At 57.9% G+C, this 55,833-nt stretch carries 60 protein-coding genes and 1 riboswitch (1 of these 61 only partly in view); of the genes, 44 read left to right on the top strand and 16 right to left on the bottom strand.

The window, feature by feature from the left end; genetic code table 11:
• On the top strand, nt 1-817 hold the 3' portion of the coding sequence (gene pdhA, locus CLG94_RS10145) for a pyruvate dehydrogenase (acetyl-transferring) E1 component subunit alpha (RefSeq protein WP_107563210.1). Its footprint begins 155 nt before the window's first position; only the last 817 of its 972 coding nucleotides appear in the window; its start codon lies beyond the left edge, outside the window; it ends in the stop codon at nt 815-817.
• Nucleotides 756-1,811 (top strand): pyruvate dehydrogenase complex E1 component subunit beta, encoded by a 1,056-nt coding sequence (locus CLG94_RS10140; RefSeq protein ID WP_275666228.1) that lies wholly within the window; start codon nt 756-758, stop codon nt 1,809-1,811. Before pdhA ends, CLG94_RS10140 begins: the two co-directional genes overlap by 62 nt.
• 24 nt (nt 1,812-1,835) lie before the next feature.
• Here the strand turns inward: CLG94_RS10140 and CLG94_RS13445 are convergent, their stop codons facing one another.
• The gene (locus CLG94_RS13445) at nt 1,836-1,973 is read right to left on the bottom strand and encodes a hypothetical protein (protein WP_193450653.1); all 138 of its coding nucleotides are present in this window, start codon (nt 1,971-1,973) and stop codon (nt 1,836-1,838) included.
• Here CLG94_RS13445 and CLG94_RS10135 point away from each other — a divergent pair.
• From CLG94_RS10135 to CLG94_RS10000, 29 genes are all read left to right on the top strand, one after another.
• Entirely contained in the window at nt 1,966-3,204 is a 1,239-nt protein-coding gene (locus CLG94_RS10135; RefSeq protein WP_107563206.1) for a dihydrolipoamide acetyltransferase family protein, read from the top strand. The genes CLG94_RS13445 and CLG94_RS10135 overlap by 8 nt on opposite strands.
• Before the next feature lie 186 nt (nt 3,205-3,390).
• On the top strand, nt 3,391-4,803 hold the full coding sequence (lpdA, locus tag CLG94_RS10130) for a dihydrolipoyl dehydrogenase (RefSeq protein ID WP_239993206.1): 1,413 nt from the start codon (nt 3,391-3,393) through the stop codon (nt 4,801-4,803).
• Between the two features lie 132 nt (nt 4,804-4,935).
• Nucleotides 4,936-5,667 carry a lipoyl(octanoyl) transferase LipB gene (gene lipB / locus CLG94_RS10125; RefSeq protein ID WP_107563205.1) on the top strand — a complete coding sequence of 244 codons (732 nt, stop codon included), beginning with the start codon at nt 4,936-4,938 and terminating at the stop codon, nt 5,665-5,667.
• On the top strand, nt 5,667-6,665 hold the full coding sequence (locus CLG94_RS10120; protein WP_107563203.1) for a response regulator: 999 nt from the start codon (nt 5,667-5,669) through the stop codon (nt 6,663-6,665). Before lipB ends, CLG94_RS10120 begins: the two co-directional genes overlap by 1 nt.
• 312 nt (nt 6,666-6,977) lie before the next feature.
• Nucleotides 6,978-7,730, top strand: a complete 753-nt coding sequence (ccmA, locus tag CLG94_RS10115) for a heme ABC exporter ATP-binding protein CcmA (protein WP_107563201.1) — start codon at nt 6,978-6,980, stop codon at nt 7,728-7,730.
• Nucleotides 7,727-8,404 (top strand): heme exporter protein CcmB, encoded by a 678-nt coding sequence (locus CLG94_RS10110; protein WP_107563199.1) that lies wholly within the window; start codon nt 7,727-7,729, stop codon nt 8,402-8,404. The genes ccmA and CLG94_RS10110 overlap by 4 nt, the downstream gene beginning before the upstream one ends.
• 4 nt (nt 8,405-8,408) lie before the next feature.
• Nucleotides 8,409-9,092: a cytochrome c biogenesis protein CcsA gene (gene ccsA / locus CLG94_RS10105; RefSeq protein WP_107563197.1), complete on the top strand. Its 684-nt coding sequence runs from the start codon at nt 8,409-8,411 to the stop codon at nt 9,090-9,092.
• Nucleotides 9,089-9,235: a hypothetical protein gene (locus tag CLG94_RS13325; protein WP_161954135.1), complete on the top strand. Its 147-nt coding sequence runs from the start codon at nt 9,089-9,091 to the stop codon at nt 9,233-9,235. The genes ccsA and CLG94_RS13325 overlap by 4 nt, the downstream gene beginning before the upstream one ends.
• Nucleotides 9,232-9,681, top strand: coding sequence for a cytochrome c maturation protein CcmE (gene ccmE, locus CLG94_RS10100; protein WP_161954134.1), 450 nt, complete (start codon nt 9,232-9,234; stop codon nt 9,679-9,681). The genes CLG94_RS13325 and ccmE overlap by 4 nt, the downstream gene beginning before the upstream one ends.
• Nucleotides 9,678-11,678, top strand: a complete 2,001-nt coding sequence (locus CLG94_RS10095) for a heme lyase CcmF/NrfE family subunit (RefSeq protein WP_107563195.1) — start codon at nt 9,678-9,680, stop codon at nt 11,676-11,678. Before ccmE ends, CLG94_RS10095 begins: the two co-directional genes overlap by 4 nt.
• Nucleotides 11,657-12,175, top strand: coding sequence for a TlpA family protein disulfide reductase (locus CLG94_RS10090; protein ID WP_107563194.1), 519 nt, complete (start codon nt 11,657-11,659; stop codon nt 12,173-12,175). The genes CLG94_RS10095 and CLG94_RS10090 overlap by 22 nt, the downstream gene beginning before the upstream one ends.
• Nucleotides 12,176-12,261: 86 nt before the next feature.
• On the top strand, nt 12,262-12,726 hold the full coding sequence (locus CLG94_RS10085) for a cytochrome c-type biogenesis protein (RefSeq protein ID WP_107563192.1): 465 nt from the start codon (nt 12,262-12,264) through the stop codon (nt 12,724-12,726).
• A 147-nt stretch (nt 12,727-12,873) separates the two neighbouring features.
• Nucleotides 12,874-13,194, top strand: coding sequence for a hypothetical protein (locus tag CLG94_RS10080; RefSeq protein ID WP_107563190.1), 321 nt, complete (start codon nt 12,874-12,876; stop codon nt 13,192-13,194).
• Nucleotides 13,195-13,202: 8 nt separating this feature from the next.
• Nucleotides 13,203-14,324, top strand: a complete 1,122-nt coding sequence (locus tag CLG94_RS10075; protein WP_239993205.1) for a radical SAM protein — start codon at nt 13,203-13,205, stop codon at nt 14,322-14,324.
• 177 nt (nt 14,325-14,501) lie between these two features.
• Nucleotides 14,502-14,825 (top strand): type II toxin-antitoxin system RelE/ParE family toxin, encoded by a 324-nt coding sequence (locus tag CLG94_RS10070; protein WP_107563229.1) that lies wholly within the window; start codon nt 14,502-14,504, stop codon nt 14,823-14,825.
• A 16-nt stretch (nt 14,826-14,841) separates the two neighbouring features.
• Complete coding sequence (locus CLG94_RS10065; RefSeq protein WP_107563186.1) at nt 14,842-15,162, top strand: helix-turn-helix domain-containing transcriptional regulator; 321 nt, start codon at nt 14,842-14,844, stop codon at nt 15,160-15,162.
• 111 nt (nt 15,163-15,273) lie between these two features.
• A complete protein-coding gene (gene mqnC, locus CLG94_RS10060; protein ID WP_107563185.1) occupies nt 15,274-16,347 on the top strand; it encodes a cyclic dehypoxanthinyl futalosine synthase in 1,074 nt (357 codons plus the stop codon).
• A 150-nt stretch (nt 16,348-16,497) separates the two neighbouring features.
• Nucleotides 16,498-17,940, top strand: a complete 1,443-nt coding sequence (locus CLG94_RS10055; RefSeq protein WP_107563183.1) for an RtcB family protein — start codon at nt 16,498-16,500, stop codon at nt 17,938-17,940.
• 196 nt (nt 17,941-18,136) lie between these two features.
• Complete coding sequence (locus CLG94_RS10050) at nt 18,137-19,525, top strand: DNA recombination protein RmuC (RefSeq protein ID WP_107563181.1); 1,389 nt, start codon at nt 18,137-18,139, stop codon at nt 19,523-19,525.
• Between the two features lie 239 nt (nt 19,526-19,764).
• Nucleotides 19,765-19,876: riboswitch (TPP riboswitch) on the top strand.
• Nucleotides 19,877-19,934: 58 nt separating this feature from the next.
• Nucleotides 19,935-21,269 (top strand): phosphomethylpyrimidine synthase ThiC, encoded by a 1,335-nt coding sequence (gene thiC, locus CLG94_RS10045; protein WP_107563174.1) that lies wholly within the window; start codon nt 19,935-19,937, stop codon nt 21,267-21,269.
• Between the two features lie 241 nt (nt 21,270-21,510).
• A complete protein-coding gene (locus tag CLG94_RS10040; RefSeq protein WP_107563172.1) occupies nt 21,511-22,662 on the top strand; it encodes a M24 family metallopeptidase in 1,152 nt (383 codons plus the stop codon).
• 344 nt (nt 22,663-23,006) lie between these two features.
• Nucleotides 23,007-23,252 (top strand): hypothetical protein, encoded by a 246-nt coding sequence (locus tag CLG94_RS10035; RefSeq protein WP_107563170.1) that lies wholly within the window; start codon nt 23,007-23,009, stop codon nt 23,250-23,252.
• Between the two features lie 54 nt (nt 23,253-23,306).
• On the top strand, nt 23,307-23,957 hold the full coding sequence (locus CLG94_RS10030) for a metallophosphoesterase family protein (protein WP_107563169.1): 651 nt from the start codon (nt 23,307-23,309) through the stop codon (nt 23,955-23,957).
• A gap of 250 nt (nt 23,958-24,207) precedes the next feature.
• A complete protein-coding gene (locus tag CLG94_RS10025) occupies nt 24,208-24,708 on the top strand; it encodes a UpxY family transcription antiterminator (protein WP_107563167.1) in 501 nt (166 codons plus the stop codon).
• A 9-nt stretch (nt 24,709-24,717) separates the two neighbouring features.
• A complete protein-coding gene (locus CLG94_RS10020; RefSeq protein ID WP_107563165.1) occupies nt 24,718-26,247 on the top strand; it encodes an O-antigen ligase family protein in 1,530 nt (509 codons plus the stop codon).
• 76 nt (nt 26,248-26,323) lie between these two features.
• Nucleotides 26,324-26,686: a four helix bundle protein gene (locus CLG94_RS10015; protein WP_107563163.1), complete on the top strand. Its 363-nt coding sequence runs from the start codon at nt 26,324-26,326 to the stop codon at nt 26,684-26,686.
• A 98-nt stretch (nt 26,687-26,784) separates the two neighbouring features.
• A complete protein-coding gene (locus tag CLG94_RS10010) occupies nt 26,785-27,762 on the top strand; it encodes an NAD-dependent epimerase/dehydratase family protein (protein WP_107563162.1) in 978 nt (325 codons plus the stop codon).
• 162 nt (nt 27,763-27,924) lie between these two features.
• Nucleotides 27,925-28,338: an FHA domain-containing protein gene (locus CLG94_RS10005; RefSeq protein WP_161954133.1), complete on the top strand. Its 414-nt coding sequence runs from the start codon at nt 27,925-27,927 to the stop codon at nt 28,336-28,338.
• A gap of 311 nt (nt 28,339-28,649) precedes the next feature.
• Complete coding sequence (locus CLG94_RS10000) at nt 28,650-29,015, top strand: exosortase system-associated protein, TIGR04073 family (protein WP_107563159.1); 366 nt, start codon at nt 28,650-28,652, stop codon at nt 29,013-29,015.
• Nucleotides 29,016-29,123: 108 nt separating this feature from the next.
• Here CLG94_RS10000 and CLG94_RS09995 read toward each other — a convergent pair whose 3' ends face one another.
• Complete coding sequence (locus CLG94_RS09995) at nt 29,124-29,681, bottom strand: hypothetical protein (RefSeq protein ID WP_107563157.1); 558 nt, start codon at nt 29,679-29,681, stop codon at nt 29,124-29,126.
• 75 nt (nt 29,682-29,756) lie between these two features.
• Nucleotides 29,757-30,068, bottom strand: coding sequence for a hypothetical protein (locus CLG94_RS09990; RefSeq protein ID WP_107563155.1), 312 nt, complete (start codon nt 30,066-30,068; stop codon nt 29,757-29,759).
• A gap of 483 nt (nt 30,069-30,551) precedes the next feature.
• On the opposite strand from CLG94_RS09990, the gene CLG94_RS09985 reads away from it, so the two are divergent.
• Nucleotides 30,552-30,785 carry an Lrp/AsnC ligand binding domain-containing protein gene (locus CLG94_RS09985; protein WP_107563153.1) on the top strand — a complete coding sequence of 78 codons (234 nt, stop codon included), beginning with the start codon at nt 30,552-30,554 and terminating at the stop codon, nt 30,783-30,785.
• Nucleotides 30,786-30,796: 11 nt separating this feature from the next.
• On the opposite strand, the gene CLG94_RS09980 is transcribed toward CLG94_RS09985, so the two are convergent.
• The 4 genes from CLG94_RS09980 to CLG94_RS09965 all read right to left on the bottom strand — a co-directional run bounded on the left by CLG94_RS09980 (nt 30,797) and on the right by CLG94_RS09965 (nt 33,772).
• Entirely contained in the window at nt 30,797-31,720 is a 924-nt protein-coding gene (locus tag CLG94_RS09980; protein WP_107563151.1) for a M20/M25/M40 family metallo-hydrolase, read from the bottom strand.
• Nucleotides 31,689-32,087, bottom strand: a complete 399-nt coding sequence (locus tag CLG94_RS09975) for a bifunctional nuclease family protein (RefSeq protein WP_161954132.1) — start codon at nt 32,085-32,087, stop codon at nt 31,689-31,691. Before CLG94_RS09975 ends, CLG94_RS09980 begins: the two co-directional genes overlap by 32 nt.
• A 115-nt stretch (nt 32,088-32,202) precedes the next feature.
• The gene (locus CLG94_RS09970) at nt 32,203-32,826 is read right to left on the bottom strand and encodes a class I SAM-dependent methyltransferase (RefSeq protein WP_107563147.1); all 624 of its coding nucleotides are present in this window, start codon (nt 32,824-32,826) and stop codon (nt 32,203-32,205) included.
• 82 nt (nt 32,827-32,908) lie between these two features.
• Nucleotides 32,909-33,772, bottom strand: a complete 864-nt coding sequence (locus CLG94_RS09965) for a ribonuclease H-like domain-containing protein (RefSeq protein ID WP_107563146.1) — start codon at nt 33,770-33,772, stop codon at nt 32,909-32,911.
• A 200-nt stretch (nt 33,773-33,972) separates the two neighbouring features.
• On the opposite strand from CLG94_RS09965, the gene sucC reads away from it, so the two are divergent.
• The 11 genes from sucC (at nt 33,973) to fabF (ending at nt 43,066) form a co-directional block, all read left to right on the top strand.
• Nucleotides 33,973-35,187, top strand: coding sequence for an ADP-forming succinate--CoA ligase subunit beta (gene sucC / locus CLG94_RS09960; protein ID WP_107563144.1), 1,215 nt, complete (start codon nt 33,973-33,975; stop codon nt 35,185-35,187).
• A gap of 57 nt (nt 35,188-35,244) precedes the next feature.
• Complete coding sequence (gene sucD / locus CLG94_RS09955) at nt 35,245-36,126, top strand: succinate--CoA ligase subunit alpha (protein WP_107563143.1); 882 nt, start codon at nt 35,245-35,247, stop codon at nt 36,124-36,126.
• 160 nt (nt 36,127-36,286) lie between these two features.
• Nucleotides 36,287-36,727 carry a nucleoside-diphosphate kinase gene (ndk, locus tag CLG94_RS09950; RefSeq protein WP_107563141.1) on the top strand — a complete coding sequence of 147 codons (441 nt, stop codon included), beginning with the start codon at nt 36,287-36,289 and terminating at the stop codon, nt 36,725-36,727.
• A gap of 262 nt (nt 36,728-36,989) precedes the next feature.
• On the top strand, nt 36,990-37,499 hold the full coding sequence (locus tag CLG94_RS09945) for a YceD family protein (protein WP_107563139.1): 510 nt from the start codon (nt 36,990-36,992) through the stop codon (nt 37,497-37,499).
• Complete coding sequence (gene rpmF, locus CLG94_RS14030; protein ID WP_432264762.1) at nt 37,391-37,708, top strand: 50S ribosomal protein L32; 318 nt, start codon at nt 37,391-37,393, stop codon at nt 37,706-37,708. The genes CLG94_RS09945 and rpmF overlap by 109 nt, the downstream gene beginning before the upstream one ends.
• A gap of 29 nt (nt 37,709-37,737) precedes the next feature.
• A complete protein-coding gene (plsX, locus tag CLG94_RS09935; protein WP_107563135.1) occupies nt 37,738-38,736 on the top strand; it encodes a phosphate acyltransferase PlsX in 999 nt (332 codons plus the stop codon).
• Between the two features lie 16 nt (nt 38,737-38,752).
• Nucleotides 38,753-39,736 carry a beta-ketoacyl-ACP synthase III gene (locus tag CLG94_RS09930; RefSeq protein WP_107563133.1) on the top strand — a complete coding sequence of 328 codons (984 nt, stop codon included), beginning with the start codon at nt 38,753-38,755 and terminating at the stop codon, nt 39,734-39,736.
• Between the two features lie 19 nt (nt 39,737-39,755).
• Nucleotides 39,756-40,697 carry an ACP S-malonyltransferase gene (gene fabD, locus CLG94_RS09925; protein ID WP_107563131.1) on the top strand — a complete coding sequence of 314 codons (942 nt, stop codon included), beginning with the start codon at nt 39,756-39,758 and terminating at the stop codon, nt 40,695-40,697.
• 5 nt (nt 40,698-40,702) lie between these two features.
• Nucleotides 40,703-41,455 (top strand): 3-oxoacyl-[acyl-carrier-protein] reductase, encoded by a 753-nt coding sequence (gene fabG, locus CLG94_RS09920; protein ID WP_107563129.1) that lies wholly within the window; start codon nt 40,703-40,705, stop codon nt 41,453-41,455.
• Nucleotides 41,456-41,537: 82 nt separating this feature from the next.
• Nucleotides 41,538-41,771, top strand: a complete 234-nt coding sequence (gene acpP, locus CLG94_RS09915) for an acyl carrier protein (protein WP_018129835.1) — start codon at nt 41,538-41,540, stop codon at nt 41,769-41,771.
• 44 nt (nt 41,772-41,815) lie between these two features.
• Entirely contained in the window at nt 41,816-43,066 is a 1,251-nt protein-coding gene (gene fabF / locus CLG94_RS09910; RefSeq protein WP_239993202.1) for a beta-ketoacyl-ACP synthase II, read from the top strand.
• Between the two features lie 51 nt (nt 43,067-43,117).
• On the opposite strand, the gene nusB is transcribed toward fabF, so the two are convergent.
• The 9 genes from nusB to CLG94_RS09865 all read right to left on the bottom strand — a co-directional run bounded on the left by nusB (nt 43,118) and on the right by CLG94_RS09865 (nt 54,572).
• On the bottom strand, nt 43,118-43,549 hold the full coding sequence (nusB, locus tag CLG94_RS09905) for a transcription antitermination factor NusB (protein WP_107563123.1): 432 nt from the start codon (nt 43,547-43,549) through the stop codon (nt 43,118-43,120).
• Nucleotides 43,550-43,585: 36 nt separating this feature from the next.
• On the bottom strand, nt 43,586-44,050 hold the full coding sequence (gene ribH / locus CLG94_RS09900; RefSeq protein WP_107563121.1) for a 6,7-dimethyl-8-ribityllumazine synthase: 465 nt from the start codon (nt 44,048-44,050) through the stop codon (nt 43,586-43,588).
• A gap of 109 nt (nt 44,051-44,159) precedes the next feature.
• Nucleotides 44,160-45,374 (bottom strand): bifunctional 3,4-dihydroxy-2-butanone-4-phosphate synthase/GTP cyclohydrolase II, encoded by a 1,215-nt coding sequence (locus tag CLG94_RS09895; RefSeq protein WP_107563119.1) that lies wholly within the window; start codon nt 45,372-45,374, stop codon nt 44,160-44,162.
• 20 nt (nt 45,375-45,394) lie between these two features.
• Nucleotides 45,395-46,045, bottom strand: coding sequence for a riboflavin synthase (locus CLG94_RS09890; RefSeq protein WP_107563117.1), 651 nt, complete (start codon nt 46,043-46,045; stop codon nt 45,395-45,397).
• Nucleotides 46,046-46,054: 9 nt separating this feature from the next.
• Complete coding sequence (gene ribD / locus CLG94_RS09885; RefSeq protein ID WP_107563114.1) at nt 46,055-47,173, bottom strand: bifunctional diaminohydroxyphosphoribosylaminopyrimidine deaminase/5-amino-6-(5-phosphoribosylamino)uracil reductase RibD; 1,119 nt, start codon at nt 47,171-47,173, stop codon at nt 46,055-46,057.
• Between the two features lie 251 nt (nt 47,174-47,424).
• A complete protein-coding gene (gene ftsY / locus CLG94_RS09880) occupies nt 47,425-48,363 on the bottom strand; it encodes a signal recognition particle-docking protein FtsY (RefSeq protein WP_239993201.1) in 939 nt (312 codons plus the stop codon).
• 31 nt (nt 48,364-48,394) lie between these two features.
• Entirely contained in the window at nt 48,395-51,994 is a 3,600-nt protein-coding gene (smc, locus tag CLG94_RS09875) for a chromosome segregation protein SMC (RefSeq protein WP_107563111.1), read from the bottom strand.
• A 500-nt stretch (nt 51,995-52,494) separates the two neighbouring features.
• Nucleotides 52,495-53,241: a ribonuclease III gene (gene rnc, locus CLG94_RS09870; protein ID WP_107563109.1), complete on the bottom strand. Its 747-nt coding sequence runs from the start codon at nt 53,239-53,241 to the stop codon at nt 52,495-52,497.
• Between the two features lie 515 nt (nt 53,242-53,756).
• Nucleotides 53,757-54,572 carry a GlcG/HbpS family heme-binding protein gene (locus CLG94_RS09865; RefSeq protein ID WP_239993200.1) on the bottom strand — a complete coding sequence of 272 codons (816 nt, stop codon included), beginning with the start codon at nt 54,570-54,572 and terminating at the stop codon, nt 53,757-53,759.
• A gap of 741 nt (nt 54,573-55,313) precedes the next feature.
• On the opposite strand from CLG94_RS09865, the gene trxA reads away from it, so the two are divergent.
• Nucleotides 55,314-55,643, top strand: a complete 330-nt coding sequence (trxA, locus tag CLG94_RS09860; RefSeq protein WP_107563107.1) for a thioredoxin — start codon at nt 55,314-55,316, stop codon at nt 55,641-55,643.
• Nucleotides 55,644-55,833 lie beyond the last annotated feature (190 nt).

The raw sequence follows: 55,833 nt of genomic DNA, 5'->3' as shown, positions 1-55,833 counted from the left end.
CATTTCTGTGTTGCGACCAGACGACTATGTGATTGCCAGTTACCGGGAACATGGCCATGCCTTAGCCAAGGGCTGCGATCCACGGAGGATGATGGCGGAGCTGTTCGGTCGGGCGGATGGCCTCTGTAAGGGCAAGGGTGGCTCGATGCACCTATTTGATAAGAGCCGCAACTTCCTGGGGGGGCATGCGATCGTGGCGGGGCAGATTCCGATCGGAACTGGCGCCGCCTTCGCGAGCCAGTACGAGGGGAAGGATCAGGTCACGCTCTGCTTCTTTGGGGACGCCGCCGTCAACCAGGGCGTGTTCCACGAGGCGCTGAATCTCGCGGCCCTGTGGCACCTGCCGATCGTCTATATCTGCGAGAACAATCGTTACGGCATGGGGACTGCTGTAGAGCGCGCCACCCCAGTCAAGGAGCTGTACCGAAGGGCCGAGGCGTATGGGATGCCCGGCGAGGCGGTAGACGGGATGGATGTCCTGGCCGTTCGGGAGTGTGTGGGGTTAGCAGTAGAACGGGCCCGACGAGAACGCATCCCTTCTTTGATCGAGGCCAAGACATATCGATTCCGGGGGCACTCGATGGCGGATCCGGGTACCTACAGAACGAAAGAGGAGGTCGAACGAGAAAAGCAACGGGACCCCCTCGTGACGTTTCGGGCCCACCTCATGGCCGAGGCGGTGATTAAGGAGTCGGATTGGAAGGCGCTGGAGAAGGAAGTCCAAACTACGGTGGAGGAGGCGATTCGCTACGCCGATGCCTCCCCAGAGCCACCAGTGGAGTGGCTGCACACCGACGTCTACGTCTCAGAGCGCTGAGGGAGGGAACGAGAGCATGGCAATTATCACCTATCGAGAGGCTCTAAATCAGGCGCTCCGCGAAGAGATGCGCCGAGACCCTCGCGTTTTTCTTATGGGAGAGGAAGTAGCCCTCTACCAGGGGGCCTATAAGGTCAGTCAAGGCCTGCTTGAGGAGTTTGGCCCCAAGCGGGTCATCGACACCCCGATCAGTGAGGCCGGGTTTACCGGCGTCGGTATCGGCTCGGCGATGGTCGGCTTGCGGCCGATTGTGGAGATGATGACCTTTAACTTCGCGCTGGTGGCGATCGATCAGATCGTCAATCAAGCAGCGAAGATCCTGTACATGTCCGGCGGGCAGTATAATGTTCCACTGGTCATTCGCGGCCCTGGCGGCCCGGCGCATCAATTGGCGGCTCAGCACTCGCAGAGCATGGAGTCGTACTTCTATCATGTTCCTGGTCTCAAGATCGTGCGCCCAGGGACCCCTAAGGATGCAAAGGGACTTCTTAAAAGTGCGATCCGTGACGATGATCCGGTCATCTTCATCGAGTCAGAGCTTCTGTACGGGACCAAGGGCGAGGTGCCGGATGGCGAGTACACCATCCCGCTTGGTGTCGGCGAAATAAAGCGGGAGGGACGCGATGTCACTATCGTAGCCTACTCTACGATGCTTCTGCTGGCCTTGCAGGTGGCAGAGGATCTGGAGAAGGAGGGGATTTCTGTGGAGGTAGTGGATCCGCGTACGCTCCGCCCGCTGGATGCTGACATGATCATCGAGTCGGTCAAGAAGACCAACCGGGCTGTAGTCATGGAGTCCGGCGCCGGATTCGCCGGGATAGCGACGGTGATCGCGGCCATCATTTCTGAGCAGGCTTTTGATTATCTGGACGCCCCGGTGGAGCGGGTCACCGGCGCCAACGCCCCGACGCCATACGCGAAGAACCTTGAGCGTGCCAAGGCCCCAAGCAAAGAACGGGTCATCGCGGCGGTAAAGAAGGTCATGGCTATTTAGGTCTATTCCGTCCTTCTCGTCTATTCAGTCTATTTCGTCACAGACCAAACAGACCAGATAGACCAAACAGACCAGATAGACGAAATAGACCAGATAGACGAAATAGACCAGATAGACGAAATAGACCAAAATAAGAAGAGGAGACATACGCACAATGGCCATTTCTGTGGTCATGCCCCGGTTGAGCGACACCATGGAGGAGGGGAAGATCCTTCGGTGGCTGAAGAAAGAGGGAGACCTGGTAGAGGTGGGTGACATCATCGCCGAGGTCCAAACCGATAAGGCTGACATTGAGATGGAGGCCTTTGGGTCAGGCACCCTTCGAAAGATTCTTATCGGTGCGGGCGAGTCAGCGCCGGTCGGTCACATGATCGGGGTGATTGCCGAAACGGATGAGGACATTTCGACGCTACTTCCTCCCGTTAGAGGCTTAGCCGTTGAGTCAGCAACGCCGACTCAGCCAGGCACTCCTGCGCCAACCCCTCCAGCTCTTCAGGCGGTCGCTCCTGGACGCGTCAAAGCTTCACCGCTGGCAAAGAGGTTCGCGCGCGAGCAGGCGATTGATCTGTCGATGGTGAGCGGGTCTGGCCCGGGTGGAAGGGTGATCCGCCGGGATGTGGCTGTCCTTATACCATCGGCTTCGGCTGCCGGTCAGCAGGCGCCATCGATTGCAGAGCGTGCCGTAGAGATTGCCGCATCCACGCCATCGGCAGGGTTTGAGGACCGGAATCTCTCCCCGATGCGTAGGGCGATTGCGAAGCGCGTGGCCCAGAGTATGGCAACCGTGCCACACTTCTACCTTACGGTCGAGGTGGCCATGGATAAGGCCACGGAGTTGCGTGAGTCGATACAGTCGCAGACGTCAGACCTCAAGGTAACCTTCACCGACATCATCATCAAAGCTGTGGCCATTGCGCTCGGGCGGCATCCGGCGGTCAATGCATCATTTGTGGGAGAACAGATTCGCGTCTACTCCCAAGCCAATATCGGCATCGCGGTGGCCCTTGAAGAGGGATTGATCAACCCGGTGCTGCGCGACTGTGGTCGGAAAAGTCTGGCACAGATCGCCAGAGAGACGAAGAGCTTGGTCGAGCGAGCCAGAGCTCAGAAGTTGAGACCTGAAGAGTACGCCGGGGCGACCTTTACCATTTCGAATCTGGGCATGTATGAGATAGAAGAGTTCACCGCCATCATCAACCCCCCAGAGGCCGCCATTCTGGCAATCGGCAGGATCCAGAGCAAGCCGGTCATCGTAGATGGAGGAGTGCAGATCGGCCAACGAATGCGGATGACGCTTTCGTGCGATCATCGGGCGGTAGATGGCATGACGGGGGCGATATTCCTTCAAGAGGTCAAGCGGCTACTTGAGCATCCGCTTGACCTCGTTCTGTAGCGCTGGTCAGTGCCTTTCTGGTTACCCATTACCCCCCACCTCAATCCTCCCCCTCAAGGGGGGAGGAGGTCGCGTAAGGGGTCCCTTCCCCCCCATGAGGGGGAAGGTGAGGATGGGGGGGGGGACTTTCTGGGCAATAACGTCCATTATTTCGGATTATGGCTTTATGTATAGATCAGATAAACCATGATGGGACAGGACAAGCAACCATTTGATCTGGCGGTAGTTGGGGCGGGCCCTGGAGGCTACGTGGCGGCGATCCGCGCCGCGCAGCTCGGGATGCGGGTGGCTCTCGTAGAGCGAGATCAATTGGGCGGGGTCTGTCTCAACTGGGGCTGCATTCCGACGAAGGCATTGCTTCAGAGTTCGCATCTACTTTCCCTCCTACGTCGTGCCGAGGAGTTCGGGATCCACGCGGAGAACCTCCGGGGAGATTTCGGCATTGCCGTGAAGCGGAGCCGCGAGAAGGCCGAGCGGCTGTCCAAGGGCATCGAATACCTGATGCGTAAGAACAAGGTCGCCGTCTTCATGGGCGAAGCCCGCTTCACCTCGGCTAAGGAACTCGAGATCGCGGACAGGGGTGGAAAGACGACTGGATCGATCCTAGCTGAACGGATCCTCTTGGCAACCGGGTCGAGACCCCGACTACTTCCGGACCTGACGATCGATGGTCAGGTCGTGCTCACCAGCACAGAGGCCATGCTACGTAGCCAAGCCCCTACCTCCATGGTTATCATCGGGGCGGGAGCGATCGGCATTGAGTTCGCCGACATCTATCACGCCTATGGAACGGCCGTAACACTCGTTGAGCTGCTGCCGACGATCCTTCCCTATGAGGACGAGGAGATTACGGCGCTACTGCATCGTTCTTTGACCAAAAAGGGGATCAAGATCCTCACCGGGACGCGAGTTGAGCAGGTAATCGTTGAGGCGGGGAAGGCCACGGTCAGGGTATCTAATAGCAGCGGAAGCCAAGAGCTTCATGGCGAGACGGTCCTGGTGGCGGTAGGCAGGGTAGCCAACTCCGAGGTGGGCGGCCTGAAAGAGCTGGGCGTTGCGATGGAGAATGGATATGTCAAGGTCAACGAGTGGATGGAGTCCAGCGTAGCCGGAATCTACGCCATTGGCGATCTTGTTGGCGCGCCACTCTTGGCCCACAAGGCTTCTCATGAAGGAATCGTTGCGATCGAAAAGATGGCCAAGCTGGATGACGTGACACCGGTGAACCCCAGGAGGATCCCGAGCTGCACCTACTGTCACCCGGCTGTCGCGAGCATCGGTTTGACGGAGGCGAAGGCGAAGGCCGAAGGATATACGATACGCGTCGGACGGTTCCCATTCAGTGCGAGCGGGATGGCGATTACCCTCGGCGAGACTGAGGGGATGGTAAAGGTGATCGCCGATGCGACGCATGGAGAGATCCTAGGCGTGCATATCATGGGTGCCCATGCCACCGAACTGATCGCCGAGGCCGGCTTGGCGATCGCATTGAAGGCCACCCCGGAAGAGATTGCCAAGTCGATTCATGCCCACCCAACCCTTTCCGAGGCGATGGGGGAAGCCGCCCTTGCCGCACTTGGCCGGCCGGTCCATCTGTAAAGAAGAAGCGTATAGGCTATAGGGTAGAGGGTAGAGGATAAGATAGGAGAAAAGAAGTATGAATAAGTTGTGCTCCCGTCCTTTCCCTGCACTCTAAACCCTATACCCTCAACCCTCTACCCTGTACTACTGATGCCGACCTGTAGCCTGATTGACCTTGGGCTCATACCCTACACCGAAACACTCACCCTGCAACGCCGGCTGGCGACTCTTCTGGCTGAGGACCGCCTGGGGGATGTCCTGCTCCTCGTCGAACACCCGCCGGTTATTACCCTCGGGCGAGCCGGGCAGATGGCTCACCTCCGCGTACCGGAATCTTCCCTGGCCGCGATGGGAATCGAGTTTTTCGAAGTGGAGCGTGGTGGCGACATGACCTATCACGGTCCTGGCCAGTTAGTAGGCTACCCGATCCTCAATCTGACCGAACATGGTCGTGACCTGCATCGATACCTTCGGCAGCTCGAAGAGGTGCTGATTATGACCCTATCGGGCTTCGGGATCGCTGCTGGTCGCTCACTCGGTCGGACGGGCGTCTGGGTGGGTGAAGAGAAGATTGCCTCGCTAGGCATTCATGTCAGCCGGTGGGTCACCCGTCATGGTTTCGCGCTGAACATCAATATGGATCTGGCGCCGTTTGAGATGATCGTTCCTTGCGGTATCCAGGGCGCCAAGATGACAAGCATGACACAGGAGTTGTCTCGTCCAATCTCAGTTCGTGAGGTGATGGTGGCTCTTATCGAACGTTTCGAGGTTGAGTTTGGGGTGTCTCTTCTGCCTACGTCGTTGCCTGAACTTTTCTGTTCGAGGAGCCAGGCGGGTAGAATCGAAAGGGATGTACCAGCTATCGTTCGAGGCGCGAGTTGATGGACCTGGAACGCCAACACCGCCAGACGATTTTGGTCGTCGACGATCAGGAAGCCAACATCGCGTTGGTCGAGGCCATCCTGGCCCCACAGGGTTATACGATTATCGCGGCATCGAATGGGGAGCAGGCCCTCGAACTGGTGGCAGCCCAGCCGCCGGATCTTATCCTGCTAGATGTCATGATGCCAGGCATGAACGGATTCGACGTCTGCGCTCGACTCAAGGAGGATGAACGAACCCGGCTTATTCCCATCGTGATGCTGACCTCTCTGAACGATCCGCAAGACAGAATCCGCGGGATCGAGGTCGGGGCAGACGACTTTTTGAGCAAGCCCTTTCACTCGGCGGAGTTGAGCGCGCGAGTTCGATCCCTGCTGAAGCTCAAGCAGTTTACCGATGAGTTAGAAAGCGCGGAGGACGTCCTATTCACGTTGGCCCTGAGCGTCGAGGCCAAGGATGAGTACACCAACGGACACTGCGAGCGATTGTCCCTTTACTCAGTCGCCCTTGGCCGGAGTCTTGGCCTTCCCTATGAGCAGTTGAGGGCGCTACACCGTGGAGGCTACCTGCACGACGTCGGGAAGATTGCTGTGTCGGAGGTGATCCTGAATAAAAAGACGGGATTGACCGATGAAGAAAGGCGGATCATGCGGGAACACCCGATAATCGGGGAGCGGATTTGCAGGCCGCTCAAGTCGCTGAGATCGGTTCTTCCCATCATTCGCCACCACCATGAACGATGGGACGGCAGCGGGTATCCGGATGGCTTGAATGGACAGGAGATTCCCATCTCGGCCAGGATCATTCAGACCGTTGATATCTACGATGCACTGATGACGGCCCGCCCATATAAGCCCTCGCTCGAAACCCACCAGGTCTTTTCGATCATGCGACAGGCATCACAGAAGGGTTCATGCGAGCCCAGGTTAATAGAGCAGTTTATAAGCTTACTGCAGTCTGATGAGACCCTGGTAGGTTTGGAGAAGGTGAGTCGCTAACGGCTGTAGATGGGTACCTGTTCGGCTCCTTTTAGGTTGTTCCTCCATACAATCTCTGCTAAACTGAATCTGTTGTTAGCAGAGGATTTGAACGCGTACTCGACTCTATTTTCGCAATCTGCGTGAATCCGCGGTTGGGACCATGCGCCCTGTCAACGATGCTTGATGTGCCGTCGGAACGTCTTCCCGTAGCACTCCTCTCTGTAAACAGATGATGGCAATGCTGACGTTGGCAGAGCAGTTGCGGCTCCTCGTCTTGTGTGACGGGGCTGTTGAGGGCGCTGTGGCTTCCCATACTCAGGATCTCGAACGGTGAGGACTGATGGAGTAGTGGGGCTCTCTGATGTTGCGCCCGCCGTTGAGACCAAGGGTTTGGTCAAGTGGTTTGGCGCGCATCCGGCCCTGCGGGGCGTGAACCTTCGCGTTGCCAAGGGGGAGATCCTGGCTCTATTTGGCCCGAACGGAGCGGGCAAGAGCACACTGCTGAGAATCCTGGCCGGACTGATGCGACCGACCGCCGGATCAGCGCATGTCGCCGGGCTTGATGTGAGTAGGGATGGCGATGGCGTGAGGCGGGCTATCGGCGTTCTTGCCAGCGGTCACCAGCTATATGAGGCTCTGACCGGGCGTGAAAACCTCCTGTTCGCGGCGACCATGCTGGGTCTGGATCGTTCAGCCGAACGAGTGTCGGAGGTTCTGGTCAAGGTTGGACTGGAGGCGGCAGCAAATGGTCGTGTCAGGACCTTCTCCAGCGGGATGAAGCGGCGCCTTTCCATGGCAAAGCTGATGCTGCGTGAGCCAAAGGTCATGCTTCTTGACGAGCCGTTCACCAACCTTGACCTTCAGGCGACAAAGCTGCTGGAGGAATTTCTCATCGCCTCAAAAAGTACCGGCACAACGATCTTGTTGGCCACTCACAACCTGACGATGGGGTGTGCTATAGCAGACCACATGGCCATCTTGCGGCAGGGGCGGCTGGTCTTTGACGCGAGACGAGACGAGGTGAGCCTGGAATCGTTGCGCTCCCTTTTTGCGCTCCATGGCGAGTTGTGGGAGGTCGAATGATCTTTGCCAGAAGGGTCCTTGCGATCGCGTGGAAGGATCTGATCGCAGAGTGGCGCGATCGGGAAAGTATCACCGCCATGTGTTTTTTCGCTTTCCTGGTCTTGTTCCTCTTCAGCTTCGCGCTCAACGGGGATCAGACGCTTATCCGAGGCGCCTCATCCGGCCTGTTGTGGTTGGCCTTTGCATTCACCGGCGTGCTTGGTCTGGCTCGATCGGTTCAGAGCGAACTGGCGAATGACTGCTTGGATGGCCTGCTCCTGTATCCTGCCGAGCGGGAGGCGATTTACCTGGGGAAACTGTTGAGCAACTTCAGCGTGATCCTCCTTGTCGAGCTGATAAGCTTTCCCCTTTTTGCGATCCTGTACAATATGGACCTCTGGTCGCAACTGCCTAAGCTCCTCGTGATTACGGTACCGGCGACGCTCGGATTCGCCGCGGCCGGAACGCTGTTGTCTACCATGACGGCGGGCCTGAGGGCACGGGAGGCGATGCTACCGTTCCTCCTGTTTCCTATGACGATTCCCTTGATCCTGGCTGCCGTCAGGGGGACGGAGGTCGTGCTGCGGCGCGAGTCATTCGACCTTGCCATGCCCTGGCTCAAGCTGATGGGGGCGTTTGATGTGCTGTTCCTTGTGGGGTCGTTGTTGACATTCGAGTTTCTGGTTGAGGAATGAGACGATGACCTTACAACGGATCGAATGGGTACTGGGCGTGTGTACTGCCATTGGATTACTGATCGGCCTGTACATAGGCTTGATCTATGCGCCGCCCGATGCAGTGCAGGGAGAGGTGCAGCGGTTGATGTACCTGCACGTCCCCTTGATCCTCGTCAGCTACCTGGCCTTTTTTGTAGTGTTCGTGACGAGCATCCTGTATCTGGGGCGCCGTAGCCGGCAGTACGATGCGATCGCGCATTCGTCTGCCGAGATCGGCACGCTCTTCACCGCCCTGGCGATTGCAACCGGCTCAATATGGGGGCGACCGACGTGGGGGGCCTGGTGGACGTGGGATGCGCGACTGACCTCGACCGCTATCCTGCTGCTGATCTTCCTCGGCTATCTGATGCTTCGGGCACTGATGGAAGACGAGTCGCGAGGGGCCGCCTTCTGCGCCGTCCTTGGGATTATCGGGTTCCTCGATATTCCGATCATCCACATGTCCGTCGTGTGGTGGCGCACCCTGCACCAACCCGCGTCGCTCCTGAAATCTGGTCTATGGACGGTGGCCCCGGACATGCTGATGGCGCTCCTGACGAACCTCGCTGCCTTCGTGCTGTTGTACGGATATCTCCTGGCTAAGCGACTTCGGCTCGAGGGGGCGAGGGAAGAGCTTTTCAACCTGCGGATGGAGCTACTCGGATGAATCCGTGGTCCTATAATCTGGCGGCGTATCTGCTGTCCGCCGTGGGTCTGCTCTGGTATATCGTCTCGATCTGGAGGCGTATGAAGGCAGTGAGGGTGCAGGTTATGGCGCTCAAGCACCATACGAAGGACAAGGCCAATTGAAGAAAAAGACTAAACTGCTCCTGGGGGCGGTCGTCATCGCGTCGACCATCGGTTATCTGATCGTTGGCGGAATCCGAGAGGCCGCCGTCTACTACATCACCCCGACGGAGCTCAAGCAAAAGGGATCGGCGACAACGGATAGAGCCTTTCGCGTAGGCGGGATGGTGGTGGCTGGATCGCGCAGTTGGGATCCGCAGACACTGAAGCTGACCTTCCGCTTGGGCGACGAGAAAGAGCAGGTTGCGGTCGAGTACGTGGGCTCGCCGCCTGACCTGTTCAAGGAGGGATCTGGCGCGATTGTGGAGGGGAAGTATATGAACGGCCTCTTTCAGGCAGATACGATCCTGGCCAAGCATTCTGAAGAGTATCGGCCGCCTGAGGAGGGTCAGGCCACGGCGAAGGATCACTACCGAACGCTGGTGAAGCCGCCGGCTACGCGACCATGATTGCGACACTTGGCCGGTTCAGTCTTTGGTTGGCCCTCGCCATCGCGGTCTACGGCGCGTTCGTCTCTATCATGGGGGCGCGGCGGCGTCAACCGGCCATGATCGAGAGCGGCCAAGGAGCGGTAGTCTCGGTGTTTGGCCTCAGCACCTTCGCAATCCTGCTGATGGAGGCTGGGCTGGTCGGCCACGACTTCAGCCTTCAGTACGTTGCCAGGAATGCCAGCCTTGATACACCGCTATTCTACACGATAATTGCACTGTGGGGAGCGCTCGAGGGCTCAATTCTGCTCTGGGTCTGGCTGCTGGCCCTGATGACCCTCCTCACGGTGATGTTCGAGAGGAAGCGGCAGCGTGAATTGATCCCGTACGTGACGGCTGTCCTGCTGTGCATCTTGACCTTTTTCCTCATCCTGGTGGCCTTTCCGGCCAATCCCTTTACCACGATGTTCCCAGTGCCACTTGACGGGCGCGGGCCGAATCCGCTTCTGCAAAATCATCCCCTGATGGCGGTTCACCCCCCCGGCCTGTACGCCGGCTATGTCGGCTGGTCCATTCCGTATGCCTTCGGCATAGCCGCCCTGATCACCGGTCGGCTCGGTGAGGCATGGATCAGGGCCGTACGCCGCTGGTCGCTCGCGTCCTGGGCCTTCCTTACGGTCGGCATTATCGTCGGGGGGCGGTGGTCCTACGACGTATTGGGATGGGGCGGTTACTGGGCCTGGGACCCAGTGGAGAACGCCTCGTTGCTGCCCTGGCTCACCGGCACGGCATTTCTACACTCGATCATGATCCAGGAGCGACTAAAGATGCTGAAGTTCTGGAACGTGGCGCTGATCATCATCACCTTCGCGCTGACCATCTTCGGCACCTTTCTTACGCGAAGCGGTATTCTCTCGTCTGTTCACGCGTTCTCTGACTCGACCGTCGGGCCGTTGTTTCTGGTCTTCATCGGCCTGATCCTGTTTTTCTCCTTCGGTCTCATGGTGTACCGGAGCGACAAGTTACAGGCGGAAGGCGATATCGATTCACTGGTGTCCCGCGAGAGCGCCTTCCTGACGAACAATCTGTTACTGCTGGGATTCGCGTTTGCGGTCCTCCTTGGTACGCTGTTTCCCCTCCTGTCCGAGGCGGTTCGCGGGGTCAAGGTTAGCGTGGGCGAGCCGTTCTTTAACGCGGTGAACGTTCCTATCGGCTTGGGTCTGATCTTCCTGATGGCCATCGGACCGCTGATCGCCTGGCGACACGCCTCGCTCGATAGCCTGCGACGGACCTTTACCATACCCTTGTGCCTCACTATTCCGGGAGCCGGTATCTGCTGGTTCCTTGGGGTTCGTGGGTTGTACCCGCTCCTGGCCTTTGCCTTCAGCCTGTTTGCCGCCATTACCGTCATTCAGGAGTTTGCCAGTGGCGCCATAACGCGACGTCGAAAAACAGGAGAGGGGTATCTGGTCGCGCTCTCGAAACTCACCAGCCGGGGCCGACGGCGCTATGGCGGCCTCATAGTCCATCTGGGGGTAGCGCTCGTCGTGGTCGGTATTACCGCCTCGTCGGTCTTCAAGCTGGAGCAGGAGGTCACCCTGAAGAAAGGCGAGTCGCTCCAGCTTGGTAGGTACCAGGTTCGATTTGACGAACTCAGCGCCTGGCAAGAGCCGCATCGCTTTGTAGTGCAAGGGAGCTTTACGGTCTTCAACTCGAATCAAAAGGTAGCCGAGATGCGGCCTGCCAAGCGGTTTTATCCGGCCGAGCAACAGCCGATCGGCACCGTCGATGTCCGCTCTACGGCACGGGAGGATCTCTACCTGGTCCTTTCGTCGTTTGCGCAGGATGGAACTACCGCCACCGTGAAGGCGCTGGTTCGCCCGCTGGTGATGTGGATCTGGCTTGGTGGCTGGGTGATGGTCCTGGGCTCGCTGATCGCGATCTGGCCCGACCGGAGACGGGCCCTCGCTGCAAACCAGGTGGAGGAGCAGATGGCATGGCAACCTGGAAGAAGCTAAGCCTGCTGCTCAGCATTATCCCACTCCTACTGCTCCTGGCTTACGGCTTCAAGACCAACCCGAGGGAGGTGCCATCGCCGCTGGTGGGACACCAGGCGCCCGCGTTCGCTCTTTCCATGTTTGATGGAAGCAGCACCAGCCTGGAGCAGCTCCGTGGGAAGGTCGTGGTCCTGAACTTTTGGGCCTCCTGGTGCTACCCAGCCTGCTACGAAGAAGCGCCACACCTGGAGGCCGCCTGGCAGACCTACCGGGATCGAGGGGTGATGGTCATTGGGGTGGATATCCAGGATCGGGATGCTGATGCAAAGGCGTTCATCGAGCGGCTCAAGCTCAGCTTTCCAAGCGGTCCTGACCCGCAGGGAAAGATCTCCATTGACTATGGTATCTATGGCGTACCGGAGACCTTCTTCATTACGAAGGACGGCACGATTCATTACAAACACGTCGGAGCCGTCGACGCGAAGGTGCTGAAGGCAAAGATCGATGAGATGCTCTGATCTGCGTTCAACGTTCAACGTTCAAGGTTCAAAGTTCAGAGTTCCTTGTTGGGAAGCTCTGGAACTTGCTGAGAAAGAGATGACACATGCGTAGAACGGTTGCCTTGGTGGTGATGGTGGTAGTCCTTGGGACGTGGCCATCCGCCATACTCGCTGGCAGCATCGAGGAACAGACCCACCTACTGGCTGCCGGGTTGCGCTGCCCGGTGTGTCAGAACCTCTCGGTAGCCGACTCACCCTCAGAGATGGCGATCCAGATGCGCGAGGTCATCCTCGATAAACTCAAGAACGGTGAGAGCCCGGAGCAGATTCGAGGCTACTTCGTTAGTCGCTATGGCGAGTGGATTCTGCTTGCGCCGACGCGCAAGGGTTTTAACTGGATCGCGTGGCTGCTGCCATTCGTCGCCATCCTGGGCGGAGCTGGGATCATCGTTCTCAAGATCCGTCGCGCGATGAGGAGGGGTCACGGCCCAAACGGGGATGCATCGCGCCCCCTTGATCCCCGCTACGCCACTCGACTCGAAGCGGAACTCAAGGAATCGGAACGCTGATGATCATAGAAAGTTCAACGTTCAATGTTCAACGTGCAACGTTCAAAGTGCAATGTTCAACGTGCAACGTTCAAAGTGCAATGTTCAACGTGCAATGTTCGGGGTGCAACGTTGAACGTTGAACATTGAACGTTGAACCCAACCATAATGTTAATACTAATTATCATCCTGCTAGTTCTTCTCGCCCTCTTGCCGGTAATCATGCCGTTCTTCAGATCGTCTAATGGAGTTCCACTGTGGTCAGAACAGACCGAGTTGCAGGAGCTCCTGGCCGAGAAGCAAATGGTATATGCCGCAATCAAGGAGCTTGAGTTCGATTACCAGGCTGGGAGGCTCAGTCTCGAAGACTATGAGCAGGCGCGCCATAGCTACGAACTGAGTGCGATTGCTCTCCTCAAACAGATCGACGGTATAGGCACGCAACAGGCAGGCGGAGACGTTGAGTCCAGAGGCAAACCGCGCCGATGAGCCGCCTCATGGAGTCTCGGCTCGCTGCCTCAGGCTTAGACGCGCTGTATCGGAAGATACTGAATGGCATTCGCATGGACCTCTGCGACGGACTAGCGCTCTACCAGACACGCGACCTGACCTCAGTGGCGTTTCTCGCCAACCTGGTGCGCGAGCGCCTGAACGGCAACCTCGCCTATTTTGTCCGCAACCTGCACATCAACTACACGAACATCTGCAACAAGGGATGCAAGTTTTGCTCATTTTATGCCCCGCCCACCGACCCACGAGGGTATGTACTGAGCATCCATGATATCCAGGATCAGATCCGGAAGTACGATGAGGTTCCCCTCCGTGAAATCCACATAGTGGCGGGGATCAATCCGAAACTCCCGTACCAGTACTACCTCGACCTCATCACAGCTGTGAAAGACGCGAGACCCGGCGTCCAGGTCAAGGCGTTCACCATGATCGAACTGGCGCAGATCCAGCGAGTGGCCAACAAGCCGATGGAAGAGGTGCTGGCCGACCTCAAGGCGGCAGGGCTCGATTGTTGCCCTGGCGGCGGAGCAGAGGTATTTAGTGACCGCGTTCACGAAGAGCTGTTCAGGGCCAAGCTGGACAACGACGAATGGTTTGACGTGGCCAAGGCCGTACATCGGGCCGGTGTCCGTTCAAACGTTACGATGCTCTATGGCCACATCGAGACGGTTGAGGAAAAGGTCACGCACCTGCTCCATATTCGTGATTTGCAGGACGAAACGGGCGGCTTCATGTGTTTCGTCCCGTTGGCATTCGATCCGACCAACACCGAGCTCAGCCATCTCCCGATCACTACCGGGTATGCCAACCTGCGTGAGATTGCCATCGCCCGTCTGCTCCTCGATAATATCCCTCACATCAAGGCATTCTGGGTCATGACCACACCGGCGGTGGCGCAGTTGGCGCTCTGGTACGGGGCGGACGATGTCGATGGGACGGTGAGCCATTATGAGATTACCCACGCCATGGGTGACAACTCCCATCATCAGGAGCTCGCTCACGCCGAACTTCTCGCCATGATCCACGAGGCCGGCCGCCAGCCAGTAGAGCGCGACGCGCTCTACAACGCCATCACTCCCATTCCTCTCACCACGTCTGGTAGAGGATAGAGCTGCTATACTGACCAGCGCTGCAGTGTTTCAGGGGTCTAGGGGTTTAAGGAGCTCCGGGTAAGGCAAGGGAATCGAACTGAATTTCCCTGCCCTTCACCATACGGTGAAACTTTTCGTGATTGCTGTGACAGAGTTTATATGGTAACCTATATGTTACCTTAGACGATGGCAGCCATTCGAATTCTGGAGTACCTCGATCCCGAGGGTCGCTCGCCGTACGCCGCCTGGTTTGAGGGGCTCAACGCGCCCGCCGCAGTCAAGGTCGCGGTTGCGCTCTATCAACTGGCCGCGGGCAACTCTTCAAACCTCAAGGGGGTCGGCTCGGGTGTGTTCGAGCGAAAAATCGACTTTGGCCCTGGCTACCGAGTCTATTTCGGCAGGGACGGCGAGCGCGTGGTCATCTTGCTCGGCGGCAGCACCAAGCAACGCCAGCAACAGGCGATCGAGGCGGCGAAGGAGCGCTGGGCCGATTATCGCCGCCGCAAGGCCAAGGGATAAGCAGACCGGAGGCGCTATGGCACTCACACGGGATTTCAAGGACACAGTTGTGGCGCGCGCGCAGCTCGACCCGCGTTTTCGCGAAATGCTCTTCACGGAGGCGATCAACGCCTATCTCGGGGGTGACACCGCCGCGGGTAAGGCCATCCTGCGCGATCTGGTCAACGCCACCGTCGGGTTCGAAGAATTGGCCGCTGAGCTGAACAAGCCGAGCAAGAGCCTGCATCGGATGCTGGCGCCGCGCGGCAACCCGAGTACAGAGAACTTCTTCGGTATCGTGAGCGCCCTCCAGAAGAAGGCCCGCGTAAAGCTGCGGGTAACCGCCAAGGCCGGCTGATCCCGGACGCGGACCGATTGAGATGACTGACAAAACAACGGTGCATGAGTTTAACTGCTTCAGGATCGCTGTCCCATAGCGAGTGCCGGATGGAACCGAGGAATCTAAGGCATGGCTGAGTCGAACGGCAGGATCGAGGCGATAGCAGAGAAGGTCGAGGCGGGGGAGCGGCTCTGCTTCGATGATGGGGTTGAACTCTTCGAACGCGCGACACTACTGGAACTATCCGCGATGGCTGACTGCGTGCGCTGGCGATTACATCCCGAGCCGGTTGTGACATATGTCATTGGCCGTAACATCAACTATACCAACGTCTGCTGGGTCCAATGTTCGTTCTGCGCTTTCTACCGGGTCCCGGGCTCTACCGAAGGGTATCTCCTGCCCAAGGAGGATATCTTTCATAAGATCCAGGAGCTGATCGAGCTTGGTGGGACGGAGGTCCTGCTGCAAGGGGGGCTTAACCCCGGCCTGAAGATCGACTATTATGAGGATCTGCTCACCTCAATCAAGGCTCGCTTTCCGGTCCATCTCCATGCGCTCTCTACTGTAGAAATCAGTTATATATCAGATAGTTCCAGGCTATCCCTCAAGGACACGTTGAAGCGGCTTAAAGCGGCTGGCCTCGATTCGATCCCAGGAGCTGGGGCTGAACTGTTAGTTGATGAGGTGAGAGAGCGGGTCTCGCCACTTAAGGAGAGCGCATCTGACTGGCTGAACCTCATGCAGATCGCCCACGGTCTTGGGATACCCAGCACGGCCACGATGATGTACGGGGTGGGAGAGACGCTGGCCCAGCGCATTGAGCACCTTATCAGGATTCGAGAGCTGCAGGATCGGACCGGCGGTTTCACGGCCTTCATCCCCTGGAGCTATCAACCCAATGGCGACGCGCTCCGAGGGCGCGGTGGTAGTGGCTACGGCTATCTTCGGACTGTGGCTGTGTCCAGAATTATGCTGGACAATGTACAGCATATCCAGGCATCCTGGCTGACGATGGGCCCAAAGATCGGACAGCTCTCGCTACAGTACGGCGTCAATGACTTCGGGAGCACCGTTCTTGAGGAGAATGTTGTGAGGACTGCCGTCACGGCGCAGCTTATGCCTCTCGATGAGATCCGACGAAACATTGCCGACGCAGGTTTTGTCCCAAAACGTCGAAACTCACGATATCAGCTCTTAGAATGAGCAAATCTCCCCTCGCCCCTCTTTTCCAAAGAGGGGTCAATCCTCGCTTCGGGAAAGGGGGTAAGCTATTTTCTGCGCTGAGCACTAATCCACGCCACAGACGCAATCAACGCCACACGCCATGAACGCCATGAACGCAAGAGGTTGGACGTGAGCAAGGGTGTACAACAGCTCGATGACTATCGATGGCTACTCCCGCAAGATTACAAACCTGGGATGCGTGTTCCGGGGATCATCTATGCCGATGACATCCTGATGCAAGCGATCATGAAGGACCTCTCCTTGGAGCAGGTGGCTAATGGAGCCTTCCTGCCGGGGATCGTCAAGGCCTCCTTTGCCATGCCCGACATCCATCAGGGGTACGGTCTTCCGGTCGGTGGGGTGGTTGCCACGGACATCACCGATGGTGTCGTGTCTCCCGGCGCGGTCGGGTACGACATCAACTGTGGGGTTCGATTGCTTCGTACGGAGCTGACAAAAGAGGAGGTGCGGCCAAAGCTCAAGGAGTTGGTCCTCGCCCTGTTCAGCGAAATCCCAACCGGCGTCGGCTCACGGGGCCGGATCCGCTTGAGCAGGCAGGAGATGGAGGCGCCGCTGCTCAAAGGCGCAGCATGGGCTGTTAAACAGGGGTACGGAGAGCCGGCAGACCTTGCCTGCATCGAATCCGGCGGGTGCCTTGCGGACGCTGATCCGGATGCCGTAAGCCATAAAGCCCTTGAGCGGGGGAGTAGCCAGCTCGGAACGTTAGGCTCCGGCAATCACTTCCTGGAGGTCCAAGCCGTCGCCGAGATCTACGATCCCCATGCCGCCGAGGTTCTCGGTCTGTTCGAGGGCCAAGTGACCGTGATGATTCATACCGGTTCTCGAGGCCTGGGGCACCAAGTCTGCACAGATTCTCTCGTCGAAATGGAGCGGGCAGTGAGGAAGTATGGGATAGAGCTCCCAGACAGGCAGCTCGCCTGTACGCCTTGGAAGTCGCCAGAGGCTACGCAGTACCTTGGCGCCATGCGGGCCGCCGCCAACTTTGCCTGGAACAATCGCCAATGTCTGGCCCACTGGGCGAAGGAGGTATTCCTGAAGGTCTTTGGCATCTCCCCCAGGACATTGGGACTCTCCACGGTCTATGATGTAGCCCACAACATCGTCAAGGTAGAGGAGCACGAGGTCGAGGGCAGGCGGCTTAAGCTGGCGGTCCATCGGAAGGGCGCAACGCGAGCCTTCCCGCCTGGGCACCCGGAGCTGCCGGCTCACTACCAGGCCATCGGCCAACCTGTGCTCATCCCTGGTGACATGGGCCGGGCCTCCTTTGTGCTGGTGGGAACGGGCGCCATGGAGCAGACCTTCGGGAGTACCTGCCATGGAGCTGGCAGGGTCATGAGTCGCCATGCCGCCATCAAGGCCGCCAAAGGTCGCGCCATACACAGGGAGCTTGAGGATCAAGGGATCATTGTCAAGGCGTCCGGCCAGGAGTCGTTGGCTGAAGAAATGCCCGAGGCGTATAAGGATGTGACCCAAGTGGTGACGGTTGTTCACCGTGCCGGCCTCTCTAAGATGGTCGCCCGCCTCCGCCCCATGGGCGTCATCAAAGGGTGATGACCGCATGGGCCGGCTTGGGTCTATTTCGTCTATCTGGTCTATTTGGTCTATCTCGTCCATCTCGTCACCGACCAAATCGACAGCGGATCATTTCGTCTACTCCGTCACCGACCAAACAGACCAAATAGACCAAACAGACCAAACAGACCAAATGACCAGATAGACCAGTTAGACATTTTCTAGGGAACTCAATATGACAGAATGGATGATCCTGCTGTTGGGGCTCGTGATCGGCGCCGGGTTTGGATGGGTGATAAGCGCGGCCCGGACCAAGGCAGCAGCGGGCTCCATCTTGCGAGATCAGGAGACGCGAACCGCGGCCGCAGAGGCGCGGGTTGAGGAGATTCGCATCCAGCTCGCCTCGGCCAGGGAGGACTTCGACACCTTGCGCGAGGATTTACGACAGGCTGAGACAGCCAGGACTGCCGCCGAAACTCGAGTCGTCGAGACCGACAAAAACCTTACTGAGCAGAAAGCGCTCCTGGAGGATGCAAAGACCCGGCTCACTGATACATTCAAGTCGCTTGCGGCTGAAGCGCTGGCCGGTAACAACACAGGGTTCCTCATCCTCGCCGAGGAGAAGTTCAAGGCGCTGAAGGATGAAGCTACTGTCGATTTGGACGCTCGTAGAAAAGCGATCGAGACTATTATTAACCCACTCAGCGAAACCCTCTCCATTTATCAGCAAGAGACAAAAGCGCTCGAAGAGAAACGGCTCAGAGAGTACAGCACAGTGGGGGAACAACTGCGTGCAGTCGCCCTGAGTCAGACCACCCTTCAGAGTGAGACCGCCAAGCTGGTCAACGCCCTGAGATCCCCACAGGTTCGCGGCCGGTGGGGGGAGATCGCGCTTCGGAAAACGGCTGAGCTCGCCGGGATGTCGCCCCACTGCGATTTTGTGGAACAGGAGAGCGTGACAACTGAAGAAGGGCGTGTCCGCCCCGATATGGTCGTCAAGCTTCCGGCCGGGCGCGAGGTAGTGGTGGACTCCAAGGTCCCACTCGGAGGATTCCTCGAGGCGCTGGAAGCCAAAACGGATGAGGAACGCGAAGTGGCCCTCCTCAAGCATGCGGCACAGGTGAACCAGCACGTCACGAAGCTGGCCTCGAAAGAGTACTGGGATCAGTTCGCGGCCGCTCCAGAGTTCGTCGTACTCTTCATCCCGAACGACTCCTTTCTCGCCGCAGCCGCCGAGAAGGATCCGGCTCTGGTTGAATCGGCAATCTCGAAGAAGGTCGTCATCGCGACACCCTCGACCTTTATCGCCCTACTCCGGGCCATCGCCTATGGGTGGCGACAGGAACTCGTCGCGGAGAGCGCCCAGCGCATCTGTGCCCTGGGCCAGGAACTCGCCGACCGGATGGGGATACTTGCCGAGCACCTCCTCAAGGTCGGTGGGGCCATTGGCAAGGCCGTGGATTCATATAACGCCGCGGTTGCCTCGTTTGAGAGCCGCGTCTTCCCCACGGCCCGAAAGTTTCAGGCGCTCGGAGCCGGTGGCAAGAAGGAGATCCAGGAACTGCAGCCGATCGATCAAGCGCCTCGACGCCTGACCGCATTCGATATCGACGAGGCAGAGTAAATTGGTCTATTCGGTCTGTTCCGTCTATTTCGTCTATCTCGTCACCGACCAAATGACCAGAAGGACCAGAAAGACCAGATAGACCATCTTCGGTCTATTCCGTCCTTCTGGTCTATTCCGTCTTTCTCGTCCCAGACCAAATAGACCAGACAGACCAGACAGACCAAATAGACCAGATAGACCATCTTTTGGTGGATTCTTGACACCCCTGTTGATTGGGGGTAGATTAGAAAACAATAGGAAGCGGGTACGGGAGTCTGCGGGAGCAGGCTGAGAGGGCGACAGAAACCGTCGTCGACCGTCGGACCTGATCTGGGTCATGCCAGCGTAGGGAGCATCCTGAAAAGGTTGAAGTGTCACGCTGGCAGTGTCTTGCCGGCGTTTTTGTATTTCTGAGAAGGAGCCTCACATGGTTGCACGGACTACTCACCTGAATGGGGACTGCGTGACGCAGTTACACTATGCCCGCAAGGGGATCATCACGCCGGAAATGACCTACGTTGCCGAGCGGGAAGGTCTAGATGCCGAGGTTGTCCGGGCCGAGGTGGCCCGTGGCCGACTCATTATTCCCTGTAATATTTATCACAGAAGCCTCGAGCCGATGGGGATCGGGACGGTGGCCACTGTCAAGATCAACGCCAACATCGGCAACTCTGCCTTGACCTCCGACATCGATGAGGAGCTGTGCAAACTGATGCTGGCTATACGATACGGGGCCGATACGGTCATGGACCTGAGCACAGGCGGCAGCATCGACGAAATCCGCCTCGCGATGATCGCGGCCAGCCCGGTTCCAATCGGCACCGTTCCTCTCTACCAGGCGGTCGCGAGCGTGGAACAGGTGGAAGACCTCACCGCTGACGATATGATCGACATGATTGCGCACCAGGCCAAGCAAGGCGTGGACTACATGACGATTCATGCCGGCGTCTTGCGTGAGCACCTGCCGCTCGTGCAGTCTCGGATCACCGGGATTGTGAGTCGAGGCGGCGCCCTCATGGCGCGATGGATGCTCGCCCACCAGCAGCAGAATCCGCTGTACACGCATTTCGAGACGCTCTGTCAGATCTTCCGAAAATACGACGTCAGCTTTAGCCTGGGCGACGGCCTGAGGCCGGGCTGTACCGCAGATGCCTCCGATGCAGCTCAGTTCGCCGAGCTTCGGACCTTGGGCGAACTGACAAAGGTGGCATGGGCCCACGATGTCCAGGTGATGATCGAAGGACCTGGGCACGTGCCGATGGACCAGATCGAAATGAACGTGCGGATGGAGCAGGAGATTTGCCAGGAGGCGCCGTTTTACACGCTGGGCCCACTAGTGACCGACATCGCGCCTGGATACGATCACATCACGTCGGCGATCGGCGCCGCGATGGCCGGATGGTACGGTGCCTCGTTGCTCTGTTATGTGACACCGAAAGAGCACCTCGGCTTACCCACGTTGGAAGATGTGAAGCAGGGGTGCATCGCGTACAAGATCGCCGCCCATGCGGCCGATATTGCCAGAGGCCGGAAAGGCGCGCGCGATCGCGACGATGCGATCTCTCGTGCCAGGGTTAACTTCGACTGGGAGGGCCAGTTCGCGCTGGCGATCGACCCCGAGACGGCCCGCGCCAGACATGATGAGGCCCTGCCCAACGAGGAGTTCAAGAGCGCCGAGTTCTGCTCGATGTGCGGCCCGAAGTTTTGCTCGATGAAGATCTCGTCGCATCTTGGCGAGGTACAAGGTATCCATAAGCCATAGTTCCCCTCACCCGCACCCTCTCCCCCAGCGGGGGGCGAGGGGTAAAAAAAGACGCGGCTCCGCACCCAGAGGCGAGGGATAATAATAAAATCTCCTCTCCCCCCAGCGGGGAGGGAGAGGATGAAGGTGAGGGGGAACGGGGTGCCGACTTTCATACCTGCGGCGCACCTTCGGCGCATGGGGTATTTGCTCACATGACGGCCGCAAGATCAAAGGGTCCTGCCTTCTGGGGGCATGGGTGATGGAAGAGCTGTCCGGCTGTGATGCGACGGTCATGATCTCAGCCAGCGAGATCGATGCGAACCTGTACTATGCGACCCGGTTCGCGGCGCCGGACCCCTTTATCTTTGTCCAGACTAGCGCAGAGAAGATCGCCGTGATGAGCGACCTGGAGCTGGATCGGGCGAAGAGTCAATCGAGCGTAGATACGGTTCTCTCCTATGGCGCGTATGAGCGCATGGCGAGGCAGAAGGGCGCCGACGCACCGTCCTTGCTGGATGTCCTGGACCTCGTGCTGCAGGAGCGAGGGGCTCGCCACCTGCTGGTCCCTGGCAACTTCGGTGTCGAGTACGCCGATGGCCTGCGGGCAAGGGGCTACACGCTCTCCGTGAAACGTGAGCCGTTCTTCGAGGCGCGGCTGGTGAAGAGCGACGCAGAGGTTGAGGCGATTGCCGCGACTCAGCGCGCCACCGAAGAGGCCATGGGCGCGGCGGTCTCGGCAATTCGGGCAGCCAGGATAGAGAGCGACGGGCTGCTGTACCTCGACGGTGAGCAATTGACCGCCGAGGCGCTCAAGAAGATCATGCACATGAAGTTGATGGAACACGAGTGCGTGGCCCAACATACGATTGTGGCGCCCGGCCTGCAGGGGGTCGATCCGCACCATCATGGAAATGGGCCCATCAGGGCAAACGAGTCGATTGTGATCGACGTCTTTCCGAGGTCGGAACGTAGCCGTTACTATGCCGACATGAGCCGGACCGTCGTGAAGGGGAAGGCATCTCCGAAGCTTCGAGCTATGTACAGAGCGGTGCTCAGCGCCCAGGAGCGCGGGATGGAGTTAATCAGAGACGAAGCCGACGGAAGGGCCATACACGCCGAGGTGAATGGTGTGTTGGAGAAGGATGGATTTACCACCTGTATGCTCGGCGGGCGGATGCAAGGGTTCTTCCACGGCACTGGTCACGGGGTTGGTCTCGATATCCATGAACCCCCGCGTATCGGTAAGACAGGTGGGGTTCTGAGAAGTGGCTACGTGGTGACAGTTGAGCCTGGGCTCTACTATCTGGATGCAGGGGCCATTCGGATTGAGGACCTAGTGGTCGTCACTGCGGCAGGGTGCCGAAATCTGACCAACTTCCCAAAAGAGATCAGCGAGTTTGAGATCGAATGATGACGCGTGTCGCTCCCCTAAATCCCCCCAATTCCCCCTTTGATAAAGGTGGGCGAATGGGGTATTGGGTTCCTACGCTTACAATGACACCTTTCAATCTACGCGCAAGAAGATCCCTTCGGCGTACGGCACGAGTTTCTTCAACTGGATTTTCTCATCACGAGTTCACCGCATGTGTCGATATACTGGTTAAGGGCCAAGAGAATTTCTTGAACGGCGGGAAGGCTTCCCGTGAGCCGTAGAGGCGATACGATTCTTTCTTGTGGCGCCAGTGAGATTTTTCGCTTGTGGATTGGATGAAGAGGTAGTACGCTCAGTCAATAACACAGCATAAGGGTGATGCAATGCGCATGTCATTGGCTCAGGAAATCTTAGATATCTTGTATCGTGATCCGGGCACCCACCGGGCGTCTAAGGATGCCCTCAGCGACTGGATCCTCGATAGTCAACCCCACGGGTCTCCGCTCGATGGAACCGCCGTCATTCAATACCTCGCTGAACACCAACCGGATATTCTCGCACGGCTCAAGATCAACACCCATGTCAAGGAAGAGATCGCGCGCGTTCTGGACGCCATCGGCCATAAATAGGACACACGGCCGTCAGCGGTTAGCGATCAGCCTTCAGTCTATCTACAGCTACACATGATCTACGTGATTGGCGATATACACGGCTGTTTGGAGCCGCTACGCCGGCTCATGGCGCAACTTCGTCTGTCCGAGGCTGACGAGGTGGTCTTCCTGGGAGATTACATTGATCGGGGACCGGATTCAAAGGGGGTCATTGATTACCTGCTGACCCTGCAGGGTCGGTACACATTCCTCATGGGTAATCATGAGCGCATGTTTCTTGATTTTCTTCAGGGACAACAGCGGCCCCTATTTCTGTATAACGGCGGTACCGCGACGTTGGAAAGCTACGGTGGGCTCCGCGGGATCCCCGCGACACATCTAACTTTTCTAGACCGCCAAAGGCCGTACTATGAGACGCAGGACTATCTCTTCGTCCACGCCGGGATCAGGCCCGCGATGCCGCTGCAGGAGCAAGGCGAGAGCGACCTCCTGTGGATTCGCGAAGAGTTCTACGCGTATCCAGGTCGGTTCCCCAAGACGGTTGTGTTCGGCCATACACCGATGCGAGAAGTCCTGATGGAGGACGACCGGATCGGCATCGATACGGCCTGTGTCTATGGCAACAAGCTGACCTGCCTGATCCTCCCATCACGTGAAGTGATCCAGGTTTCGAATCCCCTCGATATGCACTCCCGCACCACCCCCATCACATACGGCGTCTGAAGCATATCTTACCAAATCTCCCCTCATCATCCTGTGATAATAGGGTAGGGGGGATTGATGGATTGCGCTGTCAATCTCTGGTATTGACTCTCCACATTATATTTGACGCTAGATAGTAACCTATTATAATATATAGCCAATATAATGGATCAGCCTGATAGATTTCAGTAACGTTGAAGCCATTTAGCATTTTTTGACTAGCCCAACGATCGTGCCCTGCAAATAAGATGGCGAAGCGGTGGCTGGAGGTATGATGGTGACGGTTCCGCAGTGGTACGCGCTCCGTACCCGCTCCCGGCATGAGAAACGAGTGTGGGCTCAGGTCGATCGCCAAGGCATCGAAGCGTTTCTTCCGCTCATCGATCGGCGGAGTCGATGGAAAGACCGTACGGTGAAGGTCCAATTCCCATTGTTCCCCGGTTATTGCTTCGTACGCTTCGCCTGGCAGGATCGGGTACGAGTAGTGAGTGCCCCTGGTGTCGTAGAGGTGCTGGCAGTGGGCGGCCACGACGTGCCTATCGCCGAGGCCGAGATCGAGGGAGTGCGACGCCTGGTCACCAGCACCCTCCCCGTTGATCCATACCCTTTCCTTGAGCCTGGGATGCCGGTCGAGGTACGACGCGGCCCCCTCCATGGCCTCCGTGGGTTCCTGGTTAGGAAGGCCACCAGAGCGCGTCTCGTCATCGCTATCAGCCTCATTTGCCAAGGCGCATCGGTTGAGATCGATGCCGATGACGTGGTCGCGGTGTGACGTGTGCCCATGGACATGAAAGCCCGGACATTGCACCCCCTCCCCACCCCTCCCCCCTCGATCGATAGCCCTGCCCTTTCACCATGGAAGCTTATCAAGCTCCGATATGCTCTCATGGCCGACCGCTTCGTCGAGGTCGGATTGTATGGTCTGATCGTCCTCACGCCACTGGCCTTCGGGACCGTCGAGCTCTGGTCGATTGCCATTGCAGAGGTGATGATCTTCACGATCGCGCTCGTGTGGGGACTCGCCATGCTGAGCGATGGCGGAATCCGAATCGAGCGAACGGCCATGAACCTCTGTTGGCTCTTGGTCCTGATCTTTGGGCTGCTTCAGGTGATCCCGCTTCCGCTTCAGGTGATCCGCCTCATCTCGCCAAAGGCCGCTGCCATCTATCAGCAAATGGAGTTTGACAGCCATCTCGCAGCCTCATGGCACACGCTCTCGCTTGTGCCGTACGCAACCCGACAGGCGCTTGTGCGAATGCTGGCCTTAGCGCTCGTCTTCTGGGTTGCCGTGAGCCACCTGCAGACCCGTGACCAGGTCGATCGAATTGTTCGCGTCGTGATGACTACAGGGTTCGGGTTGGCCCTCTTCGGAATAATTCAGCATTTCGCCGGGAACGGGAAGCTGTACTGGGTTCGGGAGCTCACCCAGGGAGGCAGCCTCTTTGGCCCATACGTCAATCGCAATCACTTTGCCGGCTACATGGAGATGGTGATCCCTCTGACTATCGGCTATATCGTGGCGAACAGACGGCCGATATCCGATGGTACATGGGACTGGCGGAGCCGGTTACTTCATTGGGGCACCCCCCAGGCGAGCCGATCACTGCTCGCCTTTTTTGGGGGGCTCATCATGTCTGTGGCCCTGCTGCTGACCGGATCACGGGCAGGACTGTTCAGCTTCTTCTGTTCCATCCTCTTCATGGCCGTCCTGTTCTCGTCCCGGCGGTTACGCAGCAAGCAGCTATTGGGAATGCTGGTCTCGTTTGTGGCGTTGGGACTGACGTATGCCTTCTGGCTGAACCCGGATAGGGTCCTGCAGACTTTCGCGATTATCCAGCTCGGGACCGACGATCCCTCCTTCCACGGTCGCGTTCTCATCTGGCAGGATACGTTGCGTCTGGGCCATGACTTTCGCTGGAGCGGCACCGGTCTTGATACCTACATCTGGGCCTTTCCGCTCTACAAGGGGCCTCTCGTCGATCAGGACGAGTACGACTTCGCCCATAACGACTACCTGCAGGCGTTCGCCGAAGGGGGGGTGCCCTTGATGGCTATCCTTGCGCTGGCATTGCTGTGGGGCGGGATACAGTTGCTGAACGGGTGGTCCCGGCATGAGGGAACGCACACACGGGGAATCGGACTTGGTCTGCTGGCCGGGCTTGTGGCCATGCTGGTCCATAGCGCCTTCGACTTTAACCTCCACCTCCTCGCGAACGCGATCCTCTTCGTCCTCCTGTTGGCGCTGGCGTCAAGGCTCCTTCTCCTCAGACGTCCGCAGGCTAGCGCCTCGACGCGCTCGGATTTCCCATGAGCGCTACTCTCTGGTCTATCTGGTCATTTCGTCTATTCCGTCTATCTCGTCACCGACCAAACAGACCAAATGAGCCATGAAACTCACCCGCTTCGAAGACCTGGAGTGTTGGCAGGAGGCAAGAAGCCTGGTCCGGACGGTCTACGCGGCCACCCGGGATGGGGCCTTTAAGAAAGACCTCCGGCTGTCAGGACAGATTCAGGCAGCAGCGGCGTCAGTGATGGCCAATATTGCAGAAGGGTTCATCCGCCGTTCAGATAAAGAATTCATCCAGTTCTTATTCATCGCCATGTCCTCCGCCGCCGAAGTGCAGAGTCACCTCTACATCGCCGTCGATCAAGGGTACGTCGATCAGAAGCAATTTGATGACATGTACACCCAGGCCAACAAAACGGCCATGATCATCTCAGGCCTACTCAAGTACCTCCGCACCAAATAGACCAAACAGACCAGATAGACCAAACAGACCAGATAGACCAAACAGACCAGATAGACCAAACAGACCAGATAGACCAGATAGAAAAGGAGATGCAAAGCATGAAGCGAGCCTTAGTTTGCGGTGCCGGTGGGTTCATCGGTGGGCACTTGGTGAAGAAGCTTAAGCGCGAGGGCTATTGGGTGCGCGGCGTGGACAGCAAGCCCCACGAGTTTGCGCCCACCCAGGCCGATGCGTTCCGGCTGCTGGACTTGCGCGACCCCCAGAACTGCCGGACGGCCCTGACTCTGTCAGACGGCGGGAGCTTCGATGAGGTCTACCAACTCGCTGCCGACATGGGTGGCATGGGCTTCATCTCCGTCTCGGAGTGCGAGGTGCTGCACAACAACGCCCTGATCAACATCCACATGACTCACGCCGCTGCCGAGGCGGGGGTGGCCCGCTACTTCTTCTCTTCCTCAGTATGCATCTACCGGGACATGCAGCCCGATGAGCCGCCCGTGACCGAGGACGACGCCATCCCGGCCAACCCGGATAACGAATACGGCTGGGAGAAGCTCTACGCCGAGCGGGTGGCAATGGCCTACGGGCGCCGGCACCCCATGCACGTGCGCATCGCTCGCTTCGAGAACTGCTACGGCCCGGAGGGGACCTGGACCGGCGGCCGCGAAAAAGCGCCGGCAGCCCTCTGTCGCAAGGTCGCCGAGGCGGAGGACCATGGGACCATCGAGGTCTGGGGCGAAGGGACGGCCATCCGGGTATTCACCTATGTCGACGATCTGGTGGACGGGATCTTCGCGCTGATGCACTCGGATCTGGGCGACCCCGTAAACCTGGGAAGAGAGGATCGGGCGACGGTGGCCGATCTTGTGCGGACGGTGATCGAGGCATCCGGCAAGCGCATGACCATCAAGTACGTACCAGGCCCTGTGGGAGTGCAGGCCCGTAATTTCAGCAAGGCGCGTATCGCGTCGCTCGGATGGAAGCCCAAGGTGTCGCTTGAGGAAGGGATCGCTCGTACCTATTCGTGGATCCAGGCGCAGGTAAAGGTAGCGCAAGACTCAGCCAGTCGCACGTGAGCCGAAGGTAACCCCCCCCGAATGATGGTGATCGATGGTTTATCCCCTAAAGACGAACGATGAATGACCGCGAATAGCGATTAACAGGTGGAAGGGGAGTAAAAGATGATGCAGCCTACTCCACGCGCAGCCGATACGTATATTCAACCGAAGGAGTCGTCGATGAGCGAGAAATCTGCATTCCTCAAAGCCCTTACACCGGAGGCAAAGGCCTGCCTCGGAAAACAGATGTTCCAGATTCCCCGCTACCCATTCCGTGTCGGCGGCGAAAGCCGTCGGGGCATACCGACGCAATTTGCCGATAGCAGGCGCGCTGCCCACTCAGAACCAAATAACGACGTGTATCTGCGAGATCCGGGTCCGCTCCTTAACGTATCGCGGGAACACTTCCAGATAGAATTGCGTGGAGAGGATCATTTTCTGGTTGACCGTGGAAGCGCCTGTGGCACCCTTCTCGAAGGCGCGATCATCGGTAAGAATAGAACCGGAGGTGAAAAACGCCTGGACGACGGCGACGTTATCATCGTCGGGACTTCCGCCTCGCTGTATGTGTTCAAATTCCTCAATGCTGCTTAGCGAATACAATCGAACAACGAATTCCAATTCCGAATCGGCGATGATCGTATCGTGGTCGGTATCGGCTGAAGGCTGAAGGCTTTTAGGGATAATCAGAGCTAACTGCGCTATCAACTAAAATTGTCAAAGCATTTGGGCTTCTTGCCCAACGAGGATTAAGCTCTACTTGAACCAAAGGTCTTAGCAACCGGGAAGGTCTTGGATAGCTTGATTCGTGCCTTGCGAGATAATAATTTATAGCCTTCAGCCTAAACATCCGAGTAGTTACAGATAGTGTTTTAGAACAAGGGCGTGATTCTAATGGAGGAGCGATGAAAATCAAGCTGCTGGGAATGGCGGTCTTGGGACTAGTGGTGGGGAGCGGACCATTCACGGATGTCTTCGCGGATGAGTCAGGTGCGCCACGATTTGCTCAGAAGGCGGTCCGCGGGCTGACAAATGCTGGGCTTGGCGTCGTAGTTGAGGTACCGAAGACGATCTACTACGATACCCTTGAGGATGGACCACTGTACGGCCTGACGGTTGGGGTCTTGGAGGGGTTGAGCTGGGGGATTGCGCGAACTCTGGCCGGGGTCTACGAGGTGGTAACCTTCACGTTCCCGGTTCCGGAAGGTTATCGCCCGATCTACCAGCCCCATTTTCCTTTCGAAGCCGGGAAGACGGATCTCGCCGAGTAGCTGGTGAATCATCCGAAAAGCTCCCGATACTCCTAATCGAGGGCTGGGATACTTCCCGAGGAGATTAGTCATTCATTGAAGACGGTGGTTGCTACGGAGGCATTGGGGTTACCTGCCTTCTGCTGGACTGAATAATATCTGCTTGAAGTCCTCTTCGGAAAGCTGAAGGCGAAAGCTTCTATCCCTTGGGTCGATCTGGATCCGCCGCTCGTAGCGCCCGACGGGCGCCGCCCCTGCAGCGGTCTCCGCGATCGTCCTGGCCACGATTTGGTGTGGCCCGGCAATTAGCGCGAGTTGACGTGATTCGCCTGGTCGAATAGTCAGAAGAGGTGGAATCCCGGCGATGTCCGGGTCAACGTCCAGATATACGTTGATGGTCCATTTGGTGGCGTTGACCAGCATCCCAGACGTTCTGGGCGTACCCATGGCCGGTGGCGGGCCCTGCCAGGCAACCGGCGGTGGGCAGAAGCGCCATCCCTCACTGGCTTCGAGAAGCTGCTCATGCTGAATGCCGGACTCAGAAATGCCGAGGGTAATGATGCCAAGAAAGAACCGCGCGGCATACTTGGAGTCACGAGTTCCAACCGAATCGCAGGGACGAATCGCAAGGCTGGCGCATCCCGAAAGGGCAACCGCCAATGCGACAAAAGCAATAGCGCGTTTCACAGTAACCTCCCGTGACGACGTTACGGTTTGGCTGTCGAGTGACACCTTGAGTATGGCCGGCGCAGTCTACTCGCCCTAATAGCCGTAGTATCCACAATCGTACCGATAGTACCCAAAGACCCAGTTGCCATAGCCATCATAGTACCCTGGGATAAAGATCCGCGCGCAAGGGGGATAGGCTGGGTAGTGCGGGACCGGCGGATAATAAGCGTTGGGTGGCGGATAGGGGTACGCATAGCCGGGGTAGGGTGCCATGGGGATCCCCATGTTCAGCCCGAAGTGGAAATTTGTCCTCGCCGATGCAGGGTCCGGTGCAAGGCCAAGAAGACCGGTCAGGAGCAGGGCTCCGATCACCAAGGCAGCTAGGCTCCTCTTTGTAATTTTCATCTCATCCACCTCCTCTCACATGTTAAACTACGTATAAGCACTTTTATGGTAACATACGCTAAACAAGAATTCGCAGTATCGCAGGCTCGCTGCGCTGCTACTCGAGCCGCCGTTGCGCCACGCGATCAATGCCCGGAGAAGCCGCGTCATTCAAGCGATACCCACACTATACGTGACGTGGCAATCTCCGCCTACTCTTTCTGGTCTATTTGACGCTTCCGCGAGGCTTCGCGTTTACTGGTAATCATTAATAGTCGTGCTTGCTGCAACAGCCTTCCGCTGAAAGGGGGCCCAGCTCGTCGAAGAGGTGTAGGACTGTAGGAGTTCCGGGCAACCATCTAGCACCCTTTAGTATCGTGATTCAGGCTGGTTAACCCGAGAACATGTTGAACTATTCATTGGCTGCTGATGTGATTGAGTAGAGGCTCGCTATTCCAGGAGAGGGAGCTAGCGGTAAGGGCATGCCTGACGGGAGGGTAGTCGATGGTTCACGCCTATGTCTTCATCACAACTAGCAAGGCCAGGGAACAAGAGGTGGCAGATGCGATCGGGGAACTACAAATGGTAAAGCTTGCACACATCGTTACCGGCAACATCGATGTTGTGGCCTTTATCGAGGCCCCGGATCTCAGCGTCCTGTGGGATACGGTGAATCATATTCAGGCGCTGCCGGCGGTGACCCGGACAACCACCAGCTTGGTTGTCGAACCTGTGTAGTGGTTCTGGTCTTAAGCGAGGCCGGCCAACAAAGCAGCCGACGCTGCAGTTGCGGCAGCCACCTGTTGGAGGAAGGAAAGATCAAGGGTGTCGAGGGTGTCGGTAGGCATGTGGTAATGTGGGTTGCGCAGGAAGGCGGTATCGGTGATCATCACAGCCGGGTAACCGGCGTCCCAGAATGGCGCATGATCGCTCTGGCGTACTAGCGGGAGGTTTTCGCCGTTTCCCTCCACTACTAAAGCCTGTACAGGCAGCGATGGAACAATAAGGGCCGCCGTCTCCTTAAAGAGAGAAACTAGCGCCTCCGATCGTCGATTTCCCACCACGCCGATGAAATCCCCCGCCGCAGGCGTTTGAACGCCTGGGGGCGCAGTTTGAGCCGGGCCGGTGTAGCCGATCATCTCCAGGTCGAAGACGCCGGCAATCGCGACGCCACAGGCCTTGGCCTGCTCTACGTAGCGGAGGCTACCCGGGTTTCCATACTCTTCGAGGGCGAAAGCGACAAAGATCAGGTCGTGCTTGAACCGATGGCGGGCCAGGGCTCCAGCTACCTCGATCAGTCCGGCCACGCCACTTGCATTGTCGTCGGCGCCAGGGCTATTCCGAACGGTGTCGTAGTGGGCGACCACCAGCACCTGCCCATCGCGAAACGATCCCGGATGCGAAGCGATCAGATTCCGATACCAGCGGCCGTCGCACCTGAATCGCTCTTCTACGAGATGGAGACCGAATCCCCTGAGGGTCTCCGCGATAAAGTCGGCAGCGGCTTCCATGCTGGCATGCCCGTCAAACGGATCCCTCGGCCCAATAATACGCTCGAGGTGTGCCCGCGCCCCGTCTTCGGAGACCGCTTCGACGATCTGACGGAGTATGGGATCGATGCGTTTCACCGCGCCGAAAGGATCACCGGGGCAATTGATTGGAGTTCGCGCCATTAAGCGCCTTGTTGTTGGCGTAGATCGGGACACCGGCTCGCAGCGCTAGGGCAATAGCGTCACTGGGTCGGCTATCGACCGTAATCTCTTTGCCATCGGCCTCGATGTAGAGGGTGGCATAGTAGGTATTTTCCTTGACGTCGCTAATAATGATCCTCCGCAGGTGAGAGCGAAGGGACGTCAGGAGGGAAAGGATCAGGTCGTGGGTCAAAGGGCGTGGAGGTGTGATCTGCTGTAAAGGAACAGCGATGCTTTGGGCCTCAAAAGGTCCGACGAAGAGTGTGAGCTCGCGCCTCAGCACCTTGCTACGAAGGAGTACGGCGATCTGATCGCCTCCTTGAGCGGCGGTCACGCCCAGTACTTCCATTTCGTATAAGTCCTTGGGCTCTTCGGCTCGTGCGGCGGTCCAGGGGGCGAAAAGCAAAGCACTCAGAAGGGAGGCGAGCGCAATCGCCAGACGTAGTGCGGAATAACGTGGCTGATCATTCATTAAGACAGCGAACGAGACTCCATCCATTCAGGAGGTTGACGCGGTGCAACTGCTCAGGGTGAAGTTGCGCTTCCTTCAGAACGGGCATGAGCTTCAGGTCGGTCTTGAACCCGAGCCGGGCGCACAAGGGGGCTACGAACTCCTCCAAGGTGCCGACAACCGGGTGCTCACTTTTGAAGTGGTTCAAGATCACGATGTGCCCGTTCTTCTTACACACTCGCTTGATCTCCCGGAGGACCTGAACCGGTTCCGGGACCGCGCTGATAACGTACGTGGCGACCACATGGTCGAAGTGTGCGTCCGGGAACTCCAGCTTCGACGCGTCCATCTCCTTAATGGTCACGTTCTCCATGCCATATTCCTTCACCTTCTCCCTGGCCTTGCTCAACATCTGCCTGGAGAAGTCGATCCCGACGAGGTGACAGTCTGGTGGATAGAGCGGGAGGTTCAATCCAGTGCCGATCCCCACTTCGAGCACCAGATCGTTCGGCTTGATCCCAAGAAGCTGTACCGCCGCGACCCGTCCCGGGTGAAAGATCCTTTGGAACAGAAGGTCGTACATGGGAGACAAGATGGCGTAGGCTCGCGTGATCTGCTTGTAGTCTAAGACGACCATTCAACCCTCCAGTGATCTCGTTTTGCGAGTCACGACCCCTCCCGGCAATACAGCACGCATCACAAAGGTAACTTATTATACTCTAGCTGGGCTGTCGTGCATATAAGTTTTCATCAAAGTTCACCGGCAGCCGGACTGCCCGCCCTTGGATGTCCCGGTACAGCAGGTACCCGTGCTGCCGCCCAAAGTCGTAGAGCCGTTTTGTCAGGAGGACGTCCTGTTTGCAGTATTCGATGACTCGATCGATGTCTCCCGCCTTAAACCATGCCAGGCTCTGCAGGCCATCCGCCGACTTTCCCTCTCCAAGGGTTTCTTGGGCCAGATGGTCCAGCTTCAGCCGAAACCCTAGCCTCCGGTGGATGCACTCGAGGATGTCCAGCGTGGGTAGAGCGTTCCAGTCGACATCGGCATAGTGCCGCAGCACATCGTAGTCGAACCGCAGGAGATTGAACCCGATGATCAGGCGCGCGTGGACCAACTCGCTGATGAGGGCATCAACCTGCCGCTCGGTATACACGCGAAACTCGGCGCAATCGAGATCGTAGACGACGCCAACGGCGAGGCCCATCCGATGCCGGTGTTCCCACCCGCCAACATCCTCGGCGCTCCGCTGCGTCTCAAGATCAAAGACGAGAGCATGAGACACCCCGGCAGCGGTCTCCGATCTCTCCTTCACCTGCGGGTATGATGAGGTTGAAGACGGGTGAGATGGCGAGTGTGTGGCATCGGCCGGCGCTTCCCCGAGCAGGCTCTGAAGGGTCAGTTGCGCGCCCCGCTTATCGAGCGGCTTATTGCCAGAACCGCACTTCGGTGGGATATGCCTGAGATGGACGGCCTGCCCGTGAGACGAGTACCCATGGCAAAGCTCTCCCACGAACGGATCAACCTCATGGATGGGTGGAGGCGATGTCCATCGCCCAGCCGGACGTGCCTTCGCATGTCGCATTATCCTCAGGCGCCCCGGATTGAAGCTCTGGCGCCATCTGCTATTTTTCTTGTCCACATATACGCCAATCCTCTATCATGGCATGGGAAAGCGTGTCAACACTAAAACCCCTTTGGGCTTGACAAGGATGTTGATACTATGTGATACGAGTTCGTTCTTTACAAGGGCAATCTGCTCGCTCCTTTGCATTAAGGTAAGCTATGAAGATCCATGAGTTTCAAGCGAAAGCAATCCTTGCAGCCTACGGAGTGCCTGTCCCCCGGGGGGAGGTGGTCACGACGTCCGTCGAGGCAGGGCGTGCTGCCGAGCGGCTTGGCGGCGCCGTAGTGCTGAAGGCCCAGATTCACGCAGGCGGACGTGGCAAGGCTGGTGGGGTCGTGCTGGTATCCTCACCACATGAGGCAGAGGCCGCGACGCAGCGGCTCATTGGCTCCCGCCTGATAACCCATCAAACTGGTCCTGAAGGGAGAGTGGTCAAAAGGATCCTGGTAGAGGAACAGGTGACCATCAGTCGCGAGCTCTACGCCGGGATTGCCTTGGATCGCAGGGCGGCACAGCCCATGATCATGGCCAGCGGAACCGGCGGAGTGGAGATTGAAGAGCTGGCGGCGAATTATCCGGAGAGGATCATCAGGGTTGTCGTGGATCCAGCCACCCAGCTTCAGCCCTTCCACATCCGCCGGCTTGTCTTGGGATTCGCGCTGCCGCAGCCGGTCCAGAGTATAGCTGCTCGGCTATTTCCGGCCTTGTACCGACTCTATCAGGAGAAAGATTGTTCGTTGGTTGAGATCAATCCCCTGGTGGTCACTGCTGAGGGTCGCCTCTTGGCCTTGGATGCCAAGCTAACTATCGATGACAATGCCCTTTTTCGCCACCCTGATCTGAAGGCGCTCCGCGATCTGGACGAGGAGTTACCTCTCGAGGTTGAGGCCTCGAGGTTCGGACTAAACTACATCAAGCTGGACGGCACCGTGGGATGCATGGTCAACGGGGCCGGATTGGCCATGGCGACCATGGATCTTGTGAAGCTTATCGGCGGTGAGCCGGCCAACTTTCTGGACGTCGGCGGGGGCGCCAGCGCCGAACAGATCGAACACGCCTTTCGCATCCTGATCTCAGATCGGTCGGTGAACGTGGTGCTTATCAATATTTTCGGGGGGATCCTCCGGTGTGACCGGTTGGCGGAGGGAGTGATTCAGGCGGTTCGTTCCCTCCATGTAACATTGCCGATCGTCGTTCGGATGGAAGGAACTAATGTGGACCAAGGCAAGCGCATGCTTGCCGAGTCCGGCCTGAATTTCATCACCGCGCCCGGCATGCAGGAGGCTGCTGATAGGGCTGTTCAATGTTCAAGGTTTAACGTGCGAGGTTCAATGTTCAAGGTTCAACGTTCAACGTCCCTGATCGAGGAGTAAGAATCGAAATTGCGCGCCTTGTCTCTAACCCTGGACCTTGAACATTCCTAACAACCAATGAGCATTCTAGTAGACAGTAACACGCGCCTGGTGGTGCAGGGTATTACCGGGAGGGAGGGTAGCTTCCACGCCTTGGCGTGCCGTGACTACGGGACCAGCGTGGTCGCAGGCGTCACCCCAGGTAGGGGAGGGGTGCGCCACGAGGGGATTGCTGTCTTTGACTCCGTGCGGGAGGCCGTGGATAAGGAGGGCGCCAACGCTGCCATGATCTTTGTCCCGGCCGCCTTTGCCGCCGATGCCATGTTAGAGGCGATCGATGCGGCGGTCCCGCTGGTGGTGTGCATTACAGAGGGGATCCCGATCCTGGATATGGTGCGGGTGGCCCGTGTCCTTCGTGGGTCTGGTACCCGCTTGATTGGCCCGAACTGCCCTGGGATTATCTCTCCGGGTAAAGCCAAAGTTGGAATTATGCCCGGACACATCCACATGCGTGGTACGATCGGCGTGATTTCAAGGAGCGGTACGCTGACCTATGAGGCGGTCAATCAGCTTACTCATCTGGGCCTTGGTCAGTCTACCTGTATTGGGATCGGTGGGGATCCGATTATCGGCACCACCTTCGTCGATTGCCTGGCGCTGTTTGAAAATGATGCGGCGACTGAGGCAATTCTCATGATCGGCGAGATCGGGGGTACCGCTGAAGAGGAGGCGGCAGTATTCGTTGAGCGTCATATGTCCAAGCCAGTCATCGGGTACATCGCTGGACTTGCAGCCCCTGCCGAGCGACGCATGGGCCATGCGGGCGCGATCATCTCCGGCGGGAGAGGAACGGCAACAGAGAAAATCTCTGCCCTGCGGCGCGCCGGCATCGCCGTGGTACAAAGCCCGGCGGAGATCGGAGCCGCTGTAAAAGAAGCCCTTGGTTCACATCTAGCGTAGCGTCCCAGTGAAGTCGTTACAGTCCGTTCGTGGTGAGCTTGTCGAACCACAGGCTGAACGCATTGAAAACGTTGACCCTTCGACAAGCTCAGGGCGAACGGCATGTGTAAAGCTATTTATGGGGCACTCCACTAACAGCCCTTACTCAAGGAGTGAAAGCATGGAGCAAACCTTAGTAATTGTAAAACCGGATGCTGTGGCCAGGGGGCTTATCGGTGAGGTAATCCGGCGGTTTGAGGCGGAGGGGCTTGTGGTCTGTGGGCTGAGGATGGTGGGGCTGGCGCAGAAAGAGGCTGAGGGATTTTATCAGGTGCATCGGCACCAACCGTTCTTCGATAGCCTCACGCATTTCATGACCTCCGGCCCTTGTGTAGCGATGGTCCTCGAGGGGGAAGGGGCAATACGCCGCGTTCGAACGCTCATGGGCGCCACTGATCCGCTCAAAGCCGACGAGGGGACGTTACGGCGAAGCTTTGCCGCCAGCATTGAGAAGAACGTTGTGCATGGCTCCGACTCGGTCGAATCAGCGGCCCTTGAAATCCCGTACTTTTTCTGTCGATTGGGGATCTTTCCCGTAGTCGGGCGGGGCGAAATATCTTAAGCGTAAACTGGAATAGACGGCCGTTCTTTGTAACCATTCAGTGAGAGTGGGGAAATCATTAAATAAAATGTGATATGTTTTTATAAAATCCCCCTTAATCCCCCTTTTTCAAAGGGGGAAACGGGTAGTCCCCCTCTTTGGAAAAGAGGGGCTAGGGGAGATTTTCCACCCGTAACTGAATGGTTGCCGTTCTTTCAGGAAATTCCTTGACTTGGAAGTGCCCAGTTTGTAAAATGCGATTGGGTTTGACGGAGTGTTTGCAATGCTGGTAGAGCGGTCACAGATCCCTCCAGAAGGGTTAGATCTTGAAGTTCGTGAAGAACCCTGCTGGGGGGAGGATCAAGGATTGTGGCTTTCGCTCGCTCCGATCGAGGCAACACTTCATCTGGAGCGAAAGGTCAACGGCATCCTTGCGAGCGGAGCATTCACAACAACGGCAGTAGTGCTGTGTAGCCGATGCTCTGAGCCGGTCTCTGTTCCTGTTTCTGATCAGTTCGCGATTCTGTTTACGGGAGCCAGTGAAGCCTCTCGCGCAGAGGAGAGCGAACTCAGCGCTGCCGAGATGGATGTTGATGTGATGCAAGAGGATCGCCTTGATGTGTCCAGATTTTTACGCGAGAATGTGTTGCTGAGCTTGCCGCTTCAGCCCCTTTGCCGGGCTGAATGTCGTGGTCTTTGTCCCCATTGTGGGATCGACCTGAACGAGACCTCGTGCCAGTGCCAGGTTCAGGAAGGCGATCCAAGGCTTCTTCCCCTTCAACACTTACTCTAGCCGACAGAAGTCCAGGAGGATTAACGATGCCCCTTCCGAAACGTCGTCACAGCAATGCCCGGACACGAAAACGGCGCTCCCATCACGCCCTCACCATTCCTGGTCTCGCTGAGTGCTCTAACTGCCATGAGCAGAAGCTTCCTCACCGCGTATGTTCCTCCTGCGGCTATTATGGAGGCCGGGAGATTGTGAAGCGGGAGGAGGTCTAGTCCTCCCCGCTTCGGATTGACACACAGGCATGGGAACCCGTATAGCGCTTGACGCAATGGGCGCCGATCAAGGGCTCGGCGTCACCGTTGAGGGCGCAGTAGTGGCCGCTCGCGATCGCAACCTGACCGTTGTACTGGTCGGGAACGAAGATGAAATTAGCCAGAGACTGAAGCAGTACCGCACGAATGGCCTTAGCATTGTGATTCGGCACGCCCCAGAGACGGTCGGGATGCAAGAGTCCCCTTCTGCTGCCTTACGAAAGAAGAAGCAGTCGTCTATTCGGGTCGGCCTGGAACTGGTCAAGAATGGCGAGGCCGATGGCTTTATCAGCGCCGGGAATACGGGCGCAGTGATGGCCACCGCGCTTGTCACCCTGGGTCCGCTTCCTGGTGTTGAGCGTCCTGCCATCGCCATCATCGTTCCAACGTTAAAAGGTCGCTCGCTCGTGCTGGATGCCGGCGCCAATGCCGATTGTAAAGCGCGGCATCTCCTGCAGTTTGCTATTATGGGTGATGTCTATGCGCGTCAGATCATGGGGAAGCCGTCGCCTACCGTCGGCCTCCTGAGCATCGGGGAGGAGGAGAGCAAGGGGAACGAGCTGACTCGAGAGGCCTTCAGGGGGCTCGAAGAGGAGCCGTCTCTTAATTTCATCGGGAACGTCGAGGGCCGCGAGGTCCTCATGGGGACAGCCGATGTCATCGTCTGCGATGGCTTCACCGGCAATATCGCTTTGAAGATCATTGAAGGGGCTGCGGAGTTTTTTACGCTTTCGCTCAAGGAGGAACTGGGAAAGGGGTTGGCGGGGATGGCCGGCGCCTTATTGGCTCGAGGCGCATTTAAGCGCTTCAAGAAGCTGGTTGACTACTCGGAGTACGGCGGCGCGCCACTACTGGGGGTCAGAGGGGTCATTATCATCTGCCACGGCCGCTCGACCGCCAAGGCCATCGCGAATGCAATTCGGGCGGCCGCCGAATGCGTCGAGAACAGGGTGATCGAACATATCATAGAAGGGATCGCCGTCAGTTAGCGAGAGGGCGCATGTAATGTACGGCAGCAGGATCGCTGGCATAGGGGCCTTCGTTCCGGATCGGGTTCTGACCAATGCTGATTTGGAGCAGATGGTCAGCACCAGCGATGAGTGGATTGTCACCCGAACGGGGATATCGGAGCGGCGAATCGCCTCCGACGATCAGGCAACCTCGGATCTGGCTGAGGTGGCGGCCCGACGCGCCCTGGAGTCCGCTTCCGTTGATCCTAATGACCTGGACCTGATCCTCGTGAATACGGTGACCCCCGACATGTTTTTCCCTTCTACCGCGTGCGTACTGCAGGAACGACTGGGCGCGTCGCGAGCAGCAGCTTTCGATTTAATGGCTGCGTGCTCCGGCTTTATTTACGGCCTTTCTGTCGCCGATGCCTATCTGCGGGCCGGCCTCATGCGAAATATCCTGGTGATAGGGGCGGACACCCTCTCCAAGGTGGTTGACTGGAGTGATCGAGGCACCTGTATTCTCTTTGGTGATGGGGCGGGAGCGGCGCTTGTCCAGCGCACAACTGCTGATTCCAGCATCCTCTCCACACATCTGTATTCCGACGGATCAAAGGGGAAGCAATTGTTTATTCCAGGGGGTGGCTCTCGCCAGCCTGCCTCGCAAAAGGTCATTGACGAGAAGCTGGTCACGATCCGGATGCCCAATGGAAACGAGGTGTTCAAGACGGCCGTCCGGTCAATGGAGGATGCCGCCATGGCCGCGCTGAAGGCTAATGGGGTAGAGGTCTCTGACATTGATCTCTTTATTTCTCACCAGGCCAACGCCCGAATCATCTATGCAGTGGCCGAGCGATTGGATCTTCCGCGAGAGCGGATCTTTATGAATATTGACCGCTATGGGAATACGTCTGCTGCCTCGATCCCTATTGCCATAGACGAAGCCGTTCGGGTAGGGCGGCTAAAACGTGGTGATTTGTTGCTGCTGACGGCCTTCGGGGGCGGGGTCACCTGGGGATCGGCGCTCATCCGATGGTAAGTATGTACGCCTGTCGCTGATGGGTGCGATCGCGCTCGTTTTTCCCGGGCAGGGTTCTCAGCGAGTTGGCATGGGACGGGATTTCTGGGCGCAACTCCCTGAAGCCCGTCAGCTTTTCGAGAAGGGGAGTGAGTCTCTGGGGATCGACTTGGCTCGCCTCTGCTTCGAAGGGCCAGATGATCTGCTCACGCTCACCGCAAATGCGCAGCCGGCCATCATGGCGGTCAGTATGGCCGCCTTTGCCGCATTGCAGTGTGAAGGGATAAAACATGACTATGTGGCCGGCCATTCGCTTGGTGAGTATTCGGCGCTCGTGGCAGCCGGGGGCCTCACATTCGAAGATGCGATTCGCATTGTGAGAAAAAGAGGCGAGTTTATGCAGGAAGCGGTGATCCCTGGCGCCGGCACGATGGCAGCCGTGCTAGGTCTCGATAAGGATAGCGTCTATGCGGTGTGTGTTGAGGCTGCTCACTTAGGGGTCGTCGAGATCGCCAATCTTAATTGCCCCGGTCAGGTGGTAATTGCCGGGGAGACAGCGGCGGTCGACCGGGCCATTGAGATGGCTAAGGAACGGGGCGCCAAGAGGGCCGTTCGCTTACAGGTAAGCGCGCCCTTTCACTGCTCCTTGATGAGGCCGGCGGCTGAGCGGTTGGCGGGAGCGCTCCGTACGATTCCAATCGCTGATCTATTGGTCCCGTTGGTCAACAATGTCGACGCCGAGATCCTGACGAACAAGGAAGCGATCCCCGAAAGTCTCGTCCGCCAAGTCACCAGTCCAGTGAGGTGGGAGGATGTGGTGCGAAGGCTGGTGAAAGAAGGCGTCACCTGCTTCCTGGAGCTTGGCCCGGGAAAGGTACTCACCGGGCTAATCAAGCGGATCGCCCCGGCGACTACCGCGCTTTACGCCGAGGATCTGGGTTCGTTGCGGACTGCGGTGAATCAGTTGAAGGCGCTTCTGTAATAGCGATGGGAGCAGCGATCGGACTTGAAGGGAAGGTAGCGGTCATTACTGGTGGCTCGCGTGGGATTGGGCGGGCAATCGCCATGAGGCTCTCGGCTGAGGGTGCAAAGGTAGCTATCTGCGGGAGAAACCTGGCGGCGGCTGAGGAGGTAGTTGCCGAGATCGAGGCGACAGGGGCGACAGGGATGGCAGTTGCCGCAGACGTATCGCGTGAGTCGGATGCTGAGGCGCTGATCCAGGCCAGCATCAAGCGTTTTGGGCGTCTTGATATTCTGGTCAACAATGCCGGCATCACCAGGGATGGGCTTTTGGTCCGGATGAAGGAGGAGGACTGGGATGCGGTCCTGGACGTCAACCTGAAGGGGGCATTCTTCACGACTCGATCGGCACTTCGACCGATGCTCAGGGCTCGTGGCGGTCGAATCGTGAATATCAGTTCGATTGCAGGGACGATGGGAATTCCTGGACAGGCCAACTACTCTGCAGCGAAGGCGGGTCTGATCGGTTTCACCAAGGCTGTTGCTAAAGAGGTTGCCTCCAGGTCGATTACGGTGAATGCGGTGGCTCCTGGATTTATCGAAACAGAGATGACTGCGGTATTATCTGAGGATCGCAAGAAGATCTACCTCAGCCAGATCCCCCTAGGTCGATTCGGGGATCCGATGGAGGTGGCTGCTCTGGTCTCGTTTCTGGTGTCTGAAGCGGCAGGCTATATCACCGGTCAGGTGATTACAATCGATGGCGGGTTGCGAACGTAAGATGCGGGCGTAATCCAAGGAGACGGTACCGACCTGCCTGGCGGCAGGCAGGGGCCGTAGAGGGGGGATAATGGCTGACGTAATGGAGATCGAGGAGAGGGTCAAGAAGATCATTGTAGACCAATTGGGTGTCAATGCGACAGAGGTGACATCGGAGGCTTCTTTCGTCGAAGATCTGGGCGCCGATTCGCTTGATACGGTGGAGTTGGTGATGGCCTTGGAAGAGGAGTTCGGCGTTCAGATTCCTGACGAGGAAGCAGAGAAGCTCATGACCGTAAAAGCGGCTATCGCGTATATCACGTCGCATCCCGCGTAACAGGCCTGGCCTGCTTCCATAAGCCACGCGTAGGCGGTGGGAATATGAAGATGAACGCTATGAGGCGAGTCGTTGCGACAGGCCTGGGCGTAGTGGCGCCCAACGGCATCGGCGTTGAAGCCTTCTGGGAGAGCCTGGTGAATGGGGTCTCAGGTATCGACCACATCACCCGGTTCGATGCCAGTCGGCACGATACGAAGATCGCCGCAGAGGTTAAGGGGTTTGACCCGCTTCTCTATATGGAGAAGAAAGAAGTCAAAAAGATGGACCGGTTTATCCACTATGCGTTGGCCGGCGCCATTATGGCGGTAGATGACGCCCAGCTTACGGTCAAGGATAATGAACGAAGTCGTATCGGTGTTCTTATCGGCACGGGCATGGGCGGAATCCCCGGCCTGGAGGAAACACACAAGACGTTGCTGGAAAAAGGGCCTGACCGGATCAGTCCGTTCTTCATCCCTTCGATCATCACGAACCTGGCCGCCGGCCATATCGCTATTCGCTTCGGACTCCGCGGACCTAATTCATGCGTCTCGACGGCGTGCGCGAGCGGGAATCATGCGATTGGCGAGTCGTTCGAACTCATCAGGCGAGGGATGGCTGATGTGATGTTTGCCGGTGGAACCGAAGCCGTCATCTCTCCGCTGACCATTGGAGGGTTCGGCGCCATGAAGGCCCTGTCCACCAGAAATGACGCGCCACAGCGCGCCAGCCGACCGTTCGATAAGGGACGCGATGGCTTCGTGATGGGGGAGGGCGCGGGCACCCTGATTCTCGAGGAGCTGGACCATGCACTACAGCGCGGCGCAAGGATCTATGCCGAGTTGAAAGGCTACGGGATGTCGGCTGACGCCTATCACATGACTGCGCCAGAGCCGGAAGGATCCGGCGCTATGGCCTCGATGCTCCTCGCGCTGGAGGCTGCCGGGCTTCATCCGGAAGAGGTCGATTACATCAATGCCCACGGAACATCTACGCAAGCGGGCGATGCCTCCGAGACCAAGGCGATCAAGAAGGTGTTTGGGGATCACGCCTATCGCCTGGCGGTGAGTTCCATCAAATCGATGACCGGACACCTCCTGGGAGCCGCGGGGGGCGTCGAATCGGTGGCCACGGTGCTGACCCTCCACCATGGCGTGATTCCGCCGACCATCAACTATGATGAGCCGGATCCTGAGTGCGATCTTGATTACGTCGCGAACAAGGCGCGCCAGACTAAGGTGCGGGTCGCCATCAACAACTCATTCGGGTTTGGCGGGACCAACGCCACCCTGGTGTTCAAGCGGTACGAGTAAAGCTATCAGCTATCTGCTATTAGCGGTCAGCAACAAACCTTCAGCGGTTTTTTAGCCCAGCGGAGCAGTGGGGTTATCTTTCGCGAGGGCGGAAAGCTTGTCCAGGACACCGTTGACAAAGCCGCTGGAGTCCTTCCCACCAAACGCCTTCGCCAGCTCAATTGCTTCGTCGATTGCAACCTTCCATGGTGTATTCCCATAAAAGAGCAGCTCAAAAGCGGCCAAGCGAAGGATGCAGAGATCCACGAGGGCTAGCCGCGAGAGGATCCAATGCTCGACGTGCGAGGAAAGCAGATCATCGATCGGCTTCCGATTGTGGCGGGTTCCTCGGACGAGCTCGTCAGCCAACGACTGGGTCTCCGGCTTGATAGGATGCTCTACCCAGAAGGCCTGATTCTGCTCCTCAAAAGCTTCCAGCGGGTGAAATTCAAGTTGATAGAGGAGTGAGAGCGCAAGCTCCCTGGCTCGGTGGCGTTTATCCATTGCTTATGTGAGGGGTACAACCCTCTCGCTTGTACACTATGTGAGTTGAGTGAAGAGGCTGGCCATTTCAATGGCTGAAAGTGCCGCGTCGAACCCCTTGTTGCCGCCTTTCGTCCCGGCCCGTTCAATCGCCTCATCAAGCGTGTTCGCGGTGATGACGCCAAAGATAATGGGCACGCCAGTGTCAAGACTGGTTGCGGCGATCCCCTTCGCTGCCTCCCCCGCGACGTAATCGAAGTGGGCGGTAGCGCCTCGGATGACCGCCCCAAGCGCGATGATGGCGTCATAGCGATTCGATGCGGCCAAGCGCTTTGCTACGTACGGCAACTCAAAGGCGCCGGGGACCTTCACCAGATGCAGGGCGGCATCCTCCGCGCCGTGGCGGAACAGACAATCAAGCGCTCCCTCCAGCAGCTGTTTGGTGATTAACTCATTCATGCGAGTTACCACCAAGGCAAATCGAAACCCCTTGGCCAGGTATATTCCTTCGGTCGTTTTCAAGGCACACCTCCGGGCTAGAAAAAGAAGCGATCAGCATTCAGCTATCAGCATTCAGCAGCCAACAAGCGGGCCAGGGCCAGTAAAAGCTGACCGCTGATCGCTTCTTTAATCACAATGTTTCGAGCAGATGGCCCAGTTTCTCCTGTTTGGCTTGTAGATACGCGCGATTCTCGGCCGTTGGATGAATCTCGATGGGAATCCGCTGCACCACATGGAGACCATACGCCTCGAGCCCGACGATCTTACGTGGATTGTTGGTCAGTAGCCGAATATTGCACAATCCAAGATCAGACAGGATCTGGGCGCCAATCCCGTACTCTCTGAGATCCGGCTTGAATCCCAGCCGCACATTGGCCTCCACCGTGTCCAGGCCAGTATCCTGCAGCTCATAGGCCCGAAGCTTGTTCGCCAAGCCGATGCCCCTGCCTTCTTGACGAATATACAGAAAGACCCCCTTGCCTTCGTTGGCAATCAGCTCGAGCGACTTATCCACCTGCGGCCCGCAATCGCACCGAAGCGAGCCGAAGACGTCGCCGGTGAGGCACTCGGAGTGAACTCGCACTAGCGTCTCATCTACGGCGTTGATCTCTCCCATGATCAAGGCGAGGTGGTCTTTCTTGTCGATCTGGCTGTGATACAGGATCAGGGTGAATCGGCCGTACGGGGTCGGCAATGTGGTCGTGGCAATACGACTGACGAATCGTTCTCGCTTCAATCGAAACTCGATCAGGCTTTTGACGGTAATCAGCTTCAAATCGTGCGTGCGAGCAAAACGATATAGTTCTGGCGTCCGGGACATCGTCCCGTCGTCATGCATGATCTCGCAGATCACCCCGGCAGGGTACAGGCCAGCCAGTCTGGCAAGGTCAATAGCGGCTTCGGAATGTCCTGCCCGAGTCAGCACCCCACCGTCTCGTCCACGGAGCGGAAAGGTATGTCCTGGACTGGTTAAATCGTCGGCTGTTGCCTTAGGGTCGATGATGGTGTGGATGGTGATCGCCCGGTCATGGGCCGAGATTCCAGTCGTTACCTTGTGCCTGGCATCGACGGAAACAGAGAAGGCTGTCTCGTGAGGGGAGGTGTTGTCAGTGACCATCGGGGGGATGCGGAGTTCATCCAACCGTTCACCAGTGACGGGCATACAGATTAACCCCCGCCCCTGCATGGCCATGAAGTTAATCGCCTCCGGGGTTACCTTCTCGGCGGCCATCGTGAGGTCGCCCTCGTTCTCCCGACCGTCGTCGTCGACGACGATCACCATCTTACCATCGTGCAGGTCCCGGATCGCTTCTTCTATGGTGTGAAAATGGATCGTTTTCTCCATGGCTACTCCGTACACTCGACTTAAGCGAATCCCAGATCCCGGAGTCGCGATTCGGTGAGCGTCGCCTTTCTCGTGATGGGTCCGAGTCCCTCGAGATATCGGACGACATATTTGCCAAGCAGGTCCGTCTCCAGGTTGACGCGCCGTCCGACCTGCTTCCGCCCTAGTGTGGTAACGTGGTATGTGTGTGGAATAATGGCCGCCCCAAAGGAGTGGTCATTCAGATCGGCCACCGTCAAGCTGATTCCATCCACCGTTACGGATCCCTTTTCCACAAGCAGAGGCCGCAGTGCTTCAGGGTAGGCGACCGACAACCACCACATCCCCCCGGTCTCTCGAATCTCGCGGATGGTTCCGACCCCGTCGACGTGGCCGGTAACGAAGTGGCCCCCCAGTCGATCCGTAGGGCGGCAGGGCCGTTCCAGATTTACCGGATCGCCGGTCTGGAGCTCTCCCAAGGTTGTACGCATAAGGGTTTCCTCGGACAGATCGGCCTCGAACTGGGCATGCGCCGTCATCGTGACCGTGAGACAACTCCCATCGACCGCGATGCTGTCCCCGATGACGAGAGAAGAGGTGGTCTGTTGCCCTTTGATGGCAAGCTTTGCGATCACGCCTTCGCGGCGTACCCGCTGGACTTGACCCACCTCTTCGATCAGCCCGGTAAACATCCGGTTTGCCTAGCAGGTCCCTTCATACTTCGAGCGGTATCCTTCAATCAACACGTCCCCCCCCAGTTGTTCGATGCGCAAGCGGGACAGCCGGAGGGCCTGCCCGATCTCTTCAACGCCTACTCCCCCAAAAAGGCTTGGGGCGGTCTTTCCCCCCACCAGCATGGGGGCTACAAATAGCAGGAACTTATCGACGACCCCCTCTTCAATGGCGGAGGTGAAGACGCCCTCACCGCCCTCGATCATCACGCTCGTAACCTCACGCTCGCCGAGGCGCTTCAGGAGCAGCTCAAGACTGATCCGTCCATGAGAGCCGCCCGCTTCAAGCACCGTCAGCCCACGGTTGAGCAAGGCCTCGATCCGCTGAGGGGGGGCATCAGAAGCCACGGCGACCCAGGTTCGCGAGGCGGCTCCAGCCTGAAGGACCTGGCTCTCCAGTGGGAGCGGACCGAGCCCATCCACGATGACCCGGATCGGATCGTGCCCGCCTGCTGGAAGCCTGGTTGTGAGCCTGGGATTATCGCGCCGAATCGTACCTATCCCGACAATGATCGCATCCACCTGGTCCCGCAGCTTGTGCACGTGCTCGCGCGATTGTTCCCCGGATATCCACCGAGCGTCTCCGGTTCGAGTGGCAATCTTACCGTCAAGGCTGACTGCTGCCTTGAGGATCACAAACGGGGTACGACATGTGATGAATTTTGTAAAGGCTTCGTTAAGGCTCGCCGCCTCTTCAGACAACAGTCCCTGCTCGACGATAATCCCTGCCTCGCGTAACGTCTGTACGCCTTCGCCGGAGACGAGCGGATTAGGATCAAGGATTGGAATGACGACCCGACGAATGCCGGCCTGAATGATCCGATCGGTACATGGTGGGGTCAGACCATGATGGCAGCACGGCTCAAGAGTGACATAGAGGTCAGCACCGCTCGCCGCCCCGGCCGCATTCTCGATCGCCACCACCTCCGCATGTGATTCGCCGGCTCGCGCATGGTACCCCTCGGAAACGATGCTGCCGCCGCGCACCACGACCGCACCAACCATCGGGTTGGGGCTTGTGCGTCCACGCCCCTTTGCCGCAAGCACCAAGGCGCGCCGCATGAACAGTTCATCGTCAGAGCTAAACATCTCGTGTAACTACTTAGGCGGTTAGGCTGAAGGCTGAAGGCTATACATGATCTCGCAAGGCACGAATCAACTGCCCTAAATTCTGTGTGATCACTGCTTTACCCCTAAAAGCCTTCAGCCTTCAGCCTACCTACCTGAGTACGTTAACATCTCGCCTCAATAAGAGAAAGCGTACTTTCTTAGTAAATACAACCATTTACCCTAGCACTGGGTCACAGGGGTGTCAAGATGAAAACTGATCGGATGGGATGCTAGGATCGTGCGAACAGGGCGTCCGTGAAGGCTTCTGGCACAAACGGCTGCAGGTCGTCAACGCCCTCGCCCAGACCGACGAAGGTGATCGGCAGTTTCAACTGATCGGCGATAGCGACTACGACGCCGCCCCTTGCGGTGCCGTCCAGCTTGGTCAAGATCAGGCCAGTCAGTCCCACAGCCTCATGAAATGCCTTTGCCTGGACCAGTGCGTTCAGGCCAGACGTGGCATCGATAACCATGATCCGTTCGTGAGGCGCGTCCGGCATCTGCCGGGAAGCCACTCGCTGGATCTTCTTCAGTTCCTCCATCAGATTTCGTTTGGTGTGCAGGCGACCTGCGGTATCGATAAGCAGGTGGCTTGCGCCGCGTGAGCATGCGGCTTGCACGGCATCGAATACGACAGCAGAGGGATCGGCTCCGGCCTGGTGGCATATCACATCGGCGCCCACGCGCCGGCCCCACAGTTGAAGCTGCTCGATGGCCGCCGCCCGAAAGGTGTCGGCCCCGGCTAACACCACGAGCCCGCCGTTGCTGCTGAGACGGTTCGCGAGCTTCCCGATAGTGGTGGTCTTGCCGGAACCGTTGATTCCGAGAAAGAGCAAAACCTGGGGTTTAGTATGATGATCTATGGACGAAGGTGGAGGAGCGGTCCCGTTCAGGATAGCGAGGATACCTTGCTTGAGGGCGGCCTCTACCTGATCAAGGTTACTGAGATCACGGCGGCCAAGACGCTCCTGAAGGGGCGCCATGAGTTGTTGCGCCAGCGCCGGACCGAAATCGGCGGCGATCAGGAGTTCTTCGAGTGTCTCCAGATTAGCAGCAGTTGGGATATTCCCGCCAAATAGTCGCTCAATCTGCCCCACCAATCCTTGGCGGGTTCGAGCGAGGCCGGCCACGAATCGCCCGAAAAGGCCTTTCCGTGCTGTGTCGTTCATGATCATGCAGACCTACCTGTCAATCCCCACGTCAAGCAGCTCGACCCATGCGAAGAGAGAGGAGCTTCGAGACGCCGTGCTCCTCCATGGTGACCCCGTACAAGAGGTCTGCGGCCGCCATCGTCCGCTTGTTGTGAGTGATGAGGAGGAACTGGGCGCTTGATGCCATTTCCTTCAGAAGGGAGGCGAAGCGCTCGGCATTCGCGTCGTCAAGGGGGGCATCGACTTCGTCCAATAGGCAGAATGGGCTGGGACGGGTGTGAAACAACGCCAGCAGGAGAGAGAGCGCCGCCAACGCCTTCTCGCCTCCTGACAGCAGATTGAGGGCAGCGCGCTTGCCGGGGATCCGAACTGCCATCTCGACGCCTGGCTCCTCCTCCCCAGGCTCGAGTTCGGCCAGGCTGAGAAACGCCTGGCCTCCCGGGATGAGGCAATTCCAGAGCCGATCCAAATGGCCGGCCACGGTCTCGAGGGTCTCGTTGAACCGCTGCTGAATCGTATGATTGATCTCCGAAATGGCTGTCCGGAGAGAGTGAGCTGACGATGAGAGGTCTTCGACCTGAGCGGAGAGGAAGCTGTGCCGCTCGGCCAGCTCCTGATATTCCTCCAATGCAGCCATATTGACCGCGCCCAGTTCCGCGATCTTGGTCGTCAGATTGTCAAGTTCATTGTTGGCCGCTTCGACCTCGAGGCCGCTGCTGGAGAGTCGCAGGGCAATGGCCTCCACCTCTTGAGGTCCTTCTTTTCTCAGTGCCTCCTCAAGGAGCGAGATCGTGTTTCGCAGTTCTGCGAGTCGGATCGCCGCGTCACTCCAGGCCTGTTGCTTTTCTGCCAGCGACTGCTTTAGCCCCCGAAGGCGATCGTCAATGGACTGGCGCCTCTCACTCAGCTCCCGGCGCGCCTCGTCCTGTGTGACGACGAGCCGCTGCGCCACTTGCTCCTCCGCAACCAGGGAAGTAAGCCGCGTCTGAAGCTGTATCACAGCGGCCTCCATCTTGGTCTCCCGAAGCTGTTGCTCGACAAGCTCGCCTTCAAGCGACTCCAGCTCGCCCCCCACCTGGCCCAGCTCTTCGACAGTCCTGGTAAGGCTGTGGGTCAGGATCTCCCGACGACCTAGCAGCGCCGTGAGCTGGACGCGGGATTCTCCCACCTCCCGGATGAGGCCGTCCCGTTCCTGCTGCCGGGCGACTGCCTCGGCCTCGAGCTTCACGGTCTCGATCTGAGTCGCCTGGTCTCGTCCCTCGAGCTCTAATAGCGAGTGCTCGATCGTGCGGATCTCCTCACTGAGTACGCGAAGGTCCTCTTCATGACTCCTGGCTTCATAGGTCAGCACCTCGATCTGCTGCATGAGGCGTCGCCGTTCCCCGCTCGTATGGGAACAGGTCGCCTCCGCCTTGAGGCGCTCAATCTCCAATTCGTGGAGGCGCTGGTTAAGCAACTCCAACGATTCCGCAAAATGGGCCGAGCGGCGACAGGACGCCTCCCATGAGGTTTCGACAGCCTGAAGACTGTCGTGCAGCTCTCGGACACGACCCTGAAGCCGGGCGATTTCCCGTCGTCGCGGAAGGATGCCGGAATCTCCTCCCGGGCCGCCGGCGATGATTCCCCGACTGGTGACGAGCTCGCCGGTAAGTGTCGCTATCGCAAAGGGGGAGGGGAGGGAGGCTCTGAGCGCGAGCGCATCGGACAACTCCCTGACGATGACCCCGTCGGCGAGGAGGGCTTCCACCAGCGGCCGATCGCCTTCGGCGAAGCGGATCAAATCGAGCGCAAGACCCTCGACAGAAGCCCCTGAGGAAGGAATGATCTCACGCAGCCTAGCCGCCGGCGTTCCGTCCTGATCGCTGATCGCTGACCGCTGACCGCTGATCGCTTCCGGGTGAAGGAGGAAGGTTGCACGACCCTGTCCTCGCTCGGTGAGCAACCGTATGGCCTCTTGGACGTCTTCCGCCCGTTGCATCGCCAGACCCTGCAAGGCATCGCCGAGCAGTGCTTCGATGGCGCGTTCGTAGCGATCAGGTACCTCAAGCAACTCGGCCAGCGAGTTCCGCAACCCGTGGAGCCTCGCCTCACCCTGGGCCTTTTGCTGGAGCAGGTACCGGTGGCCGTCAGCGTACCCTTCAAAGCTCTGACTGAGCTCGATGAGTGAAGCCAGGCGACTGTGGAGTTTGGCCGACTCCCCCCTGATTGCCTCTAGTTGAGGCTTGTTGGACTCCCGCTCGGTTTCCTCCTCAGCCGTTTGCTGTGTCAGCTCCTTCCGCTCTGCCTGCAGGAGGGTCAGTTGTGCGACCGCCCGCTCGAGGACGGCGCGCTGTTCCTCCTCCAAGGGGACCAGGTCGCGATCCTGCTGCTCGATCCGAGCCGTGCGCAGGGCGGCCACATCACGCTGCGTGCCGTAGAGACGTTGCCGCTCTCGGAGGCCGGTCAGGTGATTGCGACGGTCTGCCAGGGCTGCCGCGTCCTGGATGAGACGTCGTCGCTTGGCCTCGAACGCTTGCGCCGCCGTCGCGATCGTCTCCTCCAGCACATGTAGTTCCGAAGACTTGAGATCGAGCTGCGCGCGGCTGGCATGCAGCTCGCCGGCCAGAAGCTGTTCCTGCTCTCTGACTTCGGCCTCCTGCTGCGCCAGGGCTACACGTCGACTCTGCAGGTGTGCCGAGCGGTCCCGCCGCTCCTTTTTCCGAAGCGCTGATTCATCCAACATCTGTCGCAAGTGGTTGAGCTCGGCTTCATCGCGAGACAGGTGGGTCCGCAATTCGTGGAGTCGCTCCTGCGAGACAGCCCTCGCCTGTTCCTGCTCTAGCTCGCGGATTCGTACGGCCTCCTGTTCAGCCTCTACGGCAACCACTGCGGCCTGCAGCGAGTCCACCTCGCCTTGCGCTGCAAGGGCTGAATCCTGGAGTAGCGTGAGCTGCTGCCGCAACCGCTGCAGTTCGGAGAACTTCAGAAAGCCCTTGAGCTCAAGCGCCCGGTCCTGGTAGGTGCGATAGCGCTCCGCCTTATTCGCCTGCCGTTTGAGGGAATTCCTTTGTCGCTCCACCTCCTGGATAATGTCGCTCACCCGGAGCAGGTTAAGTTCCGCCGCCTCCAGCTTGGAGAGGGCAGACCTCTTCCGGACCTTGTAGGTCATGATGCCGGCAGCCTCCTCAATGAGGAGCCGACGCTCGGAGGGCTTGGCGCTGACGATATTACCGATGCTGCCTTGTTCGATCAGTGCATAAGGCTCGGATCCGAACCCGGTATCCAGGAACAGATCGGTGATATCGCGCAGGCGGCACGGAACGTGATTCAGGAGGTATTCACTTTCACCGGAACGGTACAATCGGCGAGTGACCGTAACTTCGTGAAATTCAGTCGGGATGTTGCCATAGTTATCCGTAAAGATCAGAGAAACCTCCGCCATGCCAAGCGGCTTCCGGACGCTGTTCCCGGCGAAGATCAGATCGTCCATGCGATCCCCGCGCAGCAACTTCGCGCGCTGCTCGCCGAGGGCCCACCGAATCGCGTCGGAGAGATTGCTCTTGCCGCATCCGTTCGGGCCGACAATAGCGGTGACGCCAGGCTCGAAGGCTACCTCGACCTTCTCAGCGAACGACTTGAAGCCGAAAGCCGTTAATCGCAGAAGCCTCATCGCCTAAGTGGTCCGCTTCACAATTACGGTCACGTATCCGTTCGTGGTGAGCTTGTCGAACCATGAACGGGAAGGCCACCCTTCGACTGGCTCAGGGTGAACGGATTCGTGGGTAAAGTTGTGAAATGCTGCATTAAGCCTACCGCCGGCAGCTACTAGCGCCGCCCTACTGTGATTCATGGTGAGACCTCCAAGAACTGATTTCAGAAACGACCCGGCGTTGCCACACAAACTACCAACCCCGTTCCCCATTTGTCAAGACAAAATACAAGTCTCAGTGGTTAACTTATATTTGACTACTAGATGTTGTAGATACAAATAATTCAGGTAGATAGACTGAAGGCTGAAGCCTTTTAGGGATAAAACGATGAAGGCACAAGATGTCGAAGCGTGTTGGCTTCTTGGCCAATAAGGATTCCCCTCCGAGAGAACCAAAATTCGTAGAAGCCGAACCAGCCTGGAATCGCTTGATTCGTGTCTTGCAAGATGATTTAGAGCCTTCAGCCTTCAGCCTTCAGCCTATCTACCTGAGTAGTTACTGTAGATACTAGGTCAGGCAGTAATATGAGTGCGGCTCGAGCAGCCTCCTGCTCGGCCTCCTGCCTGCTTCGTCCCTTTCCCTTCGCAATCGGTGATCGCTCGACGACCACCTCGACCTCGAATGTTGGGGCGTGAGGAGGTCCGGATCGACAGAGCAGACGATACCGTGGGGTCGCGCGAAGGAGCGATTGAGCAAGCTGTTGCAAGGCGGTTTTTGGATCGTGGTCCAACGCTTCCCCGCTGAGGGCGTTGACACACGCCTCACGCGCCAGGTTATGGATTTCCCTTACGCCATCGTCCAGGTAGATCGCCCCTATCACCGCCTCAAAAGTACTTGCGAGGACTCTGGCCTTTTGCCTGCCCCCCGTTAACTCCTCTCCCTTGCTCAGTAAGAGCAGCGGTGCAAGGCCGTGGGACATCGCCATTTCGGCCAGCGCAGCGCCGCTCACAAGGCTCGCTCGACGTATGGTGAGCTCGCCCTCCGAGGCTGTCGGAAGCAGGGAGACGAGGGCATCGCTAACATAGAGGCTCCAGACTGCATCTCCAAGGAACTCGAGCCGCTGATAGTGAAGACGCACATCCGCCTGCGAGGGATCGGTCGAGGAGGGGTGGGTTAAGGCAGCCTTAAGGAGCGTCAGGTCTTGAAAATGATAGCCGCAGACAGAGTTAGGAAGCGATTCCGCGGCCGCCTGTGTCGATTTCTTCATAGGCTACGGATAGCATACTTGTGCCGTGCCGTCAACTCAGCTTTCTGTCATAAATCACAAAAATTGACGTCATTCCAGCGAAGCTTGTCCCCGCATGCTTGAAGCGGTGAGCGGGAATCCAGAGGGGCACCATATTTCCCCCTTTGAGAAAGGGGGATTGAGGGGGTTTTGAATGTAGTAGTTTGTACTGACAATTTGGACAGCATATTGTGATTACGACAACCTCGTTTTTCATGATGTTACAGTTCTTATGGAGACCGAAAAGGTTCTGGGCGCCTTGATTCTGTTCATGTGCAACGACTAACAGCCTTCAGCCTAAACACCTGAGTAGTAAGGTGTGAGGAAGCGCCGAACATGGCAGTGGGCTGTAGCACACCTGTGATGCCACAGCCCACTGGCCATTTGAACGCTCCTGCCGATGAATCCTTGGGCAGATGTCGCCGTGTCAGTAGAACATCACATCACGATCCGCGCTCGTCAAGCTATCCCCTGACTCGTCCTGCTGTCACCCCAAGCTATTGCGTTACCGGCAACGCAGCGCTGATCGCTGAAACACCGTCGGCACCACCAATCTTACAGATCGGGTGAGAGAAGTCATTCGCGACGCTTGGTGCCGCCACAATTCCCTGATAATTGATGTTATCAGCGCGAGTTGCGTCGGCACCAACTCCGCCTGGCACAAAGTCCATGTTCAAGGTGTGCCGGGTTCGCCATGCGATGTTATGGTCAGCGCACGACGTATCACCGCTGACGCCAACAGCACCGACTAGAACGCCGGAAGAGTTGTACATGGCCAACCCGCCGCCGAACACATTCACGCCTCCCATCCTGCCGCCAACCAGGGGATCGTTCGACTGACCGAATTTTGAGGACGGTCCATCGTAGGCTTCCCCTGTGTCGACCGGGTTGCTGTGCTGCAACCCAAACAGCGAACCACCGGGCTGTACAGCCGCCCACAGGTTTGCAGTGGACAGGGAGAGGCCCGCCAAGCTGAACGCATTGGCTGTGTTCGCCTTCTGGGCGGAGATCACCCGACTACCAGGCCACTGGGAGCCGCGATCGGCGCCAGTGAAGGCGACCGCACAAACGAAGCCATCGCGATTGACGATGGTACCCCACATGTCGAGGTCAAATCCCCCGTTGTTGCTTGCGTCGTTACGGGCGGTCGTGAGAGCCGACTTGAGGGCAGAATGGGTGGGCACTTGACTGCAGTCTTTGTCGGAGCTTTTTGCGTAGGCTGCGCCTCCGGACAGCATGATTGTACTGAGGAGCATGCCGCTGATGGCGAACGTGACGGACATATTCGTCTTGAATCTTTTGCTGATCATCATATCTTCTCTCCCTATTCGTTGGCCAGAATAGAATCTCAGACTACCATCTACGTTAACGTTACATGTTGTGACTGAATGTTATCCCAACCCTGCTTGCAACTCATCCGTATGACATCTCATGCCGGATTTCACGCCTCGTGGCCCCGGAAGCGTCTTCACCATTCAGCGCTTTACAGCCCTACCTCCTTCCCGGCCTGCCATCCGCACCTTGCCACTCAAAATCAAAGGGAAGTAGGCGCCGTTGAGGTCAAAACTCGCTGGTCTGAGGATACAGATCGTTAGGACCTGTCCCCTTTAATTTCCAGTTAACTTATCATAGGCACCCGTGTAGTAGCAATACGCTTTTTGGCGTATATAGCTTTGCCCTCAGCAGGGGGAGCACGGGATGGAGCGGTTAACGCAGAATGACGTCCGACACGCAGATGCAGCGGAGATGACGCTTCTGAGCCAGGCTCTGGAGTTAAGCGGGCACGGGATGATCGTGCTCACCAAAAACGGGCGGGTGCTGCTGCTCTCTCTCGCACGCTGTTGGTCGTGGAGCTCGACGGGAAGCGCCTCACTTCCCAGAAGCCGTAACAGTCTCCTTATTCCAAGTTGCAACGTGAGAGGTTAGTCAGGCCCCTTCAAACAGCTTGACAGCCGATCTCATCTCTCTTAGTATGAGGGGCAACATACGATTGCCCTTGCGGGGGGGGGCCCGGTAAGGGCATTGCTGCATTAAGCGCAAAGCGGGAGGGATGTATGGCGTCAGGCAAGATCGTTGAGGTCACTGACCATAATTTTGACGAACAGGTTATCAAAGGGACTGGACTGATCCTGGTTGATTTCTGGGCTGAATGGTGCGGTCCATGCCGGATGATTGCTCCGATCCTTGAAGAATTAGCGGTCGAGTGCGAGGGGCAGATCACGATCGCCAAGCTGAATGTGGACGAGAATCGACAGGCTTCGGCTCGATTCGGCATCCGAAGCATTCCGACCATCCTCTTCTTCAAAGATGGGGTGCAGGTCGAGCAGATCGTCGGCGCCATGGCGAAATCGGCCATCAAGACAAAGGTCCAACAACACCTGTAACGTGCTTCCGCATCAACACCCCGTCAACCTCCGCCTGCAATCCCCCGCGCACCCAGTTCCGGGGGGTGTAAGACAAATTTATGGGTAAGCTTCTCACCCCGTTGCCCGATTTCCCCAAAACTCCTCCCACCGGCCACTGATCTGACAGCAACGTAGGGCGATAATTGCGTTGGCCCCTCTGACAGTCCAT

It is taken from the genome of Candidatus Methylomirabilis limnetica, assembly GCF_003044035.1.
In the GTDB taxonomy this organism is placed as follows: Bacteria; Methylomirabilota; Methylomirabilia; order Methylomirabilales; family Methylomirabilaceae; genus Methylomirabilis; species Methylomirabilis limnetica.
Note: the sequence above shows the minus strand (reverse complement) of the source record. Positions and strands in the feature narration are given on the sequence as shown.

Coding starts and splice junctions, on each gene's coding strand:
- CLG94_RS10140 (WP_275666228.1), top strand. CDS start 756: ATGCCTCCCCAGAGCCACCAGTGGAGTGGCTGCACACCGACGTCTACG.
- CLG94_RS10135 (WP_107563206.1), top strand. CDS start 1,966: ATGGCCATTTCTGTGGTCATGCCCCGGTTGAGCGACACCATGGAGGAG.
- CLG94_RS13445 (WP_193450653.1), bottom strand. CDS start 1,973: ATGGCCATTGTGCGTATGTCTCCTCTTCTTATTTTGGTCTATTTCGTC.
- lpdA (WP_239993206.1), top strand. CDS start 3,391: ATGATGGGACAGGACAAGCAACCATTTGATCTGGCGGTAGTTGGGGCG.
- lipB (WP_107563205.1), top strand. CDS start 4,936: ATGCCGACCTGTAGCCTGATTGACCTTGGGCTCATACCCTACACCGAA.
- CLG94_RS10120 (WP_107563203.1), top strand. CDS start 5,667: ATGGACCTGGAACGCCAACACCGCCAGACGATTTTGGTCGTCGACGAT.
- CLG94_RS10110 (WP_107563199.1), top strand. CDS start 7,727: ATGATCTTTGCCAGAAGGGTCCTTGCGATCGCGTGGAAGGATCTGATC.
- ccsA (WP_107563197.1), top strand. CDS start 8,409: ATGACCTTACAACGGATCGAATGGGTACTGGGCGTGTGTACTGCCATT.
- CLG94_RS13325 (WP_161954135.1), top strand. CDS start 9,089: ATGAATCCGTGGTCCTATAATCTGGCGGCGTATCTGCTGTCCGCCGTG.
- CLG94_RS10095 (WP_107563195.1), top strand. CDS start 9,678: ATGATTGCGACACTTGGCCGGTTCAGTCTTTGGTTGGCCCTCGCCATC.
- CLG94_RS10090 (WP_107563194.1), top strand. CDS start 11,657: ATGGCAACCTGGAAGAAGCTAAGCCTGCTGCTCAGCATTATCCCACTC.
- CLG94_RS10085 (WP_107563192.1), top strand. CDS start 12,262: ATGCGTAGAACGGTTGCCTTGGTGGTGATGGTGGTAGTCCTTGGGACG.
- CLG94_RS10080 (WP_107563190.1), top strand. CDS start 12,874: ATGTTAATACTAATTATCATCCTGCTAGTTCTTCTCGCCCTCTTGCCG.
- CLG94_RS10075 (WP_239993205.1), top strand. CDS start 13,203: ATGGAGTCTCGGCTCGCTGCCTCAGGCTTAGACGCGCTGTATCGGAAG.
- CLG94_RS10065 (WP_107563186.1), top strand. CDS start 14,842: ATGGCACTCACACGGGATTTCAAGGACACAGTTGTGGCGCGCGCGCAG.
- mqnC (WP_107563185.1), top strand. CDS start 15,274: ATGGCTGAGTCGAACGGCAGGATCGAGGCGATAGCAGAGAAGGTCGAG.
- CLG94_RS10050 (WP_107563181.1), top strand. CDS start 18,137: ATGACAGAATGGATGATCCTGCTGTTGGGGCTCGTGATCGGCGCCGGG.
- thiC (WP_107563174.1), top strand. CDS start 19,935: ATGGTTGCACGGACTACTCACCTGAATGGGGACTGCGTGACGCAGTTA.
- CLG94_RS10040 (WP_107563172.1), top strand. CDS start 21,511: ATGGAAGAGCTGTCCGGCTGTGATGCGACGGTCATGATCTCAGCCAGC.
- CLG94_RS10035 (WP_107563170.1), top strand. CDS start 23,007: ATGCGCATGTCATTGGCTCAGGAAATCTTAGATATCTTGTATCGTGAT.
- CLG94_RS10030 (WP_107563169.1), top strand. CDS start 23,307: ATGATCTACGTGATTGGCGATATACACGGCTGTTTGGAGCCGCTACGC.
- CLG94_RS10025 (WP_107563167.1), top strand. CDS start 24,208: ATGATGGTGACGGTTCCGCAGTGGTACGCGCTCCGTACCCGCTCCCGG.
- CLG94_RS10020 (WP_107563165.1), top strand. CDS start 24,718: ATGGACATGAAAGCCCGGACATTGCACCCCCTCCCCACCCCTCCCCCC.
- CLG94_RS10015 (WP_107563163.1), top strand. CDS start 26,324: ATGAAACTCACCCGCTTCGAAGACCTGGAGTGTTGGCAGGAGGCAAGA.
- CLG94_RS10010 (WP_107563162.1), top strand. CDS start 26,785: ATGAAGCGAGCCTTAGTTTGCGGTGCCGGTGGGTTCATCGGTGGGCAC.
- CLG94_RS10005 (WP_161954133.1), top strand. CDS start 27,925: ATGAGCGAGAAATCTGCATTCCTCAAAGCCCTTACACCGGAGGCAAAG.
- CLG94_RS10000 (WP_107563159.1), top strand. CDS start 28,650: ATGAAAATCAAGCTGCTGGGAATGGCGGTCTTGGGACTAGTGGTGGGG.
- CLG94_RS09990 (WP_107563155.1), bottom strand. CDS start 30,068: ATGAAAATTACAAAGAGGAGCCTAGCTGCCTTGGTGATCGGAGCCCTG.
- CLG94_RS09985 (WP_107563153.1), top strand. CDS start 30,552: ATGGTTCACGCCTATGTCTTCATCACAACTAGCAAGGCCAGGGAACAA.
- CLG94_RS09980 (WP_107563151.1), bottom strand. CDS start 31,720: ATGGCGCGAACTCCAATCAATTGCCCCGGTGATCCTTTCGGCGCGGTG.
- CLG94_RS09975 (WP_161954132.1), bottom strand. CDS start 32,087: ATGGAAGTACTGGGCGTGACCGCCGCTCAAGGAGGCGATCAGATCGCC.
- CLG94_RS09970 (WP_107563147.1), bottom strand. CDS start 32,826: ATGGTCGTCTTAGACTACAAGCAGATCACGCGAGCCTACGCCATCTTG.
- CLG94_RS09965 (WP_107563146.1), bottom strand. CDS start 33,772: ATGCGACATGCGAAGGCACGTCCGGCTGGGCGATGGACATCGCCTCCA.
- sucC (WP_107563144.1), top strand. CDS start 33,973: ATGAAGATCCATGAGTTTCAAGCGAAAGCAATCCTTGCAGCCTACGGA.
- sucD (WP_107563143.1), top strand. CDS start 35,245: ATGAGCATTCTAGTAGACAGTAACACGCGCCTGGTGGTGCAGGGTATT.
- ndk (WP_107563141.1), top strand. CDS start 36,287: ATGGAGCAAACCTTAGTAATTGTAAAACCGGATGCTGTGGCCAGGGGG.
- CLG94_RS09945 (WP_107563139.1), top strand. CDS start 36,990: ATGCTGGTAGAGCGGTCACAGATCCCTCCAGAAGGGTTAGATCTTGAA.
- rpmF (WP_432264762.1), top strand. CDS start 37,391: ATGTCGTGGTCTTTGTCCCCATTGTGGGATCGACCTGAACGAGACCTC.
- plsX (WP_107563135.1), top strand. CDS start 37,738: ATGGGAACCCGTATAGCGCTTGACGCAATGGGCGCCGATCAAGGGCTC.
- CLG94_RS09930 (WP_107563133.1), top strand. CDS start 38,753: ATGTACGGCAGCAGGATCGCTGGCATAGGGGCCTTCGTTCCGGATCGG.
- fabD (WP_107563131.1), top strand. CDS start 39,756: ATGGGTGCGATCGCGCTCGTTTTTCCCGGGCAGGGTTCTCAGCGAGTT.
- fabG (WP_107563129.1), top strand. CDS start 40,703: ATGGGAGCAGCGATCGGACTTGAAGGGAAGGTAGCGGTCATTACTGGT.
- acpP (WP_018129835.1), top strand. CDS start 41,538: ATGGAGATCGAGGAGAGGGTCAAGAAGATCATTGTAGACCAATTGGGT.
- fabF (WP_239993202.1), top strand. CDS start 41,816: ATGAAGATGAACGCTATGAGGCGAGTCGTTGCGACAGGCCTGGGCGTA.
- nusB (WP_107563123.1), bottom strand. CDS start 43,549: ATGGATAAACGCCACCGAGCCAGGGAGCTTGCGCTCTCACTCCTCTAT.
- CLG94_RS09895 (WP_107563119.1), bottom strand. CDS start 45,374: ATGGAGAAAACGATCCATTTTCACACCATAGAAGAAGCGATCCGGGAC.
- CLG94_RS09890 (WP_107563117.1), bottom strand. CDS start 46,045: ATGTTTACCGGGCTGATCGAAGAGGTGGGTCAAGTCCAGCGGGTACGC.
- ribD (WP_107563114.1), bottom strand. CDS start 47,173: ATGTTTAGCTCTGACGATGAACTGTTCATGCGGCGCGCCTTGGTGCTT.
- ftsY (WP_239993201.1), bottom strand. CDS start 48,363: ATGAACGACACAGCACGGAAAGGCCTTTTCGGGCGATTCGTGGCCGGC.
- smc (WP_107563111.1), bottom strand. CDS start 51,994: ATGAGGCTTCTGCGATTAACGGCTTTCGGCTTCAAGTCGTTCGCTGAG.
- rnc (WP_107563109.1), bottom strand. CDS start 53,241: ATGAAGAAATCGACACAGGCGGCCGCGGAATCGCTTCCTAACTCTGTC.
- CLG94_RS09865 (WP_239993200.1), bottom strand. CDS start 54,572: ATGATGATCAGCAAAAGATTCAAGACGAATATGTCCGTCACGTTCGCC.
- trxA (WP_107563107.1), top strand. CDS start 55,314: ATGGCGTCAGGCAAGATCGTTGAGGTCACTGACCATAATTTTGACGAA.